This is a genomic window from Streptomyces sp. NPDC088252, from assembly GCF_044740965.1.
Lineage (GTDB): Bacteria > Actinomycetota > Actinomycetes > Streptomycetales > Streptomycetaceae > Streptomyces.
Window position 1 is genome coordinate 1 of the sequence record NZ_JBIURS010000003.1, and the last position, 48,750, is coordinate 48,750.

The 48,750-nt window shown below is 71.1% G+C and carries 54 protein-coding genes; 13 read left to right on the forward strand and 41 right to left on the reverse strand.

The window, feature by feature from the left end; translation table 11 throughout:
* Positions 1 to 130 precede the first annotated feature (130 nt).
* Both groL and groES read right to left on the reverse strand, forming a co-directional pair.
* Complete coding sequence (groL, locus tag ACIOHC_RS06840; protein WP_376279188.1) at positions 131 to 1,753, reverse strand: chaperonin GroEL; 1,623 nt, start codon at positions 1,751 to 1,753, stop codon at positions 131 to 133.
* 100 nt (positions 1,754 to 1,853) lie between these two features.
* Positions 1,854 to 2,162 carry a co-chaperone GroES gene (gene groES, locus ACIOHC_RS06845; RefSeq protein ID WP_093540722.1) on the reverse strand — a complete coding sequence of 103 codons (309 nt, stop codon included), beginning with the start codon at positions 2,160 to 2,162 and terminating at the stop codon, positions 1,854 to 1,856.
* Between the two features lie 352 nt (positions 2,163 to 2,514).
* On the opposite strand from groES, the gene ACIOHC_RS06850 reads away from it, so the two are divergent.
* Positions 2,515 to 2,997 carry a DUF6234 family protein gene (locus tag ACIOHC_RS06850; protein ID WP_351077927.1) on the forward strand — a complete coding sequence of 161 codons (483 nt, stop codon included), beginning with the start codon at positions 2,515 to 2,517 and terminating at the stop codon, positions 2,995 to 2,997.
* A gap of 214 nt (positions 2,998 to 3,211) precedes the next feature.
* Here ACIOHC_RS06850 and ACIOHC_RS06855 read toward each other — a convergent pair whose 3' ends face one another.
* Entirely contained in the window at positions 3,212 to 4,204 is a 993-nt protein-coding gene (locus tag ACIOHC_RS06855) for a polysaccharide deacetylase family protein (RefSeq protein ID WP_401841773.1), read from the reverse strand.
* A gap of 115 nt (positions 4,205 to 4,319) precedes the next feature.
* On the opposite strand from ACIOHC_RS06855, the gene ACIOHC_RS06860 reads away from it, so the two are divergent.
* Positions 4,320 to 5,573 carry a THUMP-like domain-containing protein gene (locus ACIOHC_RS06860; RefSeq protein ID WP_389636878.1) on the forward strand — a complete coding sequence of 418 codons (1,254 nt, stop codon included), beginning with the start codon at positions 4,320 to 4,322 and terminating at the stop codon, positions 5,571 to 5,573.
* A 16-nt stretch (positions 5,574 to 5,589) separates the two neighbouring features.
* Here the strand turns inward: ACIOHC_RS06860 and ACIOHC_RS06865 are convergent, their stop codons facing one another.
* The gene (locus ACIOHC_RS06865; RefSeq protein ID WP_351077933.1) at positions 5,590 to 5,955 is read right to left on the reverse strand and encodes a hypothetical protein; all 366 of its coding nucleotides are present in this window, start codon (positions 5,953 to 5,955) and stop codon (positions 5,590 to 5,592) included.
* Positions 5,956 to 6,120: 165 nt separating this feature from the next.
* Complete coding sequence (locus ACIOHC_RS06870; protein WP_351077935.1) at positions 6,121 to 6,786, reverse strand: hypothetical protein; 666 nt, start codon at positions 6,784 to 6,786, stop codon at positions 6,121 to 6,123.
* A 95-nt stretch (positions 6,787 to 6,881) separates the two neighbouring features.
* On the opposite strand from ACIOHC_RS06870, the gene ACIOHC_RS06875 reads away from it, so the two are divergent.
* A complete protein-coding gene (locus ACIOHC_RS06875; protein WP_351077938.1) occupies positions 6,882 to 7,502 on the forward strand; it encodes a class I SAM-dependent methyltransferase in 621 nt (206 codons plus the stop codon).
* A gap of 29 nt (positions 7,503 to 7,531) precedes the next feature.
* Here the strand turns inward: ACIOHC_RS06875 and ACIOHC_RS06880 are convergent, their stop codons facing one another.
* From ACIOHC_RS06880 to ACIOHC_RS06895, 4 genes are all read right to left on the reverse strand, one after another.
* Positions 7,532 to 8,803: an RNA polymerase sigma factor gene (locus tag ACIOHC_RS06880; protein WP_389636879.1), complete on the reverse strand. Its 1,272-nt coding sequence runs from the start codon at positions 8,801 to 8,803 to the stop codon at positions 7,532 to 7,534.
* Between the two features lie 41 nt (positions 8,804 to 8,844).
* A complete protein-coding gene (locus ACIOHC_RS06885; RefSeq protein WP_351077942.1) occupies positions 8,845 to 9,210 on the reverse strand; it encodes a YciI family protein in 366 nt (121 codons plus the stop codon).
* A gap of 164 nt (positions 9,211 to 9,374) precedes the next feature.
* Positions 9,375 to 9,764 carry a hypothetical protein gene (locus ACIOHC_RS06890; RefSeq protein ID WP_401841778.1) on the reverse strand — a complete coding sequence of 130 codons (390 nt, stop codon included), beginning with the start codon at positions 9,762 to 9,764 and terminating at the stop codon, positions 9,375 to 9,377.
* Positions 9,761 to 10,000: an MFS transporter gene (locus tag ACIOHC_RS06895; RefSeq protein ID WP_401841781.1), complete on the reverse strand. Its 240-nt coding sequence runs from the start codon at positions 9,998 to 10,000 to the stop codon at positions 9,761 to 9,763. Before ACIOHC_RS06895 ends, ACIOHC_RS06890 begins: the two co-directional genes overlap by 4 nt.
* 93 nt (positions 10,001 to 10,093) lie before the next feature.
* Between ACIOHC_RS06895 and ACIOHC_RS06900 the strand changes: the two genes are divergently transcribed.
* A complete protein-coding gene (locus ACIOHC_RS06900; RefSeq protein ID WP_351078092.1) occupies positions 10,094 to 10,240 on the forward strand; it encodes a hypothetical protein in 147 nt (48 codons plus the stop codon).
* A gap of 96 nt (positions 10,241 to 10,336) precedes the next feature.
* Here the strand turns inward: ACIOHC_RS06900 and ACIOHC_RS06905 are convergent, their stop codons facing one another.
* The 4 genes from ACIOHC_RS06905 to tsaB are packed head-to-tail and all read right to left on the reverse strand — an operon-like array spanning position 10,337 to position 12,874.
* Positions 10,337 to 10,615 carry a hypothetical protein gene (locus ACIOHC_RS06905; RefSeq protein ID WP_351077944.1) on the reverse strand — a complete coding sequence of 93 codons (279 nt, stop codon included), beginning with the start codon at positions 10,613 to 10,615 and terminating at the stop codon, positions 10,337 to 10,339.
* The gene (gene tsaD / locus ACIOHC_RS06910) at positions 10,612 to 11,712 is read right to left on the reverse strand and encodes a tRNA (adenosine(37)-N6)-threonylcarbamoyltransferase complex transferase subunit TsaD (protein WP_391738866.1); all 1,101 of its coding nucleotides are present in this window, start codon (positions 11,710 to 11,712) and stop codon (positions 10,612 to 10,614) included. The genes ACIOHC_RS06905 and tsaD overlap by 4 nt, the downstream gene beginning before the upstream one ends.
* Positions 11,712 to 12,215, reverse strand: coding sequence for a ribosomal protein S18-alanine N-acetyltransferase (gene rimI, locus ACIOHC_RS06915; protein WP_365690025.1), 504 nt, complete (start codon positions 12,213 to 12,215; stop codon positions 11,712 to 11,714). Before rimI ends, tsaD begins: the two co-directional genes overlap by 1 nt.
* Positions 12,212 to 12,874 (reverse strand): tRNA (adenosine(37)-N6)-threonylcarbamoyltransferase complex dimerization subunit type 1 TsaB, encoded by a 663-nt coding sequence (gene tsaB / locus ACIOHC_RS06920; RefSeq protein WP_351077951.1) that lies wholly within the window; start codon positions 12,872 to 12,874, stop codon positions 12,212 to 12,214. Before tsaB ends, rimI begins: the two co-directional genes overlap by 4 nt.
* Before the next feature lie 146 nt (positions 12,875 to 13,020).
* Here tsaB and ACIOHC_RS06925 point away from each other — a divergent pair, with 146 nt between their 5' ends.
* On the forward strand, positions 13,021 to 13,587 hold the full coding sequence (locus ACIOHC_RS06925) for a hypothetical protein (protein WP_389636882.1): 567 nt from the start codon (positions 13,021 to 13,023) through the stop codon (positions 13,585 to 13,587).
* A gap of 9 nt (positions 13,588 to 13,596) precedes the next feature.
* On the opposite strand, the gene ACIOHC_RS06930 is transcribed toward ACIOHC_RS06925, so the two are convergent.
* From ACIOHC_RS06930 to ACIOHC_RS06995, 14 genes are all read right to left on the reverse strand, one after another.
* Positions 13,597 to 13,815: a hypothetical protein gene (locus ACIOHC_RS06930; protein ID WP_351077954.1), complete on the reverse strand. Its 219-nt coding sequence runs from the start codon at positions 13,813 to 13,815 to the stop codon at positions 13,597 to 13,599.
* Positions 13,816 to 13,946: 131 nt separating this feature from the next.
* Positions 13,947 to 14,477 carry a tRNA (adenosine(37)-N6)-threonylcarbamoyltransferase complex ATPase subunit type 1 TsaE gene (gene tsaE, locus ACIOHC_RS06935; protein ID WP_351077957.1) on the reverse strand — a complete coding sequence of 177 codons (531 nt, stop codon included), beginning with the start codon at positions 14,475 to 14,477 and terminating at the stop codon, positions 13,947 to 13,949.
* Positions 14,446 to 15,705: an alpha/beta hydrolase gene (locus ACIOHC_RS06940; protein WP_351077960.1), complete on the reverse strand. Its 1,260-nt coding sequence runs from the start codon at positions 15,703 to 15,705 to the stop codon at positions 14,446 to 14,448. The genes tsaE and ACIOHC_RS06940 overlap by 32 nt, the downstream gene beginning before the upstream one ends.
* A gap of 93 nt (positions 15,706 to 15,798) precedes the next feature.
* Positions 15,799 to 16,953, reverse strand: a complete 1,155-nt coding sequence (alr, locus tag ACIOHC_RS06945) for an alanine racemase (protein ID WP_401841787.1) — start codon at positions 16,951 to 16,953, stop codon at positions 15,799 to 15,801.
* 96 nt (positions 16,954 to 17,049) lie between these two features.
* Positions 17,050 to 17,448: a DUF488 domain-containing protein gene (locus ACIOHC_RS06950; RefSeq protein ID WP_401841790.1), complete on the reverse strand. Its 399-nt coding sequence runs from the start codon at positions 17,446 to 17,448 to the stop codon at positions 17,050 to 17,052.
* 69 nt (positions 17,449 to 17,517) lie between these two features.
* A complete protein-coding gene (locus ACIOHC_RS06955; RefSeq protein WP_401841792.1) occupies positions 17,518 to 18,978 on the reverse strand; it encodes an NAD(P)H-hydrate dehydratase in 1,461 nt (486 codons plus the stop codon).
* Between the two features lie 4 nt (positions 18,979 to 18,982).
* Positions 18,983 to 19,351 (reverse strand): holo-ACP synthase, encoded by a 369-nt coding sequence (locus ACIOHC_RS06960; RefSeq protein WP_351077969.1) that lies wholly within the window; start codon positions 19,349 to 19,351, stop codon positions 18,983 to 18,985.
* A 20-nt stretch (positions 19,352 to 19,371) separates the two neighbouring features.
* Entirely contained in the window at positions 19,372 to 21,219 is a 1,848-nt protein-coding gene (gene glmS, locus ACIOHC_RS06965) for a glutamine--fructose-6-phosphate transaminase (isomerizing) (protein WP_376221400.1), read from the reverse strand.
* 183 nt (positions 21,220 to 21,402) lie between these two features.
* Positions 21,403 to 22,731 carry a lanthionine synthetase C family protein gene (locus tag ACIOHC_RS06970; RefSeq protein WP_351077974.1) on the reverse strand — a complete coding sequence of 443 codons (1,329 nt, stop codon included), beginning with the start codon at positions 22,729 to 22,731 and terminating at the stop codon, positions 21,403 to 21,405.
* Entirely contained in the window at positions 22,728 to 25,901 is a 3,174-nt protein-coding gene (locus ACIOHC_RS06975) for a lantibiotic dehydratase (RefSeq protein WP_401841797.1), read from the reverse strand. Before ACIOHC_RS06975 ends, ACIOHC_RS06970 begins: the two co-directional genes overlap by 4 nt.
* A gap of 134 nt (positions 25,902 to 26,035) precedes the next feature.
* A complete protein-coding gene (lanA, locus tag ACIOHC_RS06980; protein WP_351077976.1) occupies positions 26,036 to 26,194 on the reverse strand; it encodes an SCO0268 family class II lanthipeptide in 159 nt (52 codons plus the stop codon).
* A gap of 472 nt (positions 26,195 to 26,666) precedes the next feature.
* Complete coding sequence (locus ACIOHC_RS06985; RefSeq protein ID WP_351077979.1) at positions 26,667 to 27,494, reverse strand: alpha/beta hydrolase; 828 nt, start codon at positions 27,492 to 27,494, stop codon at positions 26,667 to 26,669.
* A 500-nt stretch (positions 27,495 to 27,994) separates the two neighbouring features.
* Positions 27,995 to 28,201 carry a DUF397 domain-containing protein gene (locus tag ACIOHC_RS06990; RefSeq protein WP_401841801.1) on the reverse strand — a complete coding sequence of 69 codons (207 nt, stop codon included), beginning with the start codon at positions 28,199 to 28,201 and terminating at the stop codon, positions 27,995 to 27,997.
* Complete coding sequence (locus ACIOHC_RS06995) at positions 28,198 to 29,070, reverse strand: helix-turn-helix domain-containing protein (RefSeq protein ID WP_401841802.1); 873 nt, start codon at positions 29,068 to 29,070, stop codon at positions 28,198 to 28,200. Before ACIOHC_RS06995 ends, ACIOHC_RS06990 begins: the two co-directional genes overlap by 4 nt.
* A 144-nt stretch (positions 29,071 to 29,214) precedes the next feature.
* On the opposite strand from ACIOHC_RS06995, the gene ACIOHC_RS07000 reads away from it, so the two are divergent.
* The 6 genes from ACIOHC_RS07000 to ACIOHC_RS07025 all read left to right on the forward strand — a co-directional run bounded on the left by ACIOHC_RS07000 (position 29,215) and on the right by ACIOHC_RS07025 (position 34,709).
* On the forward strand, positions 29,215 to 29,634 hold the full coding sequence (locus ACIOHC_RS07000) for an ATP-binding protein (protein WP_401841805.1): 420 nt from the start codon (positions 29,215 to 29,217) through the stop codon (positions 29,632 to 29,634).
* A 303-nt stretch (positions 29,635 to 29,937) separates the two neighbouring features.
* Positions 29,938 to 30,846: a helix-turn-helix domain-containing protein gene (locus ACIOHC_RS07005; protein ID WP_401841807.1), complete on the forward strand. Its 909-nt coding sequence runs from the start codon at positions 29,938 to 29,940 to the stop codon at positions 30,844 to 30,846.
* A gap of 119 nt (positions 30,847 to 30,965) precedes the next feature.
* Positions 30,966 to 31,565, forward strand: coding sequence for an RNA polymerase sigma factor (locus ACIOHC_RS07010; RefSeq protein ID WP_351077991.1), 600 nt, complete (start codon positions 30,966 to 30,968; stop codon positions 31,563 to 31,565).
* On the forward strand, positions 31,553 to 32,512 hold the full coding sequence (locus tag ACIOHC_RS07015) for a CU044_5270 family protein (RefSeq protein WP_365690031.1): 960 nt from the start codon (positions 31,553 to 31,555) through the stop codon (positions 32,510 to 32,512). The genes ACIOHC_RS07010 and ACIOHC_RS07015 overlap by 13 nt, the downstream gene beginning before the upstream one ends.
* Before the next feature lie 199 nt (positions 32,513 to 32,711).
* Positions 32,712 to 33,707, forward strand: coding sequence for a type I pantothenate kinase (gene coaA / locus ACIOHC_RS07020; RefSeq protein WP_401841810.1), 996 nt, complete (start codon positions 32,712 to 32,714; stop codon positions 33,705 to 33,707).
* A 45-nt stretch (positions 33,708 to 33,752) separates the two neighbouring features.
* A complete protein-coding gene (locus ACIOHC_RS07025; protein WP_351078000.1) occupies positions 33,753 to 34,709 on the forward strand; it encodes a DUF389 domain-containing protein in 957 nt (318 codons plus the stop codon).
* A 189-nt stretch (positions 34,710 to 34,898) separates the two neighbouring features.
* On the opposite strand, the gene glmM is transcribed toward ACIOHC_RS07025, so the two are convergent.
* From glmM to ACIOHC_RS07050, 5 genes are all read right to left on the reverse strand, one after another.
* Positions 34,899 to 36,257, reverse strand: a complete 1,359-nt coding sequence (gene glmM / locus ACIOHC_RS07030) for a phosphoglucosamine mutase (RefSeq protein ID WP_351078003.1) — start codon at positions 36,255 to 36,257, stop codon at positions 34,899 to 34,901.
* A 182-nt stretch (positions 36,258 to 36,439) separates the two neighbouring features.
* Positions 36,440 to 36,967, reverse strand: coding sequence for a 30S ribosomal protein S9 (rpsI, locus tag ACIOHC_RS07035; protein WP_351078005.1), 528 nt, complete (start codon positions 36,965 to 36,967; stop codon positions 36,440 to 36,442).
* Between the two features lie 44 nt (positions 36,968 to 37,011).
* Complete coding sequence (gene rplM, locus ACIOHC_RS07040; protein WP_351078008.1) at positions 37,012 to 37,455, reverse strand: 50S ribosomal protein L13; 444 nt, start codon at positions 37,453 to 37,455, stop codon at positions 37,012 to 37,014.
* A gap of 280 nt (positions 37,456 to 37,735) precedes the next feature.
* Complete coding sequence (locus ACIOHC_RS07045) at positions 37,736 to 37,987, reverse strand: hypothetical protein (RefSeq protein WP_401841813.1); 252 nt, start codon at positions 37,985 to 37,987, stop codon at positions 37,736 to 37,738.
* Between the two features lie 81 nt (positions 37,988 to 38,068).
* Positions 38,069 to 39,697, reverse strand: coding sequence for an ATP-binding cassette domain-containing protein (locus ACIOHC_RS07050; protein WP_351078084.1), 1,629 nt, complete (start codon positions 39,695 to 39,697; stop codon positions 38,069 to 38,071).
* 58 nt (positions 39,698 to 39,755) lie between these two features.
* On the opposite strand from ACIOHC_RS07050, the gene ACIOHC_RS07055 reads away from it, so the two are divergent.
* Both ACIOHC_RS07055 and ACIOHC_RS07060 read left to right on the forward strand, forming a co-directional pair.
* Positions 39,756 to 40,607, forward strand: coding sequence for a hypothetical protein (locus ACIOHC_RS07055; protein WP_401841816.1), 852 nt, complete (start codon positions 39,756 to 39,758; stop codon positions 40,605 to 40,607).
* Positions 40,608 to 40,624: 17 nt separating this feature from the next.
* Complete coding sequence (locus ACIOHC_RS07060; RefSeq protein WP_401841819.1) at positions 40,625 to 42,526, forward strand: hypothetical protein; 1,902 nt, start codon at positions 40,625 to 40,627, stop codon at positions 42,524 to 42,526.
* A gap of 24 nt (positions 42,527 to 42,550) precedes the next feature.
* On the opposite strand, the gene truA is transcribed toward ACIOHC_RS07060, so the two are convergent.
* From truA to map, 9 genes are all read right to left on the reverse strand, one after another.
* Complete coding sequence (gene truA / locus ACIOHC_RS07065) at positions 42,551 to 43,405, reverse strand: tRNA pseudouridine(38-40) synthase TruA (RefSeq protein WP_351078017.1); 855 nt, start codon at positions 43,403 to 43,405, stop codon at positions 42,551 to 42,553.
* Between the two features lie 86 nt (positions 43,406 to 43,491).
* The gene (gene rplQ / locus ACIOHC_RS07070; protein WP_365690033.1) at positions 43,492 to 44,004 is read right to left on the reverse strand and encodes a 50S ribosomal protein L17; all 513 of its coding nucleotides are present in this window, start codon (positions 44,002 to 44,004) and stop codon (positions 43,492 to 43,494) included.
* A gap of 214 nt (positions 44,005 to 44,218) precedes the next feature.
* Positions 44,219 to 45,241, reverse strand: coding sequence for a DNA-directed RNA polymerase subunit alpha (locus tag ACIOHC_RS07075; protein WP_003966937.1), 1,023 nt, complete (start codon positions 45,239 to 45,241; stop codon positions 44,219 to 44,221).
* 107 nt (positions 45,242 to 45,348) lie between these two features.
* Positions 45,349 to 45,975, reverse strand: a complete 627-nt coding sequence (gene rpsD / locus ACIOHC_RS07080) for a 30S ribosomal protein S4 (RefSeq protein ID WP_093897256.1) — start codon at positions 45,973 to 45,975, stop codon at positions 45,349 to 45,351.
* A 31-nt stretch (positions 45,976 to 46,006) separates the two neighbouring features.
* Positions 46,007 to 46,411: a 30S ribosomal protein S11 gene (gene rpsK / locus ACIOHC_RS07085; protein WP_003956432.1), complete on the reverse strand. Its 405-nt coding sequence runs from the start codon at positions 46,409 to 46,411 to the stop codon at positions 46,007 to 46,009.
* Positions 46,412 to 46,516: 105 nt separating this feature from the next.
* Positions 46,517 to 46,897, reverse strand: a complete 381-nt coding sequence (gene rpsM / locus ACIOHC_RS07090) for a 30S ribosomal protein S13 (RefSeq protein ID WP_018519286.1) — start codon at positions 46,895 to 46,897, stop codon at positions 46,517 to 46,519.
* A gap of 194 nt (positions 46,898 to 47,091) precedes the next feature.
* On the reverse strand, positions 47,092 to 47,205 hold the full coding sequence (gene rpmJ / locus ACIOHC_RS07095) for a 50S ribosomal protein L36 (RefSeq protein WP_003956441.1): 114 nt from the start codon (positions 47,203 to 47,205) through the stop codon (positions 47,092 to 47,094).
* A gap of 60 nt (positions 47,206 to 47,265) precedes the next feature.
* On the reverse strand, positions 47,266 to 47,487 hold the full coding sequence (gene infA, locus ACIOHC_RS07100) for a translation initiation factor IF-1 (protein WP_003956442.1): 222 nt from the start codon (positions 47,485 to 47,487) through the stop codon (positions 47,266 to 47,268).
* Positions 47,488 to 47,720: 233 nt separating this feature from the next.
* Positions 47,721 to 48,563 (reverse strand): type I methionyl aminopeptidase, encoded by an 843-nt coding sequence (gene map / locus ACIOHC_RS07105; RefSeq protein WP_365690034.1) that lies wholly within the window; start codon positions 48,561 to 48,563, stop codon positions 47,721 to 47,723.
* Between the last annotated feature and the right edge of the window lie 187 nt (positions 48,564 to 48,750).

The window sequence follows — 48,750 nt, forward strand, 5'->3', positions numbered from 1 at the left end:
CGCTCCCTCAACCCCGCAAGATCAACCCGCTCAACGCCCACGGTCCTCGCAACTCCCACAGATCGCGGGTGTTGCGAGGACCGTTAGAACCCAAGGGGTACCGGGCCTCGGTGCCGGGTGGCGCTACACGCTAGTGCGAGTGGCCGTGACCGTGACCGGCCTCGGCCTCTTCCTCGGCCGGCTTCTCGACGACCAGCGTCTCGGTCGTGAGCAGCAGCGACGCGATGGACGCGGCGTTCTCCAGCGCGGAACGGGTGACCTTGACCGGGTCGATGACGCCGGCCTTCACCAGGTCGCCGTACTCGCCGGTCGCGGCGTTGAAGCCCTGGCCCTTGTCGAGCTCGGCGACCTTCGAGGTGATGACGTAACCCTCAAGGCCCGCGTTCTCGGCGATCCAGCGCAGCGGCTCGACCGCGGCGCGGCGCACGACCGCGACACCGGTGGCCTCGTCGCCGGTCTTGCCGAGGTTGCCGTCGAGGACCTTGACGGCGTGGACGATGGCGGAGCCACCACCGGAGACGATGCCCTCCTCGACCGCGGCGCGGGTCGCGGAGATGGCGTCCTCCAGACGGTGCTTCTTCTCCTTCAGCTCCACCTCGGTGGCGGCACCGACACGGATCACGCACACGCCGCCGGCCAGCTTCGCGAGGCGCTCCTGGAGCTTCTCGCGGTCCCAGTCGGAGTCCGTGGCCTCGATCTCGGCCTTGATCTGGTTGACCCGGCCCTTGACGTCGCCGGGCTCGCCGCCGCCGTCCACGATCGTCGTGTCGTCCTTGGAGACGGTGACGCGGCGGGCGGTGCCCAGCACGTCCAGACCGGCCTGGTCGAGCTTGAGGCCGACCTCCTCGGCGATGACGGTCGCACCGGTGAGGGTGGCGATGTCGCCGAGCATGGCCTTGCGGCGGTCACCGAAGCCCGGGGCCTTCACCGCGACGGCGTTGAAGGTGCCACGGATCTTGTTGACGACGAGGGTCGACAGCGCCTCGCCCTCGACGTCCTCGGCGATGATCAGCAGCGGCTTGGAGCCACCGGCCTGGATGACCTTCTCCAGCAGCGGGAGCAGCTCCTGGATCGAGCCGATCTTGCCCTGGTGGATCAGGATGTACGGGTCGTCGAGGACGGCCTCCATACGCTCCTGGTCGGTCACCATGTACGGGGACAGGTAGCCCTTGTCGAAGGCCATGCCCTCGGTGAAGTCGAGGTCCAGACCGAAGGTGTTGGACTCCTCGACGGTGATGACACCGTCCTTGCCGACCTTGTCCATCGCGTCCGCGATGAGCTCGCCGACCTGCGGGTCCTGCGCGGAGAGCGCGGCGACGGCGGCGATGTCGGTCTTGTCGTCGATCGGACGGGCGGTCGCGAGGAGCTCCTCGGACACGGCCTTGACCGCGGCGTCGATGCCCTTCTTCAGGGCGGCCGGGGAAGCACCCGCGGCGACGTTGCGCAGCCCCTCGCGGACGAGCGCCTGGGCCAGCACGGTGGCGGTGGTCGTACCGTCACCCGCGACGTCGTTGGTCTTGGTCGCCACTTCCTTCACCAGCTGGGCGCCGAGGTTCTCGTACGGGTCGTCGAGCTCGACCTCGCGCGCGATGGTGACACCGTCGTTGGTGATGGTGGGAGCGCCGAACTTCTTGTCGATGACGACGTTGCGGCCCTTGGGGCCGATCGTCACCTTGACCGTGTCGGCAAGCTTGTTGACGCCGCGCTCAAGGGCGCGACGGGCGTCCTCGTCGAACTTCAGAATCTTCGCCATGGGAGCTGAGCTTTCCTCTCAAATGAACTGCGCCCCCGACCGCCCGGCTGGTTAGTTCGCAGGGGGCCAGGGGCGCAGAACAGAAGCAAACGTGGGTGAATTACTTCTCGATGATCGCGAGAACGTCGCGAGCCGAGAGGACGAGGTACTCCTCGCCGTTGTACTTCACCTCGGTGCCGCCGTACTTGCTGTACAGCACGACGTCGCCGGTCTTGACGTCGAGCGGCAGGCGCTCGCCGTTCTCGAAGCGGCCCGGGCCCACGGCCAGGACGACGCCCTCCTGGGGCTTCTCCTTGGCGGTGTCCGGAATGACCAGGCCGGAGGCCGTGGTCTGCTCGGCGTCGAGCGGCTGGACCACAATGCGGTCCTCGAGCGGCTTGATCGCAACCTTGGTGCTGGCGGTCGACACGATCCGGTCTCCCCCTTCGGAGATCTCACGGGGTTAAGAGTCTTTGGGTGGCGACCAGGTGGATCCGTCGTCGCGGGTGCCGGACCTGCCAGTCGCGCAGTACTGCTGGCACTCTCCAGTGGTGAGTGCCAGCACCGAGACTATGACCGGGATTAGCACTCGGTCAAGCGGAGTGCCAATTCAGCCAGTCGTGGCGTGCCGAGACCCCTGCCCGCCCCCGCCGCTCGCCACCCCCGCGCGGTCGACCGCACAACAGTCCGGACAACAGTCCGGACAACAGTCCGGACAACAGTCCGGACACCATGAGGACAACGCGGGGACGGACCGAACCGTTCCGTACGACCGTGGGTGCATGCCCGGACCTCCGTACGGCCCCCCGCCCCCGCCCTCGCCCCGCCCTTCGACCGCGCAGCACCACTCGCGCACCGTCAACGGCTGCCTCGACGTGCTGCTCGGTCTGCTGCTGGTGGCCCTGGAGGGGCTGATCTGCGCGGTCGCCGCCTACTCCCTGACGGTCTCGCGACTGGACCTCGGCGGCCGGGAGACGCCCGGTCCGCCGCCCATGGACTGGACGCCGGTCCTCGTCTTCGGCGGGTTCGCCGCGGTGGTCTCCCTGTTCGCCGTGGTCCTGATCCGCTCGAACTGGCCCTGGGCGGGTGGCATCCAGGTCCTGGCCGCACTGCTGCTGTGCCTGGCCACCGTGTTGACCGGGCACGAGGACTACCGCCGTTCGCACCCCGCACCGGCCCCCGCCCCCTCGTACGATCCCGGACGGTCCGGCCACCAGTGCCTCAGCGGCGGCGACAATCGCGAGTGCCTGGACTCCGGCGGCTGAGGGCAGGCGACGACGACCAGCGACCCCGGCGCCCCGTGATCGCCGTGCGGACGCGCCCGCGGGCCGGCCTCCGGCGCCGGCCGCGGCCGGGTCATCTTCTGCGCGGCCTTGCGGCCCAGCCGTTCGATCGGGTCCACCGACTGTGCGCACGCGGTGGTGGCGGTCAGCAGCGCACCTGCTGTCAGCAGTCCGGCGAGCAGCCGGTGCGCCCTTGTCATACGTAGTCCTCCAGCCGGGCCACGGCGTACCCCTTGTCCGTGATGGTCTTCATGACCGCCCGGACCAGGTCGGTCATGCCGGCTCCCCACTCCTTCCGGCCCCGGAAGTGCGTGAGGATGATGTCGCCGGGGTGCAGGTCCTGGTCCCCCTCGCGCCATTCCATGTGGTCCGGGAACGCTTCCGCGTTCCAGAGCGGCACGGCCTTGATGCCGCAGGACTTCGCGATGCGCAGCGTGTCCCCGTTGTAGTTGCCGTACGGCGGACGGAAGAGGGTGGGACGCTTTCCGAACCGCTTCTCGATGATGTCCTGCTGGTCGCAGATCTCGCGCTTCTGCTCGCTGTGGGAGAGGCCGGGCAGATAGGGGTGGTTGAGCGTGTGATTGTTGAGGGACACGCCCAGTCGCTGCGCCTCGCCGAAGTACCCGTAGTTGTCGCGCACCTCGTAGTCGCTGAGGAACGCGCTGTACGGGATGTCCAGCTCGTCCATCATCCGCAGCAGCTCGGGGTCCTTCTCGGAACCGTCGTCCATCGTCAGGAAGACGACCCGGTCCTTGGTCGGGACGGTGGTGAACACCGGCGGCAGCGAGTCGTCGCCGCCCTTGACCTCGAACCCCTCCCGGGTGGTGAGGTGCGGCTTCACCCCGGGCGGCGGGGGTGCGACCAGCGGTGGCCCGTCCAGTCCCCATTTCTTCGCGAGGGCCGCCCGCACGGCCGGGGCGAGCCTCGCGTTCTCATGGGATCCGGCGGGTGCGCGGCCCTGTTCGGCCGCCTGCCCGGGGCCCGCCTTCTGTCCGGGACCGCCCGGGTGTCCGGCGGAGGGTCGGGCCCGGTGCTCGGTGTCCGCGTCGCCCCGGCCGCCGGTCCCGGACGCGCAGCCCGAGCCGACCGCGGCGAGCAGGAGTGCGGCCAGGACCACGCGGGCCGAGCGATGCCCGCCGGAAGCCCGGCGCGCACCGATGTCGAACGTGCCCGATTCTCGCCTTTCCATGTTTAATTCTTCCTTTTGTCGCATAAGCAATACGGCGTCGCATCCTGCCAGCCCGTGAGGGGCCCCGGGGTCCGACACCGCCGCCGGGTCCGCCGGTCAACCCGGCTGGCTCACAATGGGACGGGTGAACGCTCTCGCCCCGAACGACCCGCCCGACGCCCCCGGCCCGTCCGACGCCGACGACCCGCTCGCCGCCTTCATGGCCTTGCGCACCCCGGAGGGCTCGGCGCTGCTGGACGGGCTGCGCTCGTACGACCCCGCCCAGGAGCTCGCCACCGCCACCCGGCTGCGCCGCACCCACCCGGCCTCCCTGGTGTCGGCCGCGCTGGGGCAGGCGCGACTGCGGCAGCGGGCGGTGGCGAAATTCGGTGCCGAGGACGCGTACCGGATGTTCTTCACGCCGAACGGCGTCGAGCAGGCGACCCGCACCTCGGTGGCCACCCATCGCGCGCGGCGGTTCGTGGAGGCGGGGGTGCGGAGCGTCGCCGATCTCTGCTGCGGGATCGGCGGCGACGCGATCGCGCTCGCGCGGGCGGGCATCTCGGTCCTGGCCGTGGACCGCGATCCGCTGACCGCCGAGGTGGCCCGCGCCAACGCCGCCGCGCTCGGTCTGGACGGTCTGATCGAGGTGCGCCGCGCCGACGTCACCGGGATCGACACCTCGCCGTACGACGCGGTCTTCGTCGATCCGGCGCGGCGCGGTGGCAGGGGCAGGATCTTCGACCCCGAGGCGTACTCGCCGCCGCTCTCCTGGGCGACCGGCGCGGCGCTCGGGGCCCCGCACGCCGCGCTGAAGATCGCCCCCGGCATCCCGCACGAGGCGATCCCGGCGCGGGCCGAGGCCGAGTGGATCTCGGACGGCGGCGATGTGAAGGAGGCGGTGCTCTGGTTCGGCGAGGGCTTCACGGCCGGTTCGTACCGCGCCACCGTGCTGCCGGCCGGTGCCGCCCTGTGGTCGGCGGCCTCGCTGCCCGCCCCGCCCGTCGGCCCGGTCGGCCGCTATCTGTACGAGCCGGACGGCGCCGTCATCCGCGCCCATCTGGTCGCCGACATCGTGGCGCGGTGCGACGGCCGCCTGATCGACGAGACCATCGCGTACATCACGAGCGACGCGCCGTACGACTCCCCGTACACCACCGGGTACGAGATCACCGACCGGCTGCCGTTCAACATGAAGAGGCTGAAGGCGCTGCTGCGGGAGCGGAAGGTCGGCGTCCTGACGGTGAAGAAGCGTGGCTCCGCCGTCGAGCCGGAGGAACTGCGGCGCAGGATGAAGCTCCAGGGACCGAACGCCGCGACGGTCTTCCTGACCCGGGTGGCCGGAGCACCGACGATGCTGGTCGGCCACCCGCTGACCGGTCCCGCCTGACCGGCGGGACCGGCCGTCAGGCCAGGTCGGTCAGGTCCTCGGCGTACACCTGGGAGAGCGGCTGAGGACCCACGTACTGCTGGCAGTTGCACTGGCCCGCCTCGAAACGGACCGGCTTCTTGGCCTCGTCCCAGGCCGTCGGCACCTCGACCCGTTCATGGCACCTGCCCCGCTTGTCGTGCTTGGCGAGATGGTGCGTGCAGCCGCAGACCGGCTCCGGCGGCTTGTGGGCCGCTTCGACGGCCAGCCGCTCCTGCCTGGCCGCCTCCAGCAGCTCCAGCTTGCGGCTGTGCCGGTTGCGCAGCGCGGTACGGACGTTGTCGACGGCCCATCCGAAGCCGCCCGTCCAGAAGATGATGAGCACCCACCAGTACCACTCCATGCGACACTCCTCCCCCTGCGTGACTCATGTATCCGGCCAGGATAGGTCCGGGCCCACGCCCTCGCCCACGCTTGGCGGCGGGAGAAGGAGCGTCGTCCGGAGCCTTCGAATCCAAGGCGGAAGCCCCGGACGCCGCGACACCGCCGACCATCGCGGGCGAGGTCGTCAGCGGTGCGCGCCGCCCCCGGCGGAGAACAGCGGCTCCGGGGCGGGCGCCCCTACCAGTACCCGCAGCACCCAACGGCGGTGGGCGAAGGCCTTGGTGACGCCGATCAGTCCGACGAGCCAGCAGGTCATCCCGAGTCCCATGAACAGGGCGGCGAGGCCGAAACCGCCCCGGACCGCCTTGTCGGTCGCCGGGACCGCGATGCAGGTGTACAGCCCGAGCACGCACAGCGCGAAGGACGACAGCAGCCAGACGAGGCTGACGCCCGGCATCCTCAACCGCGCGTCGCGCACCGGATCGCGGTCCAACCCGCCCCAGGCGGAGAGCAGTCGGCGGATGTCGCGGTCGCGGCGCAGCCCGATGACGACGAGGACGACCGCGGGCACCGCGCAGCAGGCACCCATTCCGGCGAGGATCACGGCGAGCACGGCGCTGAAGATGTCGTAGGTCTCCTCGAACGTGATGAGCGCCGCGCTCACCAGCGACCAGCCGACCGCGCAGAGCACCCCCCACAGCCACAGCGTCGCCAGTCGCGCCGGTGAGACATGCCTCTTCACCAACTCCCCCAGCACCACGGCCCGGTCGGTGAGCAGCGCCTCACGGTCGGGCCAGGAACGTATCTCCACGGGCGGTGGGGGCGGCGGCAGTTGTGCGCGGCTGAACATGGGCCAGACCCTATCGACCGTGGGAACCTGCCGACGGCACGGTGCGTCGGGGCCGCCGGGGTGCCATGCTGGGAAGGGACATACGGAGGTTCACGATGGGGTTCTATGCCGAACGGATCGTGCCTCGGATCGCCGATGCCGCCGGCCGCTCGAAGGCGGTCGAGCCGCTGCGGCGCCGGGTCTGCGAAGGCCTGTACGGCGAGATCATCGAGATCGGGTTCGGCTCCGGGCACAACGTCCCGTTCTACCCGGAGGCCGTCACCGACGTGGCCGCGGTCGAGCCGTCCGATCTCGGCTGGAAGCTGGCACGGAACCGCATCGACGCGGGGCACGCCCTGGTGCGGCGCGCCTGCCTGGACAGTCAGTACCTGCCGTTCGAGGACAACACCTTCGACGGCGCCCTGTCGACGTGGGCGCTGTGCACCATCCCCGACGCCGACGCGGCGCTGCGCGAGGTGCGGCGGGTCCTCAAACCCGGTGCGACCCTGCACTTCCTGGAGCACGGGCTCGCGCCGGAGGAGGACGAGGACGTACGCCGCTGGCAGCGCCGCCTCGATCCACTGGAGCGGCGGCTCTTCGGCGGGTGCCATCTGACCCGGCCGATCCCCGAGATGCTGACGGCCGCGGGGTTCACGATCGTCGATCTCGACGTGTTCTACGCGAAGGGCGCCCCGAAGCCGATGGCGGCCGACTCGATGGGGGTCGCAGCCCCCTGACCGGCGTGGCCCGGCGCGGCGCCCGGAACTCATCGCCCGGCGCGGTCCGGGTGGGCGGCGCGGTCCAGCAGCAGCTCGCGTTCGCGTGCGTTGCGGGTCAGTCCGGCCGCCTGTACGAACTCCGCCCGTGCCTCGTCCGTACGGCCCATCCTGGCCAGCAGCTCCCCGCGGACGCTGGGCAGCAGGTGGTAGCTCGCGAGCGCCGGATCGCCGGCCAGGGCGTCAACCAGGGCGAGGCCGGCCGCGGGGCCCTCGGCCATCGAGACCGCGACGGCCCGGTTGAGCTCGACGACCGGGGACGGCGCGATCGCGGCGAGGCGGTCGTAGAGGGCGGCGATGGTGCTCCAGTCCGTGTCCTCGTACGTCACCGCCCGTGCGTGGCAGGCGGCGATCGCCGCCTGCACGGTGTACGGACCGAGCCCGGTGCCCTCCTCCGTCGCCGCCACGGCCCGTTCCAGGGCCGCGATGCCGCGCCGGATCAGCAGGTGGTCCCAGCGGGCCCGGTTCTGGTCGGCCAGCAGCACCGGCGCGCCGTCCGGCCCGGTCCTGGCGGCGGTGCGCGAGGCCTGGAGTTCCAGCAGCGCCGCCAGGCCGTGGACCTCCGGCTCCCGTTCCATCAGGGCGGCCAGCCCCCGGGCCAGCCGCAGCGCGTCCTCGCACAGCGCCGGCCGCAGCCAGTCGTCGCCCGCGGTCGCGGCGTACCCCTCGTTGAAGATCAGGTAGATGACGTCGAGCACGGAGGCGAGGCGGGCGGCACGCTCGGGTCCGTACGGCACCTCGAAGGGGACGCCCTCCCGGCCCAGGGTCCGCTTCGCCCGGACGATGCGCTGGGCGACGGTCGGTTCGGGGGCCAGGAACGCGCGGGCGATCTCTTCGGTGGTCAGTCCGCCGAGCAGCCGCAGGGTGAGGGCGATCCGGGCCTCGGTGGACAGCACCGGATGGCAGGCGGTGAAGATCAGCCGGAGCAGATCGTCGTCGATGTCGTCCGCTTCCGCGGGCTCGGGCGGTGGCACGTCCTCCAGGGTCCGCCCCACCTCGGCGAGCTTGCGCGCGTACGTCTCCTTGCGGCGTACGAGATCGATCGCGCGGTGTCCGGCGGTGGCCATGAGCCAGGCGCCCGGCCGGTCCGGGACACCTGACTCCGGCCACTGTTCCAGCGCGGCCACCAGGGCGTCCTGCGCGAGTTCCTCGGCGATGCCCACGTCCCGCACGATGCGGGTGACACCTGCGATGATCCGCGCGGACTCGATCCTGAAGACCGCCTCGACCGCCGTCCTCGCACTTGCTGCCGTCACGGTCACTCATCAGAGCAGCGGTACGGGGGCGCGGCAAACCGGGCCGGTCAGACGCCCGGGGCCTCGTCGATCTGCCGGACCTCGGAGGTGACGGTCCAGCTCTCCGGGTGGATCTGCAGGAACCGCTTGGTCCATTCCAGGGCTTCGGCCTTGTCCTTGACCTGGAGGATGGCGTATCCGCCGACGACCTCCTTGGTCTCGGTGAAGGGGCCGTCCGTGCAGCTGAGCCTGCCGCCGGACCAAGTGACCCTGGTGCCCTGGGAGGTCGGGGTGAGTCCGGCCGTCTCCAGCATGACCCCGGCCTTGGTGATCTCCTCGAACAGCGCGCCCATGCGCTTCTCGAACTCGGGGCCCGGGTTCTCGGAGGGGATGTTCTGCTCGTCGATGCGGATCAGCGACATGAAGCGGGGCATGGTGACTCCTCAGTCGGAAGGGGCGGGGTCCTTCCCCGCCTCTCACCCTTGCGTCGAACGGGAGACACCCGGATCGACAGCTCCCCCGGAATTCTTCTGAGAATCTTCCGGAGCGGCCACCGGGGCGGCCGCCGCAGCGGTCCGTTCCGGTGGCGGGAGCGGCATCAGGGCCACCAGCACCGCGAGCGCGAGCAGCCCGGCACAGAACCAGAACGCCGCCGCGTACCCCGCCGCCGGATCGGCCGGCCGGCCCCGTCACCGGTGACCCGCGCGGCGACGGTGACCAGAACCGCGAGCCCCAGCGAGCCGCCCACCTGGCGGGAGCTGTTCAGCAGCCCGGAGGCCATTCCCGCCTCGTCGGGCGCGACATCGGTCGTGGCCGCGGTGCCGAGCGGCACGAAGCACATCCCGATGCCGATGCTGCAGACCAGGGACGGGCCGAGGATCGAGTACAGGAAGCCGCCGTCCGCCCGCGCCGTCGCGGCGAACCCGGCGAGGCCGAGCGCGGCGAGGCCACCGCCCGCCGCCAGCAGCCGCCGGGTGCCGAGCGTCACGACCGTACGGGTGGCGACGGCCGAGCCCGCGACGACGCCCGCCCTCCGGCCAGACTCGCCGCCCCGAACAGCGCCAGGCCCATCGCCAGGACCCGGCTGCTGCCGATCAGGTCGGCGAGACGTCCACCGAGCATCAACAGCCCGCCGAACGCCAGCGCGTAGGCGTTCACCACCCAGAGGAGCGCCTCCGGGGTGGAGCCGAGATCGCGGCGCACGTCCGGCAGCGCGACGTTCACGTCCGACGCCGCTATGTCTACGGCGCCCTGGTCTTCCTCAGGGCGACCGAACGCCGTGCGGAGAACCCGTCGCGCGGACGGTACTTCCCCGAGATGATCACCGAGGAGGACGCGGCCGCGCTGCCCAGGCTCGCGGCGGTCAAGGACCGGTGGCGCGAGTACAGCGCCGCCAGCGACACGGCCGAGGAGCTCGACGCGATCGTCGAGGGGCTGATCAGCCGAGGGACTGCCCACGGCTGAGAAATCGCCCACGACCGAGGGCCTCCCGCGCCCCGGCCGAAATCCCTCCACCGAAGGGCTCGCCCCGCCCCGGGTGCTCCCCCCGTCCGTGAGCCTCTACGACCCCAGGGACTCGAAGCGCCAGCGATGCACCGGCCGGGTGATCAACTCGGCGGCCGGTTCGGGTAGTTCGGGCAGCTCGTCGCCGTAGGCCGCCGCCCACCAGGTGATGACCAGGACCCGGTCCTGCGGGGCGCGCAACAGCTCGCGCCGCAGCGGCTCGCGGGCCAGCTCGGCCGCGCGGGCGCGCGCCCACTCCAGGAGTTCGGGGCCTCTGCCGTCGACGGCGCGGGCCTCCCACATCAGCGCGACGGTCGTACCGCCCGTGGCACTCATGAGTACAGGTTGTCTTTGCTGATCTCGTGCACGTGGTCGTGGTCGTGCGCGTGGACACCGGGGACGTGGGTGTCGGTCACCGGCAGCGACGAGTCCGCGGACAGCTCCAGGTCCGAGGCCGGCCTGCCCCGGGCCACCATCTCCGCGCCCAGCGCCGCGACCATCGCCCCGTTGTCCGTGCACAGCCCCGGCCGCGGCACCCGCAGCCGGATGCCGGCCCGCTCGCACCGCTCCTCGGCCAGCGCCCGCAGCCGCGAGTTGGCCGCGACGCCGCCGCCGATCATCAGGTGGTCGACGCCCTCGTCCTTGCAGGCCCGGACGGCCTTGCGGGTGAGCACGTCCACGACGGCCTCCTGGAAGGACGCCGCCACGTCCCTCACCGGCACCTCCTCGCCCGCCGCCCGCTTGGCCTCGATCCAGCGGGCCACCGAGGTCTTCAGACCGGAGAAGGAGAAGTCGTACGCGGGGTCGCGCGAGCCGCTCAGACCGCGCGGGAACGCGATCGCCTTCGGATCGCCCTCCCTCGCCAGCCGGTCGATGACCGGACCGCCGGGGAAGCCGAGATCCAGCACCCGGGCGATCTTGTCGAAGGCCTCGCCCGCCGCGTCGTCGATGGTCGCGCCCAGCGGCCGTACGTCATGGGTGATGTCGGGCGCGAGGAGCAGCGAGGAGTGGCCGCCGCTGACCAGCAGCGCCATCGTCGGCTCGGGCAGCGGACCGTGCTCCAGCTGGTCGACGCAGATGTGCGAGGCGAGGTGGTTCACCCCGTAGAGCGGCTTGTTCAGCGCGTACGCGTACGCCTTGGCGGCCGAGACGCCGACGAGCAGCGCGCCCGCGAGTCCAGGACCCGCGGTGACGGAGATGCCGTCGAGGTCGCGGGCGCTGATCCCGGCCTCCTTCAGGGCGCGCTCGATGGTGGGGACCATCGCCTCCAGGTGCGCCCGCGAGGCGATCTCCGGGACGACACCGCCGAAGCGGGCGTGCGTGTCGACGCTGGACGCCACGGCGTCCGCCAGCAGCGTCGTACCGCGGACGATGCCGACGCCGGTCTCGTCGCAGGAGGTCTCGATGCCGAGTACGAGCGGTTCGTCAGCCATCAGTCAGTCTCTGTCTCTTGTACGGGCTCTTGCACCGTCAGGCGCATGACGAGTGCGTCGATGTTGCCCGGCTGGTAGTAGCCGCGGCGGAAGCCGATCGGTTCGAAGCCGAAGCGTTCGTACAGCTTCTGCGCCCGGGTGTTGTCGACGCGGACTTCGAGGAGCACCTCGGCGCACTCGAAGGCCGTGGCGTGCTTCAGCAGATCGCCGAGGAGTTCGGAGCCGAGGCCGCCGCCCCAGTGGTCACGGGTGACACCGATGGTCTGTACGTCGGCGAGGTCACCGGCCGCGGCGAGCCCGGCGTAGCCGACGATCCGGCCGGTCACGGGATCCTCGGCGACGACGTAGCGACGGGTGGCCCGCGCGCCGCGGGAGTGCGCCAGCTCGGACCAGAACATGCCGGCCGACCAGGCGTCGTCCGGGAACAGCTCGTGTTCGAGCTCCAGCACCGGATCGATGTCCCACCAGCGCATCTCGCGCAGTACGGCAGTCGTGCTCGTCACTTGGGGGTGACCACCTTGTAGTTCTTCGGAACCTGGGCGTCGGGCCTGCGGAGGTAGAGCGGCCGCGGCGGCAGCAGTTCCGCGCCCGCGGCCAGGCGCTCGGCGGCGAGGGCCGCCAGCGCACCGGCACTGACGTGCTCCGGGCCGCGGGCGTCCGGGAACGCCTCCGGGTAGAGCACGGCGCCCGCGCCGACGACGGGAAGTCCGGCGAGCGGCTCGGCGATGTCGGCGGGCCGGTCGACGGCGGGCTCCGTGGCACGCGTACGGAAGTCCTCGTATCTCGCCCAGTACACCTCCTTGCGGCGGGCGTCCGTGGCGACGGCGAAGGGTCCTTCCAGACCGTCCCGCCCGGCGGCGTAGGCGAGACCGTCGAGGGTGCACAGCCCGTGCACGGGCACGGAGAGGGCGGAGCCGAAGGTCGCGGCCGTGACCAGGCCGACCCGCAGCCCGGTGTACGGGCCGGGGCCGACGCCGACGACCACGTCCGTCACGGCGTCGAGTTTCACCCCGGCCTCGGCGAGGACCCGGTCGACGGCGGGCAGCAGCAGCTCCCCGTGCCTCCGGGCGTCGACCTGACCGGACTCGGCGACGACGGAGTTTCCGTCGTGAAGGGCGACGGTGACGGCGGGGGTGGCGGTATCCACGGCGAGCAAGAGCACGCAAACAGCCTACGGCTCCTGCGACGGGGGCACGGCGTCCCGTCCGGCGTCCCGGTACGACCTGCACCGGCTGCTACCGTCACCGTGTACACGCGAGTACGACGTAAACGCTTGTACTACATACGGAAGCGAAAGGGGCGCGCACGGTGGCTAGGGGCAGCTCGGGAATCGTGGCCGGGCTCACCGCGGCGGCTCTCGCCGTGGTCGGTTTCCTGGCCTACCAGGCATCGGCGAACGCTCCCGATTCCGTCGCCGTGCCCAAGCCGAAGGTCTCCAGCAGCGCCCCTGCCGCCGGCCATGACAAGCCGAAGGAGAAGAAGAAGTCTCCGCCCGCGCTCCCGGCCGGCTCCGGTACCGGCAAGCGCGTGGTGTACGCCCTGGGGGACCGTCAGGTGTGGCTCGTCGACGAGGCCGGGAAGGTGACCCGGACCTTCGAGGTCATGCCGAGCGCACTGAACCCGCTGCCCGGGAAGTACCTGGTGGGTACGCGTTCGGGTCCCGCCGGCAGGGGCTCGGACGGCGTGACGATCGAGCACGTGGTGCGGTTCGCGATGGTGGACGGCGTGTCCGTCGGATTCAGTGCGGCGGTGGACGGCTCGATGGAGAGCCCGGACCCGTCGCTGAAGACGGGCGGCGTGCGGATGTCCCGGACCGACGGGGACGCGGTGTGGGAGTTCGCGACCGTACGCACGCCGGTGGTCGTCGTCCCGTAACCCGCGGGTTCAGCCGGCCCGGCGTCCCTGGGCGGATTCGACCGGTTCCGCGTCGGGGTCCGTTTCCGCGTCCGTTGCCGCGTCCGTTTCCGTGTCATCCGCGGGACGGGCGGTGTCCTGGTCCGCGGACGGCGCGGGCGGGGTCGAGACCGCCGTGGCCGCGGCGCAGGCCGACAGCAGGTCTCTCATCGATGGCGGCGGCACTTCACGGTCGGCGGACGTCGTCATGGATGCCTCCTGAGGCTCCGGCGGAAGGCATGGTTAGGCAGACCTAACCCGCTCTCACCATCCATGTGACCACGCCCGCCCCGCCCGGCGCAACAATGTACCGACACACTGTCGGAAAGCGCGTCCCGCGCTCAGACCTCGCCCAGCCCCGACCAGCGGGCCCCGATCCCGACCAGCGTCACCTCGCGCCGTTCGTCGTCCGTGTCACCGACCGCGCGGTGGATCACCACCTGCAGCCGGTCGTCCGAAAGCTCCTCGACCTTGCCGTCGCCCCACTCCACGACCACGACCGACTCCGGCAGCGACACGTCGAGGTCCAGGTCCTCCATCTCGTCGAGCCCGCCGCCCAGGCGGTACGCGTCGACGTGGACCAGCGCGGGACCGCCGGTCAGCGACGGATGGACACGGGCGATCACGAAGGTGGGCGAGGTCACGGCGCCGCGCACCCCGAGGCCCTCGCCGAGCCCCCGGGTCAGCGTCGTCTTCCCGGCGCCGAGCTCACCGGTGAGCATCACGAGGTCGCCGGGGCGCAGGACAGCGGCGATCCGGCGGCCGAGGGCCTGCATCTGTTCGGGGGATTCGACGGCCAGGCGCACGGTGACGGTGCCCGGCGTGGCGCCTTCGTCTGGCTCAGCCGTCAGGCTGTTGTGCGGTGCTTCCATGCCCGCCAACGTTAGCCGCTGACGGCACCGCTCCGACGCGTACCAGCAGGTCCGCCAGCCGGTCCGTCACCGTCTCCGGGTGTTCCAGCATCACCAGATGACCGGCGTCCGGGACGATGACCAGCTCCGCCTCCGGGAGCTGGTCCGCGATGGCCTCGCTGTGCGAGCTGGGCGTCACCAGGTCCTTGTCGCCCGCCAGGATCAGCACCGGGAGGTCACGGAAGGCGGGCAGGACGTGGCTCTTGTCGTGTTCGGTGAAGGCCGGGTAGAACTCGGCGACCACATCGATCGGGGTGGACTCGATGAGCCGCTCGGCGAACCGTTCGACCGCCGGGTCCACGTCCCGCGAGCCGAACGAGTACCGCTTGATCAGACCGGCGAAGAGATCGGCGGTCGCCCGGCGGCCCCGTTCCACCAGTTCGGCCTGGGAGCCGAGCGCCCTGAGCACCCCCGGCAGCACCCTTCGCACCGCGTTCACACCCGCGATCGGCAGCCCGAAACTGACCTCGCCCAGCTTCCCGCTCGATGTGCCGACGAAGGCCACGGCGGCGACCCGGTCCCGGATGAGCTGGGGGTACTGCTCGGCGAGCGCCATCATCGTCATGCCGCCCATCGAGTGCCCGACCAGCACCAGCCGCCCTTCCGGGGCGGCCGCGTCGATGACCGCCTTCAGATCCCGGCCGAGCTGGTCGATGCCGACCGTCACCCCGTCCGCCTGGGCCCGGCCCCGCTCGGAGCGGCCGTGGCTGCGCTGGTCCCAGTGGACGGTACGGACCAGACCGCGCAGCGCCGCCCGCTGGAAGTGCCAGGAGTCCTGGTTGAGGCAGTAGCCGTGGCTGAAGACCACCGTGACGGGCGCGGGCGCCTTGCGGCCGAAGAGCCGGCGGCGGCGCGTACCGGCCCCGGTGGCGGTCGTGCCCTCGCCGCCCGGACCGGTCCCCGCACCGCCGTCCGGCTCGACCTCGTCGATCTCGTAGTACAGCTCGGTGCCGTCGTCGGCCGTGGCCCGGCCGGGCAGTCCGCGCAGCGAGCCGTACGGCCCCGAGGCATCGAGCGCCAGCCTGGCCCTCCTGCGCATGCCCCGGCCCACGGTCAGCCGCTCGACCGCGACGCCCGCGGCGGCTCCGGCCGCGACCACACCTATGGCGGCCCCGGCGAACCCCGCCCGGCGCCAGCCGACCGCCGTGGCGGCGTCCGTCACCGCGTCCCCCGCGCTGATCTCGCTCACCGTGCCGCGCTCCTCGTCGGTCGTATCCGTCAGGTCAGGGCTGGTCTGTTCCAGTCGTGCTCAGATCGTGCCTGGTCAGGGGAGCTTGATCGGTCAGGACTCGGCCGGGGTGCCATGCAGATGGACGCGCGGCACACGGGTGCCGATCCGGGTGACGATCTCGTACGCGATCGTGTCGGCGGCCTGCGCCCAGTCCTCGGCGCTCGGCTCGCCCCGGTCCCCGGGGCCGAAGAGCACCGCCTCGCTGCCCACCTCGATCTCGTCCCCGTCGAGGTCGACGACGAACTGGTCCATGGCCACCCGGCCCGCGATCCTCCGCCGCACGCCACCGACCAGGACGGGCGCGCGGCCGGAGGCATGGCGCGGGATGCCGTCCGCGTAGCCGACCGGCACCAGGCCCAGGGTCGTCTCGGCGGAGGTGGTGTAGTGGTGTCCGTAACTGATCCCGTGACCGGCCGGCACCTGCTTGACCAGGGCGATCGACGCGACGAGCGTCATGACGGGACGCAGTCCGAAGTCGGCCGGGGTGCCGAGCTCGGGGCTGGGCGAGATGCCGTACATCGCGATCCCGGTCCGTACCAGATCGAAGTGCGCCTCGGGGATCATCAGCGTCGCCGGGGAGTTGGCCATGTGGCGCACCTCGGGGTCGACGCCCTCCTTCTCCGCGTACGCGACCATGTCCCGGAACACGTTCAGCTGAGCGGCGATGGAGGGGTGGCCCGGCTCGTCGGCACAGGCGAAGTGGGACCAGAGGCCGGTGATCCTGACCGTGCCCGCGTCCTCGGCGGCGCGGGCGGCGGCGACGAGCTCGGGCCAGTCGGCGGGCTGACAGCCGTTGCGTCCGAGGCCGGTGTCGGCCTTGAGCTGGACACGGGCCGGGATGCCGGCCTCCGTGGCCGCGGCGACGACCTCGCGCAGGGCCCACATCCCGCTCACCGACACGTCGATGTCGGCCTCGATCGCCTCGCGCCAGGGACCGCCCGGTGTCCACAGCCAGCACATCACCCGGCCGCCGAGCCCGGCGGCCCGCAGCGCGAGCGCCTCCTGCGGAGTCGCGGTGCCCAGCCAGGTCGCCCCGGCCTCCAGCGCGGCGCGGGCGCAGGGCACCGCGCCGTGGCCGTACGCGTCGGATTTGACGACGGCCATGAGTTGCGCCCCGGCCGCCCGCGCGCGCAGTTCACGCACATTGGCGCGCAATGCGGCGAGGTCGATCTCGGCACGGGCTCTCAAGGACGCTGTCTCGTTCATCGCGCCCAGTCTCTCAGAGGCGTGCGGCGGGCCCTGCGGGCGGCGGGTCGGGCAGGGGCCGTCACCTGGGACGTCCGCTGTGCCGCAGGGGCCATCTCAGCGCCGGCGCAGCTCGTGTTCCAGGTGGTCGACGAGGACCGGGACATGGCTGTGCGGTACGTCCTTGACCGCCGTGACGAGCGTCACCGGGCCGCCCTCGTGGACCAGTTCCACCAACTCGTCGACGGCCGCCGTGTGGACGGGGTCGGCCAGTTCGGCGCGGTAGCGGTCGACGAACTCGTCGAAGCGGGTGCCGGTGCGGTCCTCGTGGTACCAGGCACGGAGCTCGTTCGACGGGGTGACGTCCTTGAGCCACCTGTCGATCCCGGCCCGGTCCTTGGCCAGGCCGCGCGGCCAGAGCCGGTCGATGAGGACACGGGTGCCGTCGCCGTCCTCCTGCGGGTCGTACACCCGGCGTACGCGCACGTCGGTACCGCTGCCCTTGCTGGTGCCCACGATCGGCCTCCTGTCGGCGTCCGCCCGCCGTCGCCCCCTGCTGCCGGTGCTGTCTGCGCCCAGGATCACTCAGGCCCGTACGTCCCGCCATGCCGCCGGGATCGCCTCGGCGACGTCCTGCGCGGCGACGGGGGCGCCGTCCGCGGCGTGGCGGGCGGCCAGGCCGTGCAGATACGCGCCGACCGACGCGGCGTCGCGCGGGGCGAGGCCCGCCGCCAGCAGGGAGCCCGTGAGGCCGGAGAGGACGTCGCCGCTGCCGGCCGTGGCCAGCCAGGAGGTGCCGGTCGCGTTGACCCGTACGGGAGTGTGCGCGGTGTCGGTGGCGACCAGGGTCGTCGACCCCTTGAGCAGGACCGTGGCGCGGTGGCGGGCGGCCAGTTCCCGTACGGCGGCGAGCCGCCCCGCCTCGACCTCCCCGCGCGGGACGCCGAGCAGGGCCGCCGCCTCACCGGCGTGCGGGGTGAGGACGGTCGGCGCGGTGCGCGCGCGTACGGCGGCGGCGTCGAGCAGCCGCAGCCCGTCCGCGTCGACGAGCACCGGGACATCCGTCTCCAGCACGTCACGGACCGCCTCGACGGCCTCCGCGCCGTCACCGAGCCCCGGCCCGACGACCCATGCCTGCACCCGTCCCGCCTTCGACGGCGGGCCCTCGTGGACCAGCGTCTCCGGATGGCGGGCGATCACCGCGTCCGCGCCCGGACCGACGTACCGCACCGCCCCCGCGCCGCCCCGCAGCGCCCCCGAGACGGCCAGCACCGCCGCCCCCGGATACCGCGCCGACCCGGCGACGATGCCCACGACGCCCCGCCGGTACTTGTCGCTCTCGCTCGCGGGCACCGGCAGGAGCGCGGCGACGTCCGCGTACTGCAGCGCCTCCAGGTCGGGTACGTCCGGCAGCTCCGGCCCGAGCCCGATGTCGACCAGGTGCAGCGCGCCCGCCAGGCCGGCGGCCGGGTCGACGAGCAGCCCCGGCTTGTACGTGCCGAAGGTGACGGTGGCGTCGGCCCGCACCGCCTCGCCGGCCACCTCGCCGGAGTCGGCCTCGACCCCGCTGGGCAGGTCGACGGCGACGAAGGCCGCGCCGGTCGCCTCGAAGGCCCGCACCAGCGCGGCGGCGTCCGGGCGCAGACCGCCGCGCCCGCCGATGCCGGTGATCCCGTCCACGACGAGATCGATGTGCCCGCCCCAGGCGCTCGTCGCCGCGTCGCCCTCCGCCACGCGCCCGCCCGCCGCCAGCAGCGCCGCGAGCCCGCCCTCGTGGGCGCGGCCGGGCGAGGTGAGCACGGCGCGCACGCCCGCGCCGCGGCGGGCCAGCCGGGCGCCCGCGTACAGCGCGTCGCCCCCGTTGTCGCCGCTGCCGACGAGCAGGACGACCCGGGCCCCGTACACCCGTCCGCGCCGGCGCAGCACATCGCCGCAGGCCGCCGCGAGGCCCGCCGCGGCGCGCTGCATCAGGGCGCCCTCGGGGAGCCGGTCCATCAGGGCGCGCTCGGCGGCCCGTACGGTCTGAACGCTGTACGCGGTTCGCATGTGCTCAACCCTCCGCGATCACCACGGCCGACGCCACCCCCGCGTCATGGCTGAGCGACACGTGCCAGTTCCGTACCCCCAGTTCGGCCGCGCGCGCGGCGACGGTGCCGCTGACCCGCAGCCGGGGCTGTCCGCTGTCCTCGACGTACACCTCGGCGTCCGTCCAGAGCAGACCGCCCGGCGCGCCGAGCGCCTTCGCGAGAGCCTCCTTGGCGGCGAACCGCACGGCGAGCGAGGCGATGCCGCGCCGCTCGCCGCTGGGCAGCAGCAACTCGCTCTCCACGAAGAGCCGGTCGGCCAGGTGCGGCGTACGCTCCATCGCCGCGTCGAACCGTTCGATCTCGGCCACATCGATCCCGACCCCGATGATCACGCATGTTCCTTCACTGCTCGCTACTCCACGGTCACGGACTTCGCCAGATTGCGCGGCTGGTCCACGTCGTTGCCGCGGGCCGTCGCCAGCTCGCAGGCGAAGACCTGCAGCGGCACGGTCGACACCAGCGGCTGAAGCAGCGTAGGCGTAACGGGAATCCTGATGAGGTGGTCGGCGTACGGCACGACCGCCTCGTCGCCCTCCTCGGCGATGACGACGGTGCGGGCGCCGCGGGCCCGGATCTCCTGGATGTTCGACACGATCTTGTCGTGCAGCACCGACCGGCCGCGCGGCGAGGGCACGATCACGACCACGGGCAGATCGTCCTCGATGAGCGCGATCGGCCCGTGCTTGAGCTCGCCCGCGGCGAACCCCTCGGCGTGCATGTACGCGAGTTCCTTGAGCTTCAACGCGCCTTCCAGGGCCACGGGATAGCCGACGTGGCGGCCCAGGAAGAGCACGGTGTCGTGGTCGGCGAGGGAGCGGGCCAGCGCGCGAACGGGCTCCATGGTCTCCAGGACCCGTTCCACCGCCCCGGAGATCTCGGAGAGCTGGCGGATGACGGTCCGGATCTCGTCGCCCCATTTCGTGCCGCGGAGCTGGCCGAGGTACAGGGCGACGAGGTAGCACGCGACGAGTTGGGTGAGGAAGGCCTTGGTGGAGGCGACGGCGACCTCGGGCCCGGCGTGCGTGTAGAGCACGGCGTCGGACTCCCTCGGGATGGTGGAGCCGTTCGTGTTGCAGATGGCCAGGACCTTCGCGCCCTGTTCGCGGGCGTGCCGCAGGGCCATCAGGGTGTCCATGGTCTCGCCGGACTGGGAGATCGCGACGACGAGGGTGCGGTGGTCGAGGATCGGATCGCGGTAGCGGAACTCGCTGGCCAGCTCGGTCTCGCAGGGAATACGGGTCCAGTGCTCGATGGCGTACTTGGCGATCATCCCGGCGTGGAACGCGGTGCCGCAGGCGACGATCACGACCTTGTCGACCTCGCGGAGCTCGCGGGGGGTGATCCGTACCTCGTCGAGGTGGAGCGTCCCCGCGCCGTCGATCCGTCCGAGGAGGGTGTCGGCGACCGCCTTGGGCTGGTCCTCGATCTCCTTGAGCATGAAGGAGGCGTGGCCGCCCTTCTCGGCGGCGGAGACGTCCCAGTCCACGTGGTACTCGCGGACGTCGGCGGGCCGCCCGTCGAAGTCGGTGACGGTCACGCCCTCCCGCCGCAACTCCACCACCTGGTCCTGTCCCAGCTCGATCGCGGAGCGGGTGTGCGCGATGAACGCGGCCACGTCGGAGGCCAGGAACGACTCGCCCTCCCCCACCCCGACCACGAGCGGCGAGTTGCGCCGGGCCCCGACCACCGCGTCGGGCGCGTCCGCGTGCACGGCCACCAGGGTGAAGGCGCCCTCCAGGCGCCGGCACACCTGGCGCATCGCCTCGGCCAGGTCCGCGCAGGACGAGAACGCCTCGGCGAGGAGATGGGCGACGACCTCGGTGTCGGTCTCGGAGGCCAGATCGTGGCCGCGCTCGGCGAGTTCGGCGCGCAGCACGGCGAAGTTCTCGATGATCCCGTTGTGCACGACGGCGACGCGGCCGGCGTTGTCGAGGTGCGGGTGGGCGTTGGCATCGGTGGGGGCACCGTGGGTGGCCCAGCGGGTGTGGCCGATTCCGGTGGTCCCGGCCGGGAGCGGCGCCTCGGCCAGCGACTTCTCCAGATTGACGAGCTTGCCCGCCTTCTTCGCGGCGGCCAGACCGCCGTCCGCGAGGACGGAGATGCCCGCCGAGTCGTAGCCCCGGTATTCGAGGCGCTTCAGGCCCGCGACGACGACGTCCTGCGCCGACTGCCCACCGACGTATCCGACGATTCCGCACATACCGTTCCCTTCCTGATCGCTCTCCCCTCTTCCTCGCATCGTCGCAGAAGGTGAACGGAGCGGCAGAAATCAAGACGGAACGACGGAAACAGAGCTCGTCCTGGACGCACTCGGGTGATGCGACAACGCGGCGAGGTGCCGTGCCGGGCGTCGCGAGCCGGTGAACCTCTCCGACCACAGCCCTCAGGCCAGCAGCAGCGGCATGTCCCAGTCCGAAGGCACGCCCCCGGCGGAGTACGCGTCCAGGGCCAGGGCCAGACCCGCCGCCCCGTCGAGGTATCCGGAGACGTCCGTCCCGAACGGCACCTTCGTCATGGTGAAGCGGTACCCGAAGGGCAGCTCCGGGTCGAAGGCGTCGACCAGTGGGGCCGCGATCCGGTCCCGGACCTCCTCGATCCGGGCGTCGGCGAAGTGCTCGTTGAGCCGCCCGAGCTGGTGCAGGGCACCCGCCCAGCCGTGGCACAGCGCGTTGTCGTCGATGTCCCACCGGTCCGGGGTCAGCGTCAGCAGCCGCTCCACGGACGCCTTCGCCGTGCCGGTCCAGTCCGCGCGGTCCAGTGCCAGCCCGGCCAGTTGCAGCGCACGGGAGACCGCGGGAGCGCCGTAGCACCAGGCGGGCCGTCCGGCGGGGGTGGTGAAGGCGTCGGGTCCGGCCAGCCACTCGTCGAGGCTCAGGTACGGGGGCCAGTACAGCCCGTGCTCGTCGCGCACCGCCCAGCGGGTGAGCAGCGCGACGCACGCCTCGATGGCCTCCCGCTGGTCCGGCACGCGGACCCCCTGCCGCCAGGCGAGCGAGAGCAGGGCGAGCGGCCCCGCGACACCGTGCGAGAGCCCGAGGTTGAGGTGGCCGTCGGGCAGTCGGTCCTCCGAGCCGATCCGGGGCGCGTCCAGGGCCCACCACCGCGGCACCTTGTGGCCGCGGTGTTCCACCTCCCCCCGCGCGAGGCGGGTCAGATAGCTGAGGGTGGCCTCCAGCTCCTCGCCGCAGGTCTCGGCGCGGGCCAGCAGGTAGCGGCCCACTCCCGTCATCCCGCGCACCACCTCGTAGTGCCCGATGGTGGGCAGTGGGGAGTTCTCCGGGACGGCGGGCAGTGCGGTGCGGACCAGGTCCCGCTGGTAGCCGTCGAGCCGCTGGAGCGCGGAGACGTAGCCGCCCGTGGCGCGATGGGCGAGCAGGACGGCGAAGGCGAGGGCGCCGGGCCCCTTGAAGATGCCGCTCGGGGTGGTGTCGCCGAGGGCCGCGGCCGAGGTGGCGGCGGCGAGGTACCCGTGCGCGCGGGCGGTGCGGTCGGTGCCGGGACGGGCGGCGCCGCTGAAGGCGATGGCCAGGCCGGGGCTGCCGCTGCCCAGGGTCATCTCGGCCCAGATCGCCTCGGTCTCGCCGGTGTCGTTGGCCTCGGCCGGGATCCGGGTCGCGGCCATGGTGGCGGCGGGGTCGGCCAGCCGGTCGAGGATCCGCTCCGAGACCTGCCCGGCGCGCTCGCGCAGTTCGGTTCGGTCGAGGGTGGTCATCGGGCGCTCCTGACGGCTGCGGCGGTGGACCGGGCCGCGTGTTCGCGGCGGGCGATGCGGGTGCGGGCGGCTCCGCGCAGGACCGCGTAGGCACGGGCCTCCGCCGCCTGGTCGATGCCGAACAGCCGGTTGTGCCGCATGTGCAGCAGCGACAGCACGGCCTCGTCGCGGTCGGCCTCCGAGGCGGCCAGCACCAGCTTTCCGTAGGCCGCCGGTTCGGGGGCGTCGGCCCACAGCTCCGCGAGCGCGGGGACACGGAGTTCGGCCGCGGCGCGGCGGGCTGTGTCGCCGGGGAGGTCTCCGGGACCGATCAGCCGGTCGGCCAGGGCGCGATGGCGCTGGTAGACCTCGTGGTCGGGGCCCTTGGTGAACATGTGGACCGCCCAGGCGCACCAGTCCCAGTCGCCGAGCGCGTCCAGCAGCACCGCGTGCCCGGCGGCCGCGAGGACGTCGTCGGGCACGGCCGCCGCCCCGGCGCGGCGCGCCCGGAGCTGGACCAGAGCGGACCGACTATCCGTCAGGAAGAGTCCTTCGACGGTCTCCTGAGCCGAGGGGCCGAGGTAGCGGTCGGTCTCGGGGCGGTACGCGTCCAGCGTCATCCCGCGTACCGCGCCGCTGTCGGTCAGCCGCCTGACATGCCGGGCGACGACGGGCAGGACCCGCCCGTTCAGCGCGGCCGGATCGCCGTGGAGACGCAGCCGCAGATGCGGGTCGGGGTCGCGGTAGCGGAGGAAGAACCAGCGGTCGATGTCCGCGCCGATGTCGGCCAGCAGCACGGGGAGATGTTCGGCGAGCAGGGTGTCGTGGGCGGCCTGCTCGGCGTACAGCTTGACGGTCAGCCAGTCCTCGCCGGGCAGGTGGAACGCCGTGGGCGCGTACCGGAGCGCGGACTTGGCGAGCGCCGGTGCGTCCTCCTGCGGCCGGTCGGCCGCCGGGGTGCGCGGGGCGCGGACGAGCGGGACGACGATCTCGGTGCTGTACCCGGAGTTCCAGCCGAGCCCGGCACCGTCCGCGGTGAGGTCCTCGTACAGCTGGAACCGGGGTTCCTCGGCGGTCAGTTCGGCGCGCAGCAGCCCCTGGTCCCACGGTTCGCGCAGATCGACCGGGAACATCTGGTCGTTGCGGGCGATCTGGATCCGGTCGGGCACCCGGCCCCGGCGGCGCCAGTCGCGCAGCCCCTCCTCCCACACGGCCGTGCTTCCCGAGCGTGCCGCGTCCATCAGGCGGCGCCCGGCGAGCCAGCGGCGCGGCGCGGTCAGCACGCGGCCGTAGCGGACGCGCGGGAGATACGGGAGGACGTCGAGCCCCGCCCAGTCCCAGCCGGACCAGACCCGGGGCCGGGCGGCGGCGAGGTCGGAGAGGAAGCGGGCGACGGGCGGGGCCTGCGCGTCGAGGGCCAGCATGTGCGGGAAGACGGGGACGACCTGACGGCCGGTCGGACCGTGCAGCAGTCGCAGTCCGTCCTCGCCCGCGGCTACCAGGAGGGTCCGCCAGTCCAGGCAGTGCGGGTCGCCGCGGTCGTCCGCGACGCCGACCGGTATGCGGTACGGCAGCAGCGGCGGCACCTGCACGATGTTCAGCGAGCGCGGGTCGGTCGGCATGATGTCGACCTGGGCCACGAGCACGTCCTCGTCGCCGGGCCCGGGAGCGGGGCCCGCGGCCAACTCGGTGAGTTCGTCGGTGAGTCCGGCGAGGGTGGCGAAGCGGCCCGCGGTCGCGCCGGCCGTCCACGAGCCGATGTGCGGACTGCCCAGCAGCAGGAACTCGCCCCGGTCGATGGCCTCCTGGCTGTCGGCGAGGATCTGGAAGCAGAGTTCCAGGGTGCGCGGCGCGCGGCCTTCCGGGGTGTGGCCGACGGCCTTGGCCAGACGTGCCACGTCCGCGTCGGTGAGTTCGATGTCGCCGCCGTCGAGGACGGCCTGCTGGAGGAGTTCGGCGATCGCGGCGCGGCGGGGACGGTCGGCGTCCTCGCCGGGGCCGGTGCGGGGGTGGGCCGGCGCGGAGGAGCCGTACTCGGGCGGCAGACCGAGGCCGCGGTGCGGGTCCACCAGGTCGGCGAGCGGGACGGCGGAGGCGGTGCCGTACCGCTCGATGAACCGGTCGCGGTAGTCCCGCATGTACGCGAGCGTGGTCCACTCAGGGGTCATCGCCCAGATCGCGGCGGCGTAGCGGCGCACCTCCTCGCCGATCGTCTCCGGCAGCACGATGTCGGCGGGCATCCGCAGGTCCACGTGGACGGGCGGCCGTCGGCCGCTGTCCGCGTCGTCGCCGTCCAGGGCGCGGACGGCGGCGAGCAGCGCCCGCCAGGAGTCCTGTCCCCGGCCGGGCGGGTCCGCCTCGTGGGCGCCGGCGGCGGCGCGGACGGCCCGCAGTCCTTCGGCGGCGCCCGGCACGGCCCCGTCGACGGCGGCCTCGACGCGGTCGAGGAGGGTGGCGTCGATGCGGTGCGGGGTGAGGGAGGTGAGCAGGAGGCCGTGCTGGACGAGACCGGCGAGGAGACCGTCGATGCGGCCCGGCTCGACGGACGGGAAGCGGGCGCCCAGGTCGTCGACGAGTGCCGCGTACGGGACGGGCCGCGCGGCGGCCTCGCGGACCACGGCGACCAGCGCGTTGTCCCGGACCGAGATCTCGCGCTGGCCGTTGTGCAGGGTGAGCCGGCCGTCGCGCCGGACGCACAGATCGTTGAGGACGACGTCGGTCCGGCGGCGGACCTCGGGGACGGCGAGCCAGTCGAGCACCCGGCGGTGCAGCCAGAGGCCGTCGAGCCGGACCGACACCTCGCCGGGGCCGGTGAGCGCGGCCTTGGCGGCGGGGCCGAAGGCGGCCCGGCCGACGCCCGCGAACAGGCCGAAGGGGGTGGGCCGGCCACCGGCGCGGCGTGCGTACCGGGTGAGCGTCCTGGCCGCGCTGAGGGTGCGTTTCCGGCCGAGGGCGGCGGCGCCCTCGGCGGTGGCGAGGCGCTGGAGGCTGAGCGAGAGACTTCCGCTGGCGACCTCGACGGCCTGGCGGAGCAGCGGGTCACCGGCCAGGCGGCGCAGCCCCGGCACGGGGTCGTCGGCGTCGATGCGGGCCTCGGCGCGGTCGCGCGGCGCACTCGCCATCCGCACGAGCACCGGCTCGCGGACCTCGAAGAGATCCAGGTCCAGGTCCGTTTCCAGGTCTGGTCGCACGTCGGCAGCCCCCCATGGTGCGGCGGTACGGGAAAGCGATGTGGTGGTACGGCGAGGCGGAGCGGGCCGAGCCCGCTCCGCCTCGCCTCACTTCAGTCGGTCCCGCGTCGGCCGATGCCGACGCATGTGCCGCGTCAGCAGCAGATCGGACAACGGGTGCCGATCGCGTAGCTGCTCGGCGAGGAGTACGTACCCGCGCCGAACTCCTGGGTGTCGTCGGACACCTCCGAGATGCGGAGGTCGAGGTCCAGGTCGGCGGAGACGTCGTTGGCGAGAATCATTTCGGTGCGCATGTGTACCCCCAAAGGGTCAGTGAAGCGAACAAATGATTGGAATACCTGAGTGCCTGTTCGGCTCTCTCGTGCTCACTTTTCACTGCGGCACCACTGATCGGGGAGCCCGTTTTCAGCCAACCGGAAGAACGACGAAACGGCCCCGCCCAGGCGACAAGAACGGGGCAGTACGGGCCCTCGCGCGCTCGGAACGACGGAATCCGACCCCGTGAACAGAAGCTTCTCCTGCCGCCCGCGCCACGTGATCAACGCCCCGGGTGGACTTCGGGGCCCGAAATCACGGCGTGGCAGGGTCCCACCCGTCACCATCCGGCCGCTCCGCACGGCTCGCCGCATATTCGGCGTGATATGACCCTTGCCGCTGCCACGCTTCACTGCATATCGGCAGAACTCGAAAAGATTGCGGATGGATTCGGCGGACCCCGCCGCGCACCCGGACATCCGGTGTTCAGCGCTTGAGGACATCTGGTGTTCAGCGCTTGAGGAACTCCAGGAGGTCCTTGTTGAACCTCTCCTTGTCGCCGGGGACAAGGGCGATGCCGTGGGAGCCTCCCTCGTAGACCTTGAGGGCCGCGTCCGGGATGAGCCGGGCGGACTTGCGGCCCGTGGCGTCGATGGGAACGACCTGGTCGTCGTCGCCGTGCACGACGAGCGTGGGGATGTCGAACTTCTTCAGGTCCTCATGGAAGTCCGTGGCCGCGAAGGCGTCGACGCAGGCGACGCCGCCCTGGACGGTCTCGGCCATGGCCATGTACCAGAAGGCGTCCTTGTTGCCCTGGGTGACCCTGCTGCCGCTGCGGTCGGCGCTGAAGAAGCCCACCGCGGTGTCCTTCCAGAACTGCGAGCGCTCGGCGAGGATGCCCTGTTTGATGCCGTCGAAGACCGACTGCGGCACGCCCTCGGGGTTGTCGGGGCCCTGGAGCATCAGCGGAGTGATCGCCGAGAGCAGCACCGCGGACCTGATCCGGCCGGTTCCGTGCCGGCCGATGTAGCGGGCGAGTTCGCCGCCGCCCATCGAGTGCGCGACCAGGGTGACGTCCCGCAGGTCCAATTGGGTGATCAGGTCGTCGAGGTCGTCGGCGAAGGTGTCGAAGTCGTAGCCGTCCCAGACCGGGGTGGAGCGGCCGTGACCGCGCCGGTCGTGGGCGATGCCTCGGAACCCGTTGTCCGCGACCACCTTGAGCTGGTCCTGCCAGGCGTCCCCGTTCAGGGGCCAGCCGTGGATGAAGACGACGGGGCGGCCTCGGCCCCAGTCCTTGTAGAAGATGTCGACACCGTCGCGCGTGATCACCGTGGGCATGCGTGCTGTCCTCTCAGGAGTACTGCCGGTCCCCCCGATCCAGCGTGCGGCCGGATACCCGGGCCGCAAATCGGAATCGTGGGGACCGGCGGGCCGCACACGTCGTTCCAGGCGTCCGGGCGCGGCACCATGCCACCTCGGGCAGGGCCGGACTCGCTCAGCGGCCACAGCGTCCGCACCGCATCTTCAGGGGCTTGGGACAGCGGGCTCAGGCGGGGCCTGACCCCGAGTCGTAAAGCAGGAACGGCGCATACTTTGAACCACTCCTGCTTCAGGAACTGATGGCCTTCACCTGTCGCCTCCTCGTCGGCAAGCCCCCGGGCGCACTCGCCTGTGGCATCGCAGCCGATCGGAACATCGCGGCAGCCCGCGCGAAGCCGAGGTGCGGGCCGGGGACGTTGTGCCTTCGGACGCCGCCCGGACGTTCCCTCCATGAACGGAGGCCCGCCCCGCTCCCCTGACAACCGGGAACGGGGCGGGCACGGGTGTGGGTGCGGTGGTCAGTTGCCGGAGGCGTACGTGACGAACTCCGCCCAGGCGCACGGCGCGAAGCCGAGGTGCGGGCCGGGGATGTTCTTGGAGTCGCGTACGTGGATCGTGCTTGCGGCCGCCGCTACCTCGACACATGCCGGGCCGTCGTTCGTGCTGTAGCTGCTCTTGAACCACGTCAGCCCGGAGGTGTCTCCGGCGGAGGGCTTGGCACTCATGTCTCTCCCAGCAGTTTCTCGATGAAGGTCCTTGAGAGCCGAGGCGTCAGCGCCTGGGCTCGGACCAGGCCGTAACGCATCTCAAGGATCTGAACTTCCTTGGGATCGGTGATCAGTCGACTGGTGAGCTGAACCTCGTTGTGTCCCACAGCCGTGCCGTCACTCAGCTTAAGCACTCGATGCGAGCCGGCCAGCCCCGCATGCTCCTCAGTGTTTGTCGGCATGACCTGGATCTCGACATGCCTCAACGCACTTAGTTCTAGCAGGTGTTCGAGCTGCCTGCGCAACACCATTCTGCCTCCGGTCGGCCGCCTCAGCGTGGCCTCTTCCTGGACGAACGTCAGCAGTGGGGCGGGGCATCTCTCAAAGAGCGACTGGCGGGCCATGCGCGCAGCCACCAGGCGGTCCACTTGATCCTCCGTGTACGCAGGGCGCCGCTCCTTGTACAGAGCACGGGCGTACTCCTCAGTCTGCAAGAGGCCTTCGACGACATCACCGGCATACGCGCCCATCTCGACCACGCCCGCCTCCAGCTTCGCCAGGTCACGAACCTTCTTCGGGTATCGCGCCTCCGCCACGTCCTGCTTCATCGCGGCGATCCTGCCGCCCGCGCCCAGGGCCTTGTCCGCCTTGTCCAGGAACTCCGGCTTGGGAATGCGTTTCCCGGCCTCCACCTTGTAGACCTGGTTCTCCCCGTAGCCGATCGCAGCGCCCAGGTCCGCCGCACGCAGGCCGGCCGCCTCACGCCACAACCGGATCTGCCGGCCGACCGCCGCGATCACCGCGCCCGAGTCGTCCTCGACGTCGAACTCCCAGTCAGGTCCGTCCGCCGTGTTGTCTCCGTTGCCCCGGTTGCCCTCGCCCGCCATACGACACCCGCCTCCACCCGTGCCCGCACCGTTTCGCGTTGGACGCCGTACCGGATGGACAGACCCGTACAACCACTGGACAGTCACTGTCCGTACGCACGTCATTGCTGTTCAGAGTAGGCATCTCCAGCCACGCTGAGTGACGTGAACCACAAAATCACCCAACCGCGTGCCCGCAGCGGACAGTTCGCCGTGCAGCTCTCCGCCACCCGTCGGGGTGCCCGACTCGCCAGGCTCCTCGCGACCGAGCAACTCCGGTCCTGGGGGCTGCCACTGGACGACGCCGGGCATGTCATCGCCGAGTTGGCCTCCAACGCCGCGCTGCACGGGTACGTGCCGGGGCGGGACTTCCGCATCATGCTGACCGTCACCGGGGACACGCTCCGTGTCGAGGTCGCCGACCCTCGCGGGGACACGCTGCCCCGCCTCCCGGAGCGGAACGACGACTCCGAGGCGGGGCGCGGGCTGTTGCTCGTCGAGGCGATCGCCATCCAGTGGGGCGTGCAGGTCGGCCCCTTCCCACGCAAGACCGTCTGGGCGGAGGTAGCCCTCACCGGATCGTGACAGTCGCGACCCGGTGGGCCACGTCCCGGTGAACCGCGACCTGGCGGGCCCCGACGTAAAAGGCTTTCAAGGCTTTGGAGAGAAAGAACCCTCCCAACCCAACCCCGACTCCTACCCCGGCCTCACCCAGGAGCACACGCGAGGCCCCGTCACCCACACGGGTGAGATCACCAACTCGACTGGCTTTCCGTCCGGTTGGCAGGCATATGCTCGCCCTCGCAACCCCAGACATGCGTCGGCCCCCGGCCGGGACTCGCAATCCCGATCGAGGGCCTGACCAGCGAGGAAGAGAAGAGCTTCCCGATGGATACCCAGCAGGTTAGCGCGCCCCCGCGCGCCCCGTCCCCCGTTTCCGGGCAAGCCACGCCGTCGTCCGGTGTCATGCACATCAACTCCCGCCACACCAGCCGCTTCACCGTGGTCGGCAACCACCTCGCCCAGCACCGCGAGCTCTCCCTCCTCGCGATCGGCCTCGCCACCCACATCCAGTCGCTGCCCACCGGGGCGGGGGTCGGGATCAAAACCCTCACCGAGCGCTTCCCGGAAAGCGAAGCCCGCATCGCCGCCGCACTACGCGAACTGGAAGCCCACGGCTACCTCAAACGCACCCGCGAACGCCTCCCCGACGGCCGCGTCATCACCCGCACCTGCTCCTACAACCAGCCGGGCTCCAGCAAGGCCCACCCCGTCCCCGTGCCCGAACGGCGCCCCAAGCCCACCCACCCTGCTCCGACTCCGGCCCCGGCCCTGGTGTCCGCAGCCCCCGTACCCCTGCGACCCGAGCAGCCACGCCACGTCCCCGCCCCCACCGCACCCAAGCCCCCACTCCCACCGCTCCCCCAACCGGACACCCCTCTCCCCCGACGCCACCACGCCGCCCTCGCCCTCCTCACCGGCCTCCACCGCAGTACACCCCAACTCGCCCTGGCCGAACGGGACATCCACACCCTCGCCCCCGCCGTCGCCACCTGGTTCGAACGCGGCTCCACACCCACCGCCCTCCGCCACGCACTCACCACCAACCTCCCCCACCCCCTCAAACACCCCGCCAAACTCCTCCGCCACCGCCTCACCCACCTCCTCCCGCCGCCGACCATCCCCACCTACCAGCCCATCCCGCTCCAGAACTGCAACCACTGCGACCGCGCCTTCCGCTCCCCCACCCCCGGAAACTGCCGCGACTGCGAGAGCGGGCTGTCGCTCCTGGAGTAGCCACGGGCGGCCGGTTCCCTCGCGCCCCGGACCCGGGCACCGCGTCACGTGCGAACCTTTCCGTGCCCTGCGGGGAACAAGGGGTGACACGCTCACCCACCGAGTCCACAGGAGCCGATGTGACCGGACCGCCGGCCAGTCCCGACGACGACGCCGAGCTCGTCGCGCAGTCGCTGGAGGAGCCCGAGATCTTCGCCGGGCTCTACGACCGCCACGCGCCCGACATCCACCGCTATGCCGTCCGCCGCCTCGGGGAGGGCGCGGCGGACGACATCACGGCGGAGACCTTCCTCATCGCGTTCCGCTCCCGGCGTCGTTACGACCGCACGCGCCGCAGCGCCCGCCCCTGGCTGTACGGCATCGCCGCGAACCTCATCGGCAAGCAACGGCGTGGCGAGGAGAGGGCTCTGCGAGCCCTGGCCCGTACCGGGCAGGACCCGGTGGCCGCTTCCTGGAGCGACCGCTGCGACGACCGGATCTCCGCGCAGGGGCCGCTGGCCGGGGCACTCGCCGCGCTGTCTCCCGGCGACCGTCATGTGCTGCTGCTCGTCGCGTGGGCCGACCTCGGATACCAGGAGGTCGCCGAGGCGCTCGGCATCCCTCTCGGCACCGTGCGGTCCCGACTCAATCGCGCCCGCCGCAAGGTACGTGAGGCGCTGTGCATGGATCCCTCGTTCACGCCCGACGTCATGGAGCTGACCCCGTCATGGACGAAATGACCCGGCTGCGGGAGCTGCGCGCGGACGCGCCTGTTCCCGACCGTTCCGCACTCGCCCCGGGCCGGCTGCGACTCACAGAGACCATCGCCTCGGGCCGCCGTGCCCGCCGACTGAAGGCAGACTGGCGGGTCGCCGCGTTCGGCGCGGCAGCGGCGATCACCGTGGCGGCCGTGCTCGGCACCCAGCTCGTCGACGCCGCCGCCCCCGACCGCTCCGGACCCGCCTCGACGACCGGCACCCTGCGGCTGGACAGCCCCGCCGAGGTGCTGAACCGGGCCGCCGACGCACTGGAGAAGCAGCGGGCCGCCCCGGAACCGCGCGACGACCAGTGGATCTACACGAAGACGGTGATGGCCCGGCCGGACAACCTGCCCGAGGGCAGCTTCTCGCACGACTCCGACAACTGGGTCCTGTACGACAACTCCGCCGCGGCCAGGAACGGGAAGGACGACGACTACCGCACGTCCCGCCAGGTCTACCGCGCCGCCGACGAACTGCCCGACGATCCGGCCCGTCTCCTGGCGAAGGTCCGTTCGTTCTATCCGACGGGCCACCCCCCCGAGAGCCTGCCCGAGCCCGAGGCCGTGCACAGCTTCCGCGCGATGGGGCTGATCATCGAGGCCTACCCGATCACGCCCCGTGCCCTCGCCCGCGTCTACCGGGCGCTGGCCACCGTCCCCGGGGTACGCGTCACCGACCACCTGGTGAAGGACGCGGCCGGGCGCGAGGTCATCGCCATCACCCGGGAGGAGGACGGCACGCACCAGCAACGCGAGATCCTCATCGACCCGACCACCTTCGGTTACGCCGGACAGCGGTTCGTGGTCACCGAGGACTACACGTTCCGGCTCAAACTGCCGCCGGAGAAATTCAAGGCCGGTCAGATCACGCTGAGCGAAGCCCGGGTCGAGGCCGCCGTCGTCGACGCCAAGGGCGAGAAGCCCTGACACGACCGGGAGCTCGAACCCGGGAACCGGGAACGGGGCCTGCGAGCCGGGAGCCGAGCACGGACGTGGGAGCGTGTCCGGGAACCGGGTCCGGTGTCCGCCACAGGGGTGCGGACACCGGGCCCCGCCTCCCGCCCGCCGTACCCCACGTGACCGAGCCCACCCCCCGCTCCGTTCGAACTCCCGCAACAATGAACATGTGATCACTTCGCCGCCACGAAGCACCCACCGCCGTGCCGAGCACGCGGCGACGCCGTACGTCGATCTGTCGCGCGCCGAGTGGAGCGCCCTGCGCGACAAGACGCCGTTGCCGCTGACCGCCGACGAGGTGGAGCAGTTGCGCGGGCTCGGGGACGTGATCGACCTCGACGAGGTCCGGGACGTCTATCTGCCGCTCTCCCGGCTGCTCAACCTCTATGTCCAGGCCACCTCGGGCCTGCGCGGCGCCCTGAACACCTTCCTCGGGGACGCGGGCAACGGCCACGGGGCGCAGCGCGGCACCCCGTTCGTCATAGGGGTCGCGGGCAGTGTCGCGGTCGGCAAGTCCACCAGTGCCCGCATCCTCCAGGCGCTGCTGGCCCGCTGGCCCGAACATCCCCGGGTGGAACTCGTCACCACGGACGGCTTCCTGCTGCCGATGAACGAGCTGAAGGCGCGCGGGCTGATGTCGCGCAAGGGGTTCCCCGAGTCGTACGACCGCCGGGCGCTGACGCGTTTCGTCGCCGACATCAAGGCCGGCAAGGACGAAGTGACGGCGCCCGTCTACTCGCATCTGATCTACGACATCGTGCCGGGCGAGCGGCTCACCGTGCGCCGCCCCGACATCCTGATCGTCGAGGGGCTGAACGTGCTCCAGCCCGCGCTGCCCGGCAAGGACGGACGGACCAGGGTCGGGCTTGCCGACTACTTCGACTTCAGCGTGTACGTGGACGCGCGCACCGAGGACATCGAGGCCTGGTATCTCAACCGGTTCCGGAGGCTGCGCGAGACGGCGTTCCAGAACCCGTTCTCGTACTTCCGCAAGTACACCCAGGTCTCCGAGGAGGAGGCCATGGAGTACGCGGCGACGATGTGGCGGACCATCAACAAACCCAACCTGGTGGAGAATGTCGCGCCCACCCGGGGCCGTGCCACCCTGGTACTGCGCAAGGGTCCGGACCACAAGGTCCAGCGGCTGTCCCTGCGCAAGCTCTGAGAGCCCGACAGGCTCCGAGACGTCGAGCCCTCCAGGAGTGTCCGCGTGCTGCACCTGCGCCTGATCGTCCCCGCCGACCGTACGGACGAGGTGGTGCACCTGGTGGAGACCACCGTCGGGACGACGCATCTCGTGGTGATGTCCGGGGTCGCCCGGAACCCGGCGGGCGACGTGGTGCTGTGCGACGTGGCCCGTGAGGCGGGCGACGAGCTGATCTCCGCACTGCGCGGCCTCGGCATCGACAAGTCGGGTTCGATCACCGTCGAGAACATGGACCTGACACTCTCCGCGCACGCCGACGAGGCGGAGGCGGCGGCGCCGGGCGAGGGCGCGGACGCGGTGCTGTGGGAGGAGCTGACGGAGGCGACCCATGAGGAGTCGACCTTCAGCGTCACCTACGTGTCGTTCCTCGCGGTCGCGACGATGCTCGCGGCCTGCGGTGTGATGCTCGACAACGCGATCCTGATCGTGGGCGCCATGGCGGTCGGTCCGGAGTTCGGGCCGCTGGCCGGGATCTCCACGGCCCTGGTGCAGCGCGCCCCGCGGCTGGTGTGGCGGTCGTTGGTGGCGCTGATCGGCGGCTTCGCCGTCGCGATGATACTGACCGCCGGGTTCGCCTGGCTGATGGATGCCTTCGGGCTGTTCACCCGCGCGATGGTCGAGGCGGACCGTCCCAATACCTCGTTCATCTGGAAACCGGACCCACTGTCGTTCGTGGTGGCGTTCCTGGCCGGGATCGCCGGAACGCTCTCGCTCACCTCGGCGAAGTCCGGGGCGCTGATCGGGGTCGCGATCTCCGTGACGACGGTGCCGGCGGCGGCCAACGCGGCGGTGGCGTTCAGCTACACCGACTACGGCCAGATGTGGGGCTCGGCGGCCCAGCTGCTGGCGAACCTCGGCGGAATCGTGGTCGCGGGGACGCTGACGCTGCTGCTCCAGAAGGCCCTGTGGGCGGCGCACCGCCGCCGGACGGGCCAGGTGACGCGCTCGTCGGGCGGGTAGCGCGGACGACACGGGCGAACCGGTCGGCACCGGCGGGCCCGGTCGGCGGACGGACGGGTGTCCCGCCGCCGGATCGGGGCCGGACAGGGCGCACCGGCCTCGGCCGTGCTCCACCGGAGAGGCCCCAGGGGCTTTCGCTCGGATCCTGCCGGGCTCGCCCGGAGCCCGGCAGGATCGAAACGAGAGGCCTTAGCCGAGCGCGGACTTCACCACGTCGGCCAGCCGCTCGGCGACGGCGCGTGCCTGTTCGATGTCGGCCGCCTCGACCATGACCCGTACCAGCGGCTCCGTACCCGACTGGCGCAGCAGTACGCGCCCGGTGGAGCCCAGCTCGCGCTCGGCCTCGGCGACCGCCGCGGCCAGCTCCGGAGAGGTGTCCACCCGGGACTTGTCGACATCGGGGACGTTGATCAGCAGCTGCGGCAGGCGCTGCATGACCCCGGCCAGCTCGGCGAGCGTACGGCCGGTCGCGGCGACGCGGGCCGCCAGCAGCAGGCCGGTCAGCGTGCCGTCGCCGGTCGTGGCGTGATCCAGGACGATGACATGGCCGGACTGCTCGCCGCCCAGCGCGTAGCCCTCGGCCTTCATCGACTCCAGTACGTAACGGTCGCCGACGGCGGTCTGGACGAGCTGAATGCCCTCCCGCTCCATCGCGATCTTGAAGCCGAGGTTGGACATGACCGTGCCGACCACGGTGTCCTTGCGCAGGTGCCCGGCCTCGCGCATGGCGAGGGCGAGCACGGCCAGGATCTGGTCTCCGTCGACCTCCTCGCCCGTGGCGTCCACGGCGAGGCAGCGGTCGGCGTCGCCGTCGTGTGCGATGCCGAGGTCGGCGCCGTGCTCGACCACGGCGGCCTTCAGGAGGTCCAGGTGGGTGGAGCCGCAGCCGTCGTTGATGTTCAGACCGTCCGGCTCGGCACCGATCGTGACGACCTCGGCACCCGCTCGCGTGAACGCCTCGGGCGAGACCCGGGCGGCGGCGCCGTGCGCCTCGTCGAGGACGACCTTCAGACCGTCGAGCCGGTTCGGGAGGACGGCGACGAGGTGGGCGACGTAGCGGTCGAAGCCCTCGGCGTAGTCGGTGACCCGGCCGACCCCGGCGCCCGTCGGACGCGTCCAGGGCTCACCGGTGCGGTGCTGCTCGTAGACCGTCTCGATCCGGTCCTCCAGCTCGTCGGCGAGCTTGTGGCCGCCGCGGGCGAAGAACTTGACACCGTTGTCCGGCATGGCGTTGTGGCTGGCGGAGAGCATCACTCCGAGATCGGCGCCCAGCGCGCCGGTGAGGTGCGCCACCGCGGGGGTGGGCAGCACACCGACCCGCAGGACGTCCACGCCCGCACTGGCGAGGCCTGCCACGACGGCGGCCTCCAGGAACTCTCCGGACGCACGTGGGTCACGCCCCACCACGGCTGTCGGCCGATGCCCCTCAAAGGTGCCCGCCTCGGCGAGCACATGCGCCGCAGCGACCGACAGGCCGAGCGCGAGCTCAGCCGTCAGGTCCGCGTTGGCGACACCGCGCACACCGTCCGTGCCGAAGAGTCGTCCCACTGGTGTCCTCCGAAGATGCTCCGAAACCGCAAACCAAACCAAAGCAACACAACGCGACGCTGTGTATACAGGCCTATGAACGTCTTATGCCGTTATACGCCCGAGCGCGCCGATAAACGAACGCCCCGGCAAGCACGAGGTGTGCCGCCGGGGCGAACGTGTAAAGCAGATGAGCAGGCGGTTTAGCGCTTGCTGTACTGCGGAGCCTTACGGGCCTTCTTGAGACCGGCCTTCTTGCGCTCGACCGCACGGTCGTCGCGGGAGAGGAAGCCGGCCTTCTTCAGCGTCGGGCGGTTGTTGTCGACGTCCGCCTCGTTCAGCGCACGGGCCACGCCGAGGCGCAGGGCACCGGCCTGACCCGAGACGCCGCCGCCCGAGATGCGGGCGATGACGTCGTAGCGGTTGTCGAGCTCAAGCACCTTGAAGGGCTCGTTGACTTCCTGCTGGTGCACCTTGTTGGGGAAGTAGTCCTCAAGGGTGCGCCCGTTGATCTTCCACTTGCCGGTGCCCGGAACGATCCGGACGCGGGCGATGGCGTTCTTCCGACGGCCAAGGCCGGCGGCGGGCTGCGGGTCGCCGAAGCGGGACGCCAGCGACTCGCTGGTGTACTCGCCCTCGACGGGAACCTCGGACTCGAAGGTGGTCACCTCGGCGAAAACCTCTTCGCCCTCGACGCCCTCGACGGGGTTCTCAACAGTGGTCTCGGCCACGATTCTCCTCAGATCTTTCTTTTGGTCTTAGGGGGAGGCCGGAACTACTGCGCGACCTGGGTGATCTCGAACGGGACCGGCTGCTGAGCAGCGTGCGGGTGCTGGTCGCCCGCGTAGACCTTGAGCTTCGAGAGCATCTGACGGCCCAGGCTGTTCTTGGGGATCATGCCCTTGATGGCCTTCTCGACAGCCTTCTCGGGGTTCTTGTCGAGCAGCTCGTCGTAGCGGACGGAGCGGAGACCACCCGGGAACCCGGAGTGGCGGTACGCCATCTTCTGGGTCTTCTTGTTGCCGGAGAGGTGAACCTTCTCGGCGTTGATGATGATGACGAAGTCGCCCATGTCCATGTGGGGGGCGTAAATCGCCTTGTGCTTGCCGCGGAGGAGGTTCGCAGCCGTGGTGGCCAGACGGCCCAGGACGATGTCCTGCGCGTCGATGATGTGCCACTGGCGCGTCACATCGCCGGGCTTGGGGCTGTACGTACGCACGGTCGTAGCCTTCGCTTCTTCAGTGAGTGAGTCCTGACAAGGCCACCCGGACGATCACACCAGCCTTGGCGGCGCTGCGGGGACGCAACCCGAGTACCTGCCGCTGGTCATCGGCCCGGTGGACCGGCGTAAGGGCCCCTCGCGTGAGAACGACCAAGCCAATACGCATAACAAACCAGAAGAATACCGTCGCTCCCCCGCGCGGGTCAAAACAGCCCCCGAGCCCCGGCCCTGCCGGGGTTTCGGGAACCTGGGAGCCCGGGGTTCAGGCGCCCCGGGATCAGGCCTTCGTCGCCACGAACAGGTCCTCGGCGACCTCGGCCGTCAACGACCGGTCCAGCCACTCGCCCGGCACGTCCGGATCGGAACACGAGACGACCCGCTCACGCACCTGCTCCGACACCGCGATCCCCCGCTTGGAAAGAATCCGCAGGATGTCCTCGGCACGCCCCTCGGCACGCAGCCGCTCAGACGTCTCCGAGCGGAAGAATCCGGTGCATCGCCTCGTGTGATGAGCCGACCATGCGGCCACGCTAGGGACGCGGCCTCGGACGTGCGGGCCCTTCACGGAGCGCTCACCCGGACGGGTGAGCGCCGGCTCGGGCGCCCCGCCCTACCGCACCCGCTCCACCCTCCGCTCGTCCCACACGGGCTCCGTCGTCTCGCGCACGACACCGTCCGAGCCGAACACGAGGTACCGGTCGAAGGACTTCGCGAACCACCGGTCGTGCGTGACGGCCATCACCGTCCCCTCGTACGCCTCCAGCCCGTCCTGCAGGGCCTCCGCCGACTCCAGGTCCAGGTTGTCCGTCGGCTCGTCCAGCAGCAGCGCGGTCGTGCCGGCCAGCTCCAGGAGCAGGATCTGGAACCGCGCCTGCTGCCCGCCGGACAGCTTCTCGAACGGCTGGTCGCCCTGCCGCTCCAGCTCGTAGCGCCGCAGCACGGACATCGCCCCGCCCCGGTCCTTGGCGTGCTCGGTCCACAGGATCTCGACGAGTGTGTGGCCCAGCAGCTCGGGATGGGCATGCGTCTGGGCGAAGTGACCCGGTACGACGCGCGCCCCGAGCTTCCACTCCCCCTTGTGCGCCACCGGCTCGCCCGCGAGCAGCCGCAGGAAGTGCGACTTCCCCGAACCGTTCGAGCCCAGGACGGCCACCCGCTCCCCGTAGAAGATCTCCAGGTCGAAGGGTTTCATCAGCCCGGTGAGCTCCAGGCCCTTGCAGGTCACCGCCCGCACACCGGTCCGCCCGCCGCGCAGCCGCATCCTGATGTCCTGCTCGCGCGGCGGCTCCGGCGGGGGCCCGGCGTCCTCGAACTTCTTGAAGCGGGTCTGCATCGCGCGGTAGCGGGACGCCATGTCGGGGCTGATCGCCGCCTGCTGCCGCAGCCGGTGGACCAGCGCCTTCAGCCGGGCGTGCTCCTCCTCCCAGCGCCGCAGAAGCTCCTCGAACCGGGCGAACCGGTCCTTGCGAGCCTGGTGGTACGTGTCGAAGCCGGCGCCGTGCACCCACACGTCGCTGCCCGCCGGGCTCGGCTCGACACTGACGATCTTCTCGGCCGCCCTGGACAGCAGCTCCCGGTCGTGGGAGACGAAGAGGACCGTCTTACGGGTCTCCTTCAGCCTCTCCTCCAGCCACCGCTTTCCGGGAACGTCGAGGTAGTTGTCCGGCTCGTCGAGCAGCAGCACCTCGTCCGGCCCGCGCAGCAGCGCCTCCAGCACCAGCCGCTTCTGCTCACCGCCGGACAGTGTGCGCACCTCGCGCCACTGCGCCTTCTCGTACGGGACACCGAGCGCGGCCGTGGTGCACATGTCCCAGACGGTCTCGGCCTCGTACCCGCGGGCCTCCGCCCAGTCGCTCAGGGCCTGCGCGTACTTCATCTGCGCGGCCTCGTCGTCGACGGTGAGGATCAGTTCCTCCGCCTCGTCGACGGCCAGGGCGGCCTCCCGGATGCGGGGCTGGGCGACGGAGACCAGCAGGTCCCGGACCGTGCGCTCGTCCCGCACGGAGCCCACGAACTGCTGCATCACCCCGAGCCCGCCGCTCACCGAAACGGAGCCGCCGTGCGGCTGGAGCTCCCCGGCGAGCAGTCTCAGCAGCGTCGTCTTCCCGGCGCCGTTCGCCCCCACGAGGGCGACCACCGCCCCGTCCGCGACCCGGAACGAAGCATCGCCGAGCAGCACCCGCCCGTCCGGTAGGTAGTACTCCAGATGGCCCGCTTCAAGATGTCCCATGCACAGCATTGTCACGGGCCGCGAAGCCCTGGCCCAACCGGTTTACGTTGCGTCTAGGATTCGCCGCATGAGCTTTGGGCAAGGGGGGCCCTCCTGGGGGCCCGGAGGCACACAGACTCCGGACTGGGCAGCGCTGGCCGACGAGTCCGCCGCGCGCAACCGCCGCAAGAAGTGGCTGCTGATCGGCGGAGGCGTGCTCGCCACCGCCGCGGTCGGCGCGATCGTGGCCACCGCGGTCATCTCGACCAACAAGAACAGCTCCACCAACTCCGGCAAGCACGCGAGCGAGCTCCCGGCACCGTCCGACCTGCCGAACGACACCGCCGAGCCCGAGCCGTCCTTCTCCTCGGTGGCACCGCCGCCCCCGCCCGACCCGAAGGACTACATATCCGACGCCAGGAAGGACAAGGCGCCGATCACCGCCGACGCGTTCTTCCCCGGCAGGAAACTGACGATGGGCGACCGCGTCTACGTCAAGGGCGCGACGCAGCAGACGAAGAACTGCGCCGCGACCACCAAGGGCGCGCTCGGCTCGATCCTCACCAGCAACGGCTGCGACCAGGTCATCCGGGCCACGTACAGCAAGGACGGCGTCGCCGTCACCGTCGGCCTCGCGGTCTTCGGCACGGAGGCACAGGCCAAGAGGGCGGCCCAGCAGTCCAGCGGCAGCGTCGCGCCCCTGAGCGGCGCGGGCGTGCCGTCCTTCTGCCCCGCCGGATCGTTCTGCCGCCGTACCGCCAACTCCTACGGCCGCTACGCCTACTTCGCCATCAGCGGGTTCACCAGCGGCAAGAACGTCACCACGGCGGACAAGAACGTCTACGCCACCGGCGACGACCTGACGAACTTCACGTTCCGTCAGATCCGGTACCGGGGCGAGCTCCAGGCCTCCGCGGCGGCCACCGCACCCGCCGGCTGACACGGTCCGGGGATCCCGTGCGCCTTCCGTTCCTCCTCACCCTTCCCCGTGTGCTGCGCCACAGCGCGGCCATCGGCGCCGACCTGCCCCCGGACGAGGCCGTGGTCCTCGAAGCCCCGGACGCCGCGCTCCGCGCCGCCCTGACCTCGGCCACCGAGGGCGACCACGGCCCCGCGCGCGAGTTGCTCGCCGCGACCCGTGAGCACGCCCAGTGGGAGCTGCGGGACGGTTACGTGTCCCGGCTCGCCGCGGCCGCCCTGCACAACCCCGGCTGGCTGGACGCCTGGCTGGCCGGATCCCCCGAGGACCCGGACGCGGCCCTGATCAAGGCGGACCTCTGTATCGACCGGGCCTGGGAGATGCGTACGGCACAGCGCGCCAGGCATGTCTCGCGCGACCGGTTCCAGGCCTTCTTCGCGCTGCTGGAGGACGCGGCGCCGGTGATCGGCAGGGCCGCCGGACTCAACCCCGCCGACCCCGTGCCGTGGCGCGTCGCCCTGACCCACGCCAGGGGCAGCCAGGCCCCGCGCCATGTCTTCGACGACTACTGGGCCCAGGCCCTGGCACGCGACCCGCACCACTACGGATGCCACGCCGAGGCGCTCCGGTACCGGTGCGCGAAGTGGTCGGGCTCGCACGAGGAGATGTTCGGCTTCGCCGAGGGCGCGGCCGACACGGCCCCGCCCGGTTCGAAGCTGCACGCGCTGCCGCTGACCGCGGCGCTGGAGTACGTGATCGCCGCCCCGGCCGCACCGGCCGGTCCCGACCCGTACGAGCCCCGCGTCACGGCGGCGATCACCCGCGCCCTGGACCTCTCCGCCGCGTACGGACCGGGCAGCCGCGAGGCGGCGGGCTTCCGTAACCACCTGGCCCTGATGCTGCTGCGCACGGAGCGCTGGGACGAGGCACTGGAGGTCTTCCGCAGCATCGGCGTCCACGCCACCAGATTCCCCTGGGCGTACTTCGGCGACGACCCGCGCCAGGAGTTCCTGGACACCCGCTCGGGCGTCCGGGTCCACGTGGCGACCAGGACCCCGTTCTTCGGCCGTCCCCCGCGGTCCCGTACCGCCACCGCAGCCGCCCCCGCCTGGACACCGGGCGCTCCGTGCGCGGTCGCGATAGCGGCCGCCCGCCCGGCCGAGGTGGCGCAGGCGGCCCTGATGTGCGGCGTCTCGCTCCGCACCGCCCCGGCGACCGCCACACACACCTACGTCGAGGCCGTCCCGGAGGCCCGGCCCGCCAAACGCTCGGTCCTCTCCACGGAGGACCCGCTGACCACGGCGGCGGACAACTTCACCACCGGTGAGAAGTGGCCCACGCTGGTCCTGCGCCGCACACCCGAACGCTGTGGGCTCACCCTGTTCCTCAAGGGCAGGCCCCTGGCCACCCACGAGTGGAACACCGCGTCCCCGGCCCCCGATCACGCCGTGGTCACCGCCACGGCCGAAGCCCTCTCCCGCGCCTTCGCCGTCAAGGACCCCCGCCCACTGACCCACATCCTCCGCTCCACCGGCAACCCGGCCCGCCACCAGTCGGACCTTCTGGCGGCCCTGTCCCTGCCCCCGCTGCCCCCGGGCTTCGGCGACCGCCAGGAGGTTCTCGACACCCTCCCCGACGCCAGGGTCCTCGCCCGCCGCGGCCTGCTGTCCGGCATGCGCTCCACGATGACCACCCAGGACGGCGAACACCCGTCGGCCCCGGACAGCCACGAACCCCGCCCGCCGCGTTGGTGGCTGCTCCGCGTCCTGGGCCTGCTGCTGTTCACCGCGGCCACGGTCCACGCCTGGTCGGCCCCGGACATCGGCCCGCTCCGCGCGACGCTGCCCACGCTCGCGGCCCTGCTCCTGGCGGGCCGGCTGACGGGGGCCTGGCGACAGCGACGCCGGGCGCACGCCGGAGCCGCAACAGCCCCGGAGTGAGCGGGGACCACGCCCACCGGGGTCTCAGCAGCAGCCGTCCCCGGGGAGGGTGCGCACATTACGCGCCTCCCTGGAGCGGGCGGCCAACAACTCGTCGGCCGGATAGGCCACTTCCTCCAGCGTCAGCCCGTGGGGTCGCACCACATGCACCCCGGGATCCCGCACCCGTGCCGCCAGCACCTGAGCGGGCCACTCGGCCGGACGGCGCCCGTCGCCGACGAACAGCGCCGCGCCGATCAGTGCCCGCACCATGTTGTGGCAGAACGCGTCGGCCTGCACGGTCGCCGTCATGATCCCGGACGCCTCGTCCCGGACCCAGCTGAGTTTCTGCAGCGTACGGATGGTCGTCGCGCCCTCCCGCTTCTTGCAGTACGCGGCGAAGTCGTGCTCCCCGGTCATCCGGGCCGCCGCCTCGTTCATGGCATCGACGTCCAACGGCCGGTCGTGCCACAGCACATGACCGCGCAACAGCGGATCCACCCCACCGGGACGGTCGGCGACACGGTAGGCGTACCGACGCCACAGCGCCGAGAACCGGGCGTTGAACCCCGCCGGAGCCCGTTCGATGCGCCAGATCCGTACGTCGGGCGCCATCCGCCCGGCCATCCGCCGCAACAGCTTGTCCGCGTGCTCGGCCCACACCTCGTCCGGCAGATCGACATGGGCGACCTGGCCCCGGGCATGCACCCCGGCGTCCGTGCGCCCGGCGACGGTCAGGTCGTACGTCCGCGAGGACCGCGTCACGGTCCGCAGCGCGTCCTCGATCTCCCCCTGGACGGTCCGCCTGGAGGTCTGCTTGGCCCAGCCGGAGAAGTCCTTGCCGTCGTACGCCAGGTCCAGCCGCACCCGCACGAAGCCGGGCTCCACTTCGTCACTCACCCAAGGATCCTTGTCTCCAGTGCATACGGAACGGGCCCGCACCGCCCCGAAGGGTGATGCGGGCCCGCCCAGTGGTCTCAGAACGCTCAGGCGTCCTTGGACTCCGCCTCGGCCTCGGCCGGCTTGGCGTCCTCGACGACCTCGGCGGACTCGGCCGGAGCCTCGTCCTTCTTGAGGGCGTCTTCCTTGACCGCACGCTTGGTCGCGGCCTCGGCCTCACCGGTGGCCTGCTGGGCCACGGTCAGCGCCTCGACCAGCTCGATGACCGCCATCGGGGCGTTGTCGCCACGACGGTTGCCGATCTTGGTGATGCGGGTGTAACCACCGGGGCGGTTCTCGTACCGCGGGGCGATCTCGGTGAAGAGCGTGTGGACGACGCTCTTGTCCGTGATCGACTGCAGCACCAGGCGACGGTTGTGGATGTCGCCCTTCTTCGCCTTGGTGATGAAACGCTCGGCGACCGGACGCAGGCGGCGGGCCTTGGCCTCGGTCGTGGTGATGCGGCCGTGCTCGAACAGCGACTTCGCGAGGTTGATGAGAAGAAGCTTCTCGTGCGCGGCGCTGCCGCCCAGACGGGCACCCTTGGCGGGCTTCGGCATGGTGTTTCTCCTTGTGTGCTGCACCGGCCGTATCAGGTACCGGTGTCAGTTCCCGCGCGGCGGACGCCACACGGAAGATCAAGAGCCGATCGGGACATCAATCCGGCAGATGAAGCCAGTCATCAGCCAAAATCAAGCCCGTCCGGCGTTTGAGGACAAAGCCTCACCCGGTCCGGGGCACCCGGCGAACCCGGGCGCCCCGGCCGGAGGCGTACTAGTACTGCTCGGTCTCCACGAAACCGGCGTCCGCGTCGTCGTCGGCGCCGAAGGCGTCGGCCGCGGCCGTCGGGTCGAATCCGGGCGGGCTGTCCTTGAGCGCCAGGCCCATACCGGCCAGCTTCGCCTTGACCTCGTCGATCGACTTCGCACCGAAGTTGCGGATGTCGAGCAGGTCGGCCTCGGAACGAGCCACGAGCTCACCCACGGAGTGGATGCCCTCACGCTTGAGGCAGTTGTACGAACGGACCGTGAGCTCCAGCTCCTCGATCGGCAGCGCCAGATCGGCGGCGAGCGCGGCGTCCGTCGGGGACGGGCCCATGTCGATGCCCTCGGCGTCGATGTTGAGCTCACGCGCCAGACCGAACAGCTCGACCAGGGTCTTACCGGCCGAAGCCATGGCGTCACGCGGACGCATGGCCTGCTTGGTCTCGACGTCGACGATCAGCTTGTCGAAGTCGGTGCGCTGCTCGACACGGGTCGCCTCGACCTTGTACGTGACCTTGAGCACCGGCGAGTAGATGGAGTCGACCGGGATACGGCCGATCTCCTGGCCCACCTGCTTGTTCTGGACGGCGGAGACGTAGCCGCGACCGCGCTCGACGGTCAGCTCCATCTCCAGCTTGCCCTTGCCGTTCAGCGTGGCCAGGACCAGGTCCGGGTTGTGGACCTCGACACCGGCCGGCGGGGCGATGTCAGCAGCGGTGACCAGGCCGGGGCCCTGCTTGCGCAGGTACATCACGACCGGCTCGTCGTGCTCCGAGGAGACGACCAGCTGCTTGATGTTGAGGATGAGGTCGGTGACGTCCTCCTTGACGCCCGGCACGGTGGTGAACTCGTGCAGGACACCGTCGATCCGGATGCTGGTGACAGCGGCACCGGGGATCGAGGAGAGGAGCGTACGGCGGAGAGAGTTGCCGAGGGTGTAGCCGAAGCCCGGCTCCAGCGGCTCGATGACGAACCGGGAGCGGAACTCGTCAACGACCTCTTCGGTCAGCGACGGACGCTGAGCGATAAGCATGTTGCGTTCCTTCAGTCGTGGGCGCCCACTATTTGACGCCCCCAGATACTGACAAGGGTACGGGCGGCACGACCCGAAAGAGCCGTACCGCCCGGACCCACGAGCTACTACTTGGAGTAGAGCTCGACGATCAGCTGCTCCTGCACCTGGGTGTCGATCACCTGGCGCTCGGGCAGGGAGTGCACGAGGATCCGCATCGTGGACGGCACGGCTTCGAGCCACGCCGGAACGGTGCGCTCGCCGGCCTCGGCCTGGGCCACCTGGAAGGGGGTCAGGGCCTTGGACTTCTGACGAACCTCGATCACGTCGTTCACGGCGACGCGGGCCGACGGAATGTCGGTCTTCGTGCCGTTCACCGCGATGTGTCCGTGACGCACCAGCTGACGGGCGTGGTCGCGGGACTTGGCGAAGCCTGCCCGGTAGACCACGTTGTCGAGGCGGGTCTCAAGGATGCGCAGAAGGTTCTCACCGGTCTTGCCGGTCTTCTGGTTCGCTTCCTTGTAGTAGTTCACGAACTGCCGCTCAAGAACACCGTAGATCCGCGAGCACTTCTGCTTCTCACGAAGCTGAAGAAGGTACTCGCTGTCCTTGGTGCGCCCGCGTCCGTGCTCACCCGGGGGGTAAGGACGGATCTCGATCGGGCACTTCGCGCTCTCGCACTTGCTGCCCTTGAGGAACAGCTTCTGCTTCTCCCGACGGCATCGCTTGCAGTCGGCCCCGGTGTATCGCGCCATTTTCCAGTTGTCTCCGTTGCTTCAGACGGAATCAGACGCGGCGGCGCTTGGGCGGCCGGCATCCGTTGTGCGGAGTGGGGGTGACGTCCTGGATCGAGCCCACCTCCAGGCCGGTGGCCTGGAGCGAACGGATCGCGGTCTCACGGCCGGAGCCCGGACCCTTGACGAAGACGTCAACCTTGCGCATGCCGTGCTCCTGCGCGCGGCGGGCGGCCGACTCGGCGGCCATCTGAGCGGCGAAGGGGGTGGACTTGCGCGAGCCCTTGAAGCCGACATGGCCGGCGGAGGCCCAGGAGATCACGTTGCCCGAGGGGTCCGTGATCGAGACGATCGTGTTGTTGAACGTGCTCTTGATGTGCGCGTGGCCGTGAGCAACGTTCTTCTTTTCCTTGCGACGCACCTTCTTGGCTGCGCCCTGACGTCCCTTGGGGGGCATGTCTTGACTCCAGATGGAGAGGGGAGGTGATCGGTCCTACAGCGAAGACCGCTGGTTGCTGCGGCTGACCGGTGATCCGGACACCCGCAGTGCGTCCGCTGAGGACTACTTCTTGCCCGGCTTCTTCTTGCCGGCGATCGCGCGACGCGGGCCCTTGCGGGTACGAGCGTTCGTGCTGGTGCGCTGGCCGTGCACCGGCAGGCCGCGGCGGTGACGCAGGCCCTGGTAGCAGCCGATCTCGACCTTGCGGCGGATGTCGGCCTGGATCTCGCGACGGAGGTCACCCTCGGTGCGGAGGTTGGCGTCCACGTACTCGCGGATCTTGACCAGGTCCTCTTCGGCCAGGTCACGAACGCGGGTGTTCGGGTTCACGCCAGTGGTGGCGAGAATCTCCTTGGACCGGGTGCGCCCGATACCGAAGACGTAGGTGAGGGCGACCTCCACGCGCTTTTCGCGCGGGATGTCAACACCTGAAACGCGTGCCATTCAATGGCTCCAGTTGTTATTTCGGGGGTCTTCCACAGTGCCGCTCCCGATCGCCGACCTCTCACGAGGAGAGGTGGTACGCCCGGGTCCCCGGCCCCCGCCGGAGGTGTCGTCAGCCGAAGCTTGGACGGACTCTGCGTATGTACGTATTACGTGCGTCGCGCGAAGTACTGCGAGATGCAGGGGGTCGTGCGTCAGCCCTGGCGCTGCTTGTGGCGCAGGTTGTCGCAGATGACCATGACCCGACCGTGACGGCGGATCACCTTGCACTTGTCGCAGATCTTCTTGACGCTCGGCTTGACCTTCATGGGATGTCAGGTTCTCCGGGTCAGTGCCATCACCGCGCCGAGGCGGGGTGCGGGCAAGATCTACTTGTAGCGGTAGACGATCCGGCCACGCGTCAGGTCGTACGGAGAAAGCTCCACGACGACCCGGTCATCCGGAAGGATTCGGATGTAGTGCATCCGCATCTTGCCGCTGATGTGCGCGAGGACCTTGTGACCGTTCTGGAGCTCCACCTTGAACATGGCGTTCGGGAGGGACTCGATCACGGTGCCCTCAATTTCGATGGCACCTTGCTTCTTGGCCACGCTTCGCCCTTCGAATCGGCTACCTTGATCGACTTTCGATATCACATGTGGACACACGGATGCACAAGAGCCGACGCGTCAGTCTACGTCAGCGGACCCCAAAAGACGAATCCGTCAAGTTTGCCCACCGCGGGAGATCCTTAGACCTCCACAAGGGGGTCAAATCAGCCCATGAGGTCTGCCGGACTCCGCGCGCCGACCGAGCGATGAGCCGATGGGGGCTCCCCTGGTCCTCAAGACCTCGGGGAAGGGTCCGGTGCCGTCTCGATTCCGTACTGGGCCAGCTTCGCCTTGCCGCAGTCGGGGGCGGTCAGGACCAGCGGGCCCTGCTCGGTGAGGGCGATCGAGTGCTCCCAGTGGGAGGACCACGTGCCGTCCGTGGTGATCACGGTCCAGTCGTCCTGGAGCACCTCGGTCTGCGGTGTGCCGAGGGAGACCATCGGCTCGATGGCCAGGCAGACGCCGGGCACGAGCTTGATGCCCTTGCCCCGCTTCCGGGAGACGTAGTTCAGCAGGTGCGGGTCCATGTGCATCTCGGTGCCGATGCCGTGGCCGCCGTAGTCCTCGATGATCCCGTACTTGCCGGTGGCCGGACGCGGCTGGCGGCGGATGTAGGACTCGATCGCCTTCGAGACGTCGACGAGGCGGTTGTTCACCTTCATCGCGGCGATGCCGGCCCACATGGACTCCTCGGTCACCCGGGAGAGCTCGATCAGCTCCGGAGCGTGGCCGGTGCCGACGAACGCCGTGTACGCGGCGTCGCCGTGCCAGCCGTCGACGATCGCGCCGGCGTCGATGGAGATGATGTCGCCGTCCTTGAGGACGGTCTTGTCGTCCGGGATGCCGTGGACGACGACCTCGTTGACCGAGGTGCAGATGGTGGCGGGGAACCCGCCGTACCCGAGGAAGTTCGACTTCGCACCGTGATCGGCGATCACCTTGCGGGCCACGCGGTCCAGGTCCAGGGTGGTGGCGCCGGGCACCGCCGCCTCGCGGGTGGCCGCGTGAATGGCAGCGACCACCAGCCCCGCCTCTCGCATCTTCGCGATCTGCTCGGGGGTCTTGATCTGCACCATTGCGCGGCGCCTCTCTGCATCGAACTGCATCGAACGGTGACGGGGTGCGGCGTACTCAACGATACGGCGCAAACAGTCGGGCGCCGGCCCCCCCGCCGCCCCCCCCCCCGGTACGAGGAATGGCGGGGGTGGCGCAGACGCCCTCAACGGCCCCACCGGCACCCACCCCCCCCCCGGGCCCAACCGG

What these genes read in the sequence shown, in the direction of transcription:
- rpsK (WP_003956432.1), bottom strand. Translation starts at nt 46,411, where the DNA reads ATGCCCCCCAAGGGACGTCAGGGCGCAGCCAAGAAGGTGCGTCGCAAG.
- ACIOHC_RS06860 (WP_389636878.1), top strand. Translation starts at nt 4,320, where the DNA reads ATGGGACGGGTGAACGCTCTCGCCCCGAACGACCCGCCCGACGCCCCC.
- ACIOHC_RS06885 (WP_351077942.1), bottom strand. Translation starts at nt 9,210, where the DNA reads ATGCCCCGCTTCATGTCGCTGATCCGCATCGACGAGCAGAACATCCCC.
- rpsD (WP_093897256.1), bottom strand. Translation starts at nt 45,975, where the DNA reads ATGGCGCGATACACCGGGGCCGACTGCAAGCGATGCCGTCGGGAGAAG.
- rplQ (WP_365690033.1), bottom strand. Translation starts at nt 44,004, where the DNA reads ATGCCGAAGCCCGCCAAGGGTGCCCGTCTGGGCGGCAGCGCCGCGCAC.
- ACIOHC_RS07015 (WP_365690031.1), top strand. Translation starts at nt 31,553, where the DNA reads ATGGACGAAATGACCCGGCTGCGGGAGCTGCGCGCGGACGCGCCTGTT.
- ACIOHC_RS07050 (WP_351078084.1), bottom strand. Translation starts at nt 39,697, where the DNA reads ATGCTGTGCATGGGACATCTTGAAGCGGGCCATCTGGAGTACTACCTA.
- ACIOHC_RS06900 (WP_351078092.1), top strand. Translation starts at nt 10,094, where the DNA reads ATGATCACCGAGGAGGACGCGGCCGCGCTGCCCAGGCTCGCGGCGGTC.
- glmS (WP_376221400.1), bottom strand. Translation starts at nt 21,219, where the DNA reads ATGTGCGGAATCGTCGGATACGTCGGTGGGCAGTCGGCGCAGGACGTC.
- map (WP_365690034.1), bottom strand. Translation starts at nt 48,563, where the DNA reads ATGGTGCAGATCAAGACCCCCGAGCAGATCGCGAAGATGCGAGAGGCG.
- ACIOHC_RS06870 (WP_351077935.1), bottom strand. Translation starts at nt 6,786, where the DNA reads ATGTTCAGCCGCGCACAACTGCCGCCGCCCCCACCGCCCGTGGAGATA.
- lanA (WP_351077976.1), bottom strand. Translation starts at nt 26,194, where the DNA reads ATGCGCACCGAAATGATTCTCGCCAACGACGTCTCCGCCGACCTGGAC.
- tsaD (WP_391738866.1), bottom strand. Translation starts at nt 11,712, where the DNA reads ATGGCTGACGAACCGCTCGTACTCGGCATCGAGACCTCCTGCGACGAG.
- ACIOHC_RS07055 (WP_401841816.1), top strand. Translation starts at nt 39,756, where the DNA reads ATGAGCTTTGGGCAAGGGGGGCCCTCCTGGGGGCCCGGAGGCACACAG.
- ACIOHC_RS06970 (WP_351077974.1), bottom strand. Translation starts at nt 22,731, where the DNA reads ATGACCACCCTCGACCGAACCGAACTGCGCGAGCGCGCCGGGCAGGTC.
- alr (WP_401841787.1), bottom strand. Translation starts at nt 16,953, where the DNA reads ATGAACGAGACAGCGTCCTTGAGAGCCCGTGCCGAGATCGACCTCGCC.
- ACIOHC_RS06850 (WP_351077927.1), top strand. Translation starts at nt 2,515, where the DNA reads ATGCCCGGACCTCCGTACGGCCCCCCGCCCCCGCCCTCGCCCCGCCCT.
- ACIOHC_RS06865 (WP_351077933.1), bottom strand. Translation starts at nt 5,955, where the DNA reads ATGGAGTGGTACTGGTGGGTGCTCATCATCTTCTGGACGGGCGGCTTC.
- ACIOHC_RS06985 (WP_351077979.1), bottom strand. Translation starts at nt 27,494, where the DNA reads ATGCCCACGGTGATCACGCGCGACGGTGTCGACATCTTCTACAAGGAC.
- rpmJ (WP_003956441.1), bottom strand. Translation starts at nt 47,205, where the DNA reads ATGAAGGTCAAGCCGAGCGTCAAGAAGATCTGCGACAAGTGCAAGGTG.
- ACIOHC_RS07075 (WP_003966937.1), bottom strand. Translation starts at nt 45,241, where the DNA reads ATGCTTATCGCTCAGCGTCCGTCGCTGACCGAAGAGGTCGTTGACGAG.
- ACIOHC_RS06955 (WP_401841792.1), bottom strand. Translation starts at nt 18,978, where the DNA reads ATGCGAACCGCGTACAGCGTTCAGACCGTACGGGCCGCCGAGCGCGCC.
- ACIOHC_RS07005 (WP_401841807.1), top strand. Translation starts at nt 29,938, where the DNA reads ATGGATACCCAGCAGGTTAGCGCGCCCCCGCGCGCCCCGTCCCCCGTT.
- groL (WP_376279188.1), bottom strand. Translation starts at nt 1,753, where the DNA reads ATGGCGAAGATTCTGAAGTTCGACGAGGACGCCCGTCGCGCCCTTGAG.
- ACIOHC_RS06855 (WP_401841773.1), bottom strand. Translation starts at nt 4,204, where the DNA reads ATGGAAAGGCGAGAATCGGGCACGTTCGACATCGGTGCGCGCCGGGCT.
- ACIOHC_RS06995 (WP_401841802.1), bottom strand. Translation starts at nt 29,070, where the DNA reads ATGGCGGGCGAGGGCAACCGGGGCAACGGAGACAACACGGCGGACGGA.
- ACIOHC_RS06930 (WP_351077954.1), bottom strand. Translation starts at nt 13,815, where the DNA reads ATGACGACGTCCGCCGACCGTGAAGTGCCGCCGCCATCGATGAGAGAC.
- rpsM (WP_018519286.1), bottom strand. Translation starts at nt 46,897, where the DNA reads ATGGCACGCGTTTCAGGTGTTGACATCCCGCGCGAAAAGCGCGTGGAG.
- tsaE (WP_351077957.1), bottom strand. Translation starts at nt 14,477, where the DNA reads ATGGAAGCACCGCACAACAGCCTGACGGCTGAGCCAGACGAAGGCGCC.
- ACIOHC_RS06875 (WP_351077938.1), top strand. Translation starts at nt 6,882, where the DNA reads ATGGGGTTCTATGCCGAACGGATCGTGCCTCGGATCGCCGATGCCGCC.
- ACIOHC_RS06905 (WP_351077944.1), bottom strand. Translation starts at nt 10,615, where the DNA reads ATGAGTGCCACGGGCGGTACGACCGTCGCGCTGATGTGGGAGGCCCGC.
- ACIOHC_RS06990 (WP_401841801.1), bottom strand. Translation starts at nt 28,201, where the DNA reads ATGAGTGCCAAGCCCTCCGCCGGAGACACCTCCGGGCTGACGTGGTTC.